Source organism: Coleofasciculus sp. D1-CHI-01, from assembly GCF_040218875.1.
Lineage (GTDB): Bacteria > Cyanobacteriota > Cyanobacteriia > Cyanobacteriales > Coleofasciculaceae > Coleofasciculus.
In genome coordinates this window covers 1-46,929 of sequence record NZ_JAVJQP010000138.1, presented here as the reverse complement: position 1 = coordinate 46,929, position 46,929 = coordinate 1, and the positions used below count along the sequence as shown (strand labels likewise).

Sequence of the window (46,929 nt, the reverse complement as noted above, 5' to 3'; positions counted from 1 at the left end):
GGTGTCTCTGGCGCAATGGCTCCACTCCGAACCCATCCCGAACTCGGCTGTGAAACGTTGCTGCGGCGAAGATACTTTGGGGGTTGCCCTCTGGGAAAATAGCTCGATGCCAGACTTCTTCTTTTTATAAAGCCCTCTTTTCTTTACTGAAAGAGGGTTTTATTTTTTCTATTTAGCTTTTTTCGCCGGAAGCCCCACTTAGTCTTTTAGTCTTGGGCAACAATCTTGATTCATCGTATTATTCAACACTATCTTTTTTTTCTTCTTTTCTGTTCTTTAGTAAGTACGTCATCATTTCACCCTTACCTTTAACCTGAATCGTACCTCGCTCTTCAAACTGATACTTATCCCGCAAATGTTGATAGGTTGAGGCACTCACTTGAATTCCCCCAGGAACTCCGTGGGATTCCATGCGGCTAGCGGTATTAACCGCATCCCCCCATAAATCATAGATAAACTTTTTTGTGCCAATCACTCCAGCAACCACTGGTCCAGTGTTAATGCCAATTCGGATTTTAAACGGTTCACCATATTTAGCGCTAAATTGAGCCACTTGCTGTTGCATCTCTAATGCCATATCCGCGATCGCGTCGGCATGATTATCGCAGGGTGTGGGTAATCCGCCGACAACCATATAAGCATCGCCAATGGTTTTAATTTTCTCCAACCCATAAGTTTCGGTAAGCTGATCAAAGGCGGAAAAAATTTCATTGAGTAGTTTTACCAATTCTGTTGCCGATATCCGTTGCGAAAGCTGGGTAAAACCCACGATATCCGCAAATAATACTGTCGCCTCCGTGAAGCTATCCGCAATCGTCTGCTGGTTTTGTTTCAAGCGATCGGCAATCGGTTTAGGTAAGATATTTAGCAGCAGGAGTTCTGATTTTTCTCGTTCTGCCTCAATCTCAGCCGTGTAATGTAGCGATCGCACAATATACATAACCAATGTTCCGGTTAATAGCAAGCCACTCAACAGGGTTACTTCAGCCAGAGGCGGAATTCCAAAACCTGAATCCTGTGGTATTTCCCAGAAACTGAGTGACAATTGCTGATCAGCGACTTGAATAGGGTGGGTATAAATCAGATGGTTACGACAAGATGATCGATCAGGCTTCATCTCAACCGTTTTTGTCTGGGATTGATACAGCGCCAGATAACGTTCTGGATAGGGTAAAGACGGATCAGATAGGCAAAAATTTAGCGTATCAATCTGTAGCCCTTTCAGTGAAGTCGTGATAATTTCCTCTAAAGAATAAACCCCAATCATTGCACCCCGAAAAGCCTGACGGCGAGTTTCAGGTGTATTGTGAGGCATATCATTATGGTAAAGCGGTAGTAAAATTGTCAGACTATCTGACGGTTTACCAGGTATCTTTAGCTTACTCGTAGCGACTAATTGTCCTGTCATACGTGCTTTTTCCAGTAGAGATTTACCCACGGGATGAGACGCCAGATCAAAGCCAATGACATCCTGTTGCGGAGAAAAGGTAATCGGAAAATAATCCGAACGCGCCTTAGCGATAACCTGTTTTTTTACGGGATGGTATTCATAAATCGAAAAATTGGCAAACCCCTTTTCTGCCATCTGTGCTTCATAACTGGGGCGTTCCCTAGCCGACACAGGTTTAAGCCAACCCAGAGTCAAAATGCCTGAATGGATAGAAAGAAAATGCTGTGTAAACGCTTCATAATCATCTTGCTGCACCTGATCAGACGCTTCGTGAAACGCGCTCAAGGATACAACCATATAATAATATTCATCAATTTTACGCTGGAATGTGGTTGTCAGGTTATCGGTTTGTTGTTGCAATTGTAGTCGAGTTTGGTTGTTTGCCCATTTCCCAGCCGTTACAGTTGCGGCAATTGACAGTCCAATTCCCACAGCAAGGGTTAACCCAACGGGAATATAGCGATGAATCTTAGACAATAAGGGTGTATCGGTTTTAATCATCAGCCAAGCACTTCCATTAATTAACCTGGCACAAGAGACTGAACCCATAAGTACGGTGTCACGAAACTCAAGATTCAAAAGGCTTACATGGCAAGCGTTTCGGTAACTTTGAATAATTGCTATATTTCCACCGCGCCGTACTCATCAATTGTCAGAACAGTTCAAAATACCAGTTTTACTGTGATGACACCCTGCTTTACTATTGACGCAAAGGATTTAATTGTCAAGATAGGAAGATAAAGGCTAAAAGAGTAGCTCATACTTGACTCCTGTTTAACTATCGAATCAAATCATCTTAATCTTCTGTCTCCTGGGCTTTGTCCTCTGCTTTATCTTCACGAAATAACACTATGAATCCGGACGTTTTTTTGCGGTCAGAAAATAAGTCATCATTTCTCCCTTCCCTTTCACCGGAATGATTCCCCGTTCTTGAAACACATAGTTATCCTGTAAATGCTGATACGTCGCTGCTGTCACTTGAATTGTACCCGGAATTCCATGAGATTCCATGCGGCTAGCTATACCCACCTGATTACCAATTGCTGTAAGACATCATGAATCTATAAAAACAGCCGTTAATGCTTCAAGGCGCAACGCGATCGCTATATTCATCATTTGACGGATGAAATGAAGGTAAAACTTTTTACTAAAATTCGGGAAAGCCTTAATCCTGGCGGTGTGTTTTGGAATGCTGATCCGGTTGTCCCTGAATCACAACTTTTGTCAGAAACCTATAAGCGTATTCGCGAGGAATGGTGTGTAAAACAGGGAACCACGTTAGCCGAAGTCAGGACGAAAACAGGTAAAAGTATTCCTTACGGTTCTTCTCAACCGGATCAATTAGTTACATTAGCCGCCCATCTAGATATGTTGAAAGCGGCTGGGTTTGAATCTGTAGCCGTACCTTGGAAATATTATGGGTTAGCGGTATTTGGTGGAGAAAAGGTATAGGGCAGAGGGTATCCTAGGTTGTAGAGACTCCTCCGGTGGAACGTCTGTTGTAGGGGCGGGTTTTACCCTTAACGGGAAGCTTTTCACCCTGATGTCACTAAACCCGCCCCCAACGGAGTGCAAGAATTTTAAGGGCAAATGACATAAACAAATCTAAAGGGAAATAGGGGCGATGGCAAAGAATTCTCACCGACCAAAAAAGGATGACGCCGTTCTCGGCGGTAAAAATCCACCCCCAACTAAAGGCGTAGTCTTAGGTGGTATTGCTGGGGTGAGGATGCGTTTAACCTCTCTTGTCGTGGAACAACGTTTAGCCGCTATTAGCGAAGCCATCGCCTATGGGGATGCGGGGTTACATTTAGTGAAGGAAGCTTTTGGGCAAGATAAATCCCCACGGGTACGACAAGCAGCACTCTTAGTCCTGTGGAATAAGGAACAACTGTGGGTTCAACAAGCCATTAAACATTATGTCCCATCTAATCGAGTCGCCTGGTGGCGGTTAGATGAAAAAGAAGGGGACATCGCGGCGGATAGTGTGGGGGGAAATGATGGCACAATTAAGGGGGCGACGCCAGTGACGATGGTTCCCGGTCGAATGCCGGGATTAGGTGGTGCGGGACATCCGGATGAGGTGAATTCGGAGTCTTATCGCTTTGTGGAATATGTTCTACCTCAAGGGTTAGGGAGTGCGCTGCAATTTGATGGGGATGACTACGTGGAGATTCCCCATGGATCAGCCCTGAATTTTGGGGTTGGGGATTTCTCGATTGGTGTGGGTGTTAAAACTCGCCGTCGTGGACTTGAGGTAATTTTAGATAAGCGCGTGGAAACCTCTGGATCTGTGCAAGGATATTGTTTATATCTGCATCATGGTCGGTTGGGTTTACAATTAGCGGATGGAATCGAGCCGACTTGGACGAATTATGATAGTCAGTGCTTAATTGCCGATGATCGCTGGCATTATCTAGTGGTTACCGTTGACCGAGATGCGACGGATGGGGGACGATGGTATGTTGATGGGATTGAGTTAGAAAATCGGTTTAATCCGACGGGACAACAGGGTTCGCTGAATAATTTTAAACCTCTGCGATTGGGACAGGGTTCGGATCATCCGAGTTCACCGGGATTCTTTCAGGGTAGGATGAGTGATGTGCAACTGTTTAATCGATCGCTAGCCGCACCTGAGATTCTAGCGGTTTATCACAAGGTTGGGGTGAAGGGGACGCGATCGGGATTTATTCATAAGTAATTAGTAGTTTGTAATATCCAATCTGATGTTTTTTTAACGCAGAGGAACGCAGAGGTTTTCGCAGAGGGACGCAGAGAAATTGGTAGTATTTGGGGGGAGGTTTTATAGAATTGGAGAAGTAAGCGGAAATAATATTATAAATGATTATGGTGGAGCACTTTAATCAACCCAGAGACAATGACGCTGTTCTTGGTTCATCCTATTGTGCCCCTCTGGGTGCAGTTATTTTAGGCGGGATTGCAGGGGTTAAGCGGCGTCTGACAAGTGACGATGAGACGGTGAGAATTGCTGCACTCAAAAATGCGCTGAAGTATGGAGAATCGGGTTTAGGGGTAATTATCCCAGCCTTGCAGGATGAATCAGAACAAGTGCAGCGAATTGCCTATTTACTGTTGCGCGATCGCACAGAACGAGAGGCAAAACGGGCGTTAAATGCTTATCTCCCTTATCACCTGTTTGAAGATATCATAACGCATAAGGCGGGTCAATCCATTGCCATTAGTCCCGATGGCACAAGAATTGCCTATTTACGCGGGAAAACCATTCGAGTTCGCCATATCGAGACGCAAGAAATCCTCTACAAGATTCCCAAATATCCCAAAGCCAAAGAATTTTTGGCGTTAACTAATGATATGAAAATAGTGGTGCGAGTCAGTAATGGTGCAAGTCATGTCATCGAGATTTGGGATCAGGGAGAACTTCGCCACAGTCTCTATGGACATCAAGATATCATTCGGGCGATCGCGATTCGTCCCGATGGTCAAATTCTCGCTAGTGGCAGTCAGGATAGCACGATTAAACTTTGGCATTTAGAAACGGGTAAACTGATTTGTACGTTTAGTAATCAATTAACTCTAGGGGCGCATACGGATGAGATTTGGAGTCTTGCCTTTAGTGCGGATGGTAATACGTTAGTCAGTAGTAGTCGGGATGGCAAGATTAAGCTGTGGGATTTGCGGACAAGAGATCGACCTCGGACATTGAAAAGTTACGCTAACCAAGTGGCGATGAATCCTGATGGGTTGACGTTAGCGAGTACCAATTGGCAAGGACAAATCCAACTCTGGAATCTGGCGACTCACCAGGTTGAACATACGTTGGAGGGATATTATTATGCGGTGAATAGTCTGCTGTTTAGTCGATATGGGCGAATTTTAATCAGTGGTGGGAATGATCGGGCAATCAAGTTTTGGGATGTGGCGACGGGAAAGCAAATTCAAACATTGACGGGACATAAAGAGGCTGTAACCTGTCTGGCGTTTTGTCAGAATGGGCAATACTTAGTTAGTGGAAGTTTGGATAAGACGATTAAGATATGGGGCTGTATGAATACTGATGGCGGGTTTTGTTGATCCATTATCGCAGATAAACTGAGTGACTAAACCCGCCTTGACTAGAAGAATAAATACTGGATTTTTTATTGCCAGCGACCCACAACCACTCTCACTGTCCCGTCTTCTAGCACATCCTCTTCTTCGACATTAAACCCTTGCTCTTGCACGGAATGCATTAACATTTTATGGGCATACTTTTGATTAACGGAATTGACGAATTCTGTTTGGTTAATTTTCGCCCCCCAAAAATCTGCCACGAGTTGATAGGCTTCCCCATTTTGGCGAAAACCTAAATCGTAACCATTAGACTGGCGAATCACGTATTCGGCTTCGGTGATATTCCCGTGATAGCCGCGTACCGAGGTATTGCATTCGACTTGATACCCCAACTCCTGCAATGTTTGATGCAGAATTTCGCCGTTTTTGATCTGAATGTTGATGGTGGTGAAGTGAGACATAGTTTTAGAGGTTAGTAAATAGAATTAAGACAATGTTACTAAGTTAAGCATTGGTAGTGGCGTGGACACCTAATTTAGTGGATGACGCTTACGCCCGGAAACCTTAGGGGCGCACGAAGCGTGCGCCCGATGCAATGGTAAAATCTATTCCACCATTTTAGCTGTGTCACGCCAATAGTCGGTGATACATGCGTTTATGGCGCTAAAGCGCAACTACGAACCTAGATTAAGGAGTGTGTAAATTTCTCTCTAGGGAAGGATGTGGGAGTTAGACTCTAGCCAGACGCGATCGCACGTCTATTCTGTTTAGTGTAAAGCATAACCGCAGTTAGGAGGGTTCTCAATGGTACTTCGGAAAATGATGGGTTTGGGGCTGGTGATGGTACTTTTGTCTGCTTGTAGTATTTTCTATGAAGACGAAGCGGCTACTATACCGCCAGAGGAGACAGTAGATAAGACAGCAATAGAGAACAGTTCTACCTTAGGTGATGTCTCGGAGAATAGGGAGGAGTTGACGGGTGAGATGATTACGGTGGATGGTAAGGTGGGCGAGGTTATCGATTCGAGTACATTTAAGCTGGTACAGGAAAAACCCCTGTTAGACAAACAAGTCCTGGTGATGAATGCTAATCCCGATACGCCGATTATAGAGGACAACTGGGTGAGAGTTACAGGGGAAGTGGGTCGGTTTGTCAGTAAGGAGGAATTGGAGAAGGATTACGATTTGACTTGGGATTTAGATGTGGAACAAAGCATAGAAGCGGAATACGAAAATAAACCTATAATTTTGGCTGAGTCTGTGGAACTCCTAGCTGTGGATTGAATGGGAGTTTGCCCAGATTGCGGCTTGGGTGCGATCGCGTAGGTTCAATCGGCTTAAGATATTGGTAATATGATTCTTCACGGTCTTCTGGGAAATATACAGAGTTTGGGCAATTTCTCGATTATTCGCACCCGTGGCGATTAAGCGGAGGATTTCCTGTTCTCTGGGGGTTAGTTCATCCCAAGCGGTGGAGGAATTGGAGACAGAAGCAGGGATTTGCGTCATAATCTTTTGACCAATTCCTGGTCCCAATTGAGTATACCCCTTATGCACCGCCCGAATCGCTTGGGCTAATTCGTCGGGGGGTGTATCTTTGAGTAAATAGCCCGATGCACCATAATGCAGGGCTTGGGTAATATACTCATCATCATCGAATGTGGTTAAAACCAATAGTTTGATGTGGGGAAACCGTTGATGGATTTGCCGAGTAGCGGCGACACCATCCATAACAGGCATACGCACATCTATGAGGATAATATCAGGTTGTAGGGTTTCCAGTTGTGCGATCGCGGTTTCTCCATTATCGCTTTCTCCGATAACCTCGAAATCATCTTCAAATTGTAATAAGGCTTTTAATCCGCGTCGGACTAAACTTTGGTCATCAACTAATAGGATTTTAATCATAAAAACTCCACTCCACACTCAACCTTAAATCAGGGCGGGTTTTGTACAAAATTTACCATCTATAGCCAAGCAGAAAGTCCCATTACCCGCCCCTACACCTCCACTACTTATGACGAATGACATAAGACAAATCACCACTCAACCCTAACTTGACACCCTTGTCCGGGTGCTGTGTTAATTGTAAAACGACCCCCTAACGCTTGAGTACGTTCCCGCATCCCTTGCAGTCCAAAACCCGTGGTATTCTGCGTCACATCAAATCCTCTGCCATTATCCTGAATGATCAGATGGAACTGGGAATCTGTCCAAATCTGGATACTCACCTCCGTGGCTTTGGCGTGTTTATAGATATTGGTGAGGGATTCTTGGATAATCCGATAACTCGCCATTTTCATATCAGGCGTCACCGGATGGGACAAATTAATCTGACAATCGGGTAAGATACCTGTAGACTTGTGAAACTCTTGGATTAAAGACGCGATCGCATCCTCTACAGATTGCCCTTGTAACGGGTTAGACCGCAGGGTTGCTACGGATTGACGCACCTCTTGCAGCGCAGTCGCGGCGACTTGTTTGACTTCGAGTAAAAAACCTTTGGCTTCGGCGGGATTCGACTCCAAAAGCCGCAACGCCGCTTCTAAGTGCAGATTAAACGTAATCAGAGAATGTCCCAAGGAATCATGGATTTCTCTAGCAATCCGATTCCGTTCTTGCAGCGTCGCCATATCCTCAATTCGGGTAGCATAGCGTCGCAGTTGAGCATTTGCCTGTGCCAATTCGTCCCGACTGCGCCGTTCGGCTAATACGGCATCAACTAATAACTGTAAAAAGACCAAGACTAAGCCAAAGACTACTATAGAACTTAACAGGATAAATAGCCAGCGTTCTGGCATTGCCAAACGTGGAGGGCGAAGGCGAAGGCTGCGAGACTGAAATCGGTCAACTTCTCGCATTAGAAATAAGACAAAGGCAAATCCGGTAATAATTAAGCGACTTTGCCGTTCAAAGATAAAACAGTTTCGGATAACTAAAATAATTAACATCAAGGGTAACATACGAAGTTTACCCACCAAGGAGACGAGGAGAATTACGCCAATTTCCACGCCGGTATACATCACCTTGACCGATTTCTGAGTCGGTAATCTCAACCCCATCACACCAAAGACGGCTAAACCCAACAAATTCAGGAGAGGGAAGCGAGGGAGATGGGGAAAGGGAAACCGCAGGAATTCAATGATAGCGATGATTCCCAGGAGAATCCATTCTAGATATAAAAGGAAAGGAATTGGGTGTTTAGTCATTAGTCATTTGTCATTAGTCATTTGTCGTTCGTAAAGTCGGGGCGGGTTTAGTTTCATCTCGGTGTAACCAAAAAGATAGTAGTGAAACCCGCCCCTACACAATCTCCCTCTGCTTCCCCTGCTCCTGATAACTGATAACTGAGAACTTATAACTGATAACTGAGAACTTATAACTTCCTCATCTCCCCATCACCTCCACACCAATATAGGACTAAAGTCCCACCTCAAATCAGGACGTTTGCCTCAGGCGGTATAACCCTTACAGTTTCTAGGATAGAGACATCGAACACCAAATCGTTGACAACTCTAACATTATGAACATCAAACTCTTTCCTCTATTCGCCACCATCGCCGCAATTACCCTCGCGGCTGCACCCATGGCAGCATTTGCCCAACCCCGATTCGCAGAGGAACTCAACCTAACAACCGACCAACAAACGCAGTTAGAACGCATCCGGGATAACAAACACTCGCAAATCGAACAAATTCTCACCCCCGAACAACGGGAACAGTTCCAAGAATTGCAGGGACAACGCCAGCGACACCGGGAAGGGATGCGGGCGCTAAATCTGACCGAAGCACAACGGAATCAGATGCGGGAAATTCACCAATCCGCACGGGAACAGATGCGAGATGTTCTAACCGAGGAACAACAGGAACAGATGCGTCAGATGCGTGGAAATCGTCGGGGTCAAAGAGGAATGGGACGTCCAAATCAAGCCCAATAGATAAAAAGTAACCCGAAAACCCAGTAGGGGCGCACAGACGTGCGCCCTTTCTCTGACGTGCGCCCTGATTGGTATACTCTCAACCAGATCCCCGACTTCTTCAAGAAGTCGGGGATCTAATTAATTAGCGTCCCAGCAATTAAAATCGCCGAACCCTACAAAAATTCAACCAAAGCGGATTAATATCAGCATATTAAGATATTCGACAACTCCAGCTCAATATGCATCGACTGAAGTTTCTCAAAGCACTTCGCCTTCCCCTAGGCGTCGGAATTATCAGCTTTTCCTTTGCCACAGGTAAGCTTCTCCCCCAAACATTGCCCCTATCCCAGGATTTAATTAACCTCAACTCTCAGGATGGAGAAACCCTACTCGTTGAAAGTAATGCTCGTCGGGACTATTTCCCCTTAAGTATCCATTTTGAAACCCAGGAAAATTTAGCCTATTGTGGCGTCGCCAGTATAGTGATGGTACTCAACGCCCTTTCTATCCCCGCACCGCCAACCGCTAACTTTGGGGATCATCACATTTTCACTCAAGAAAATGTTTTAAATGAACAAACCGAAAAAATTCTCCCTGCTGCTGTCATTGCCCGTCAAGGGATGACCTTAGACCAATTAGGTCAACTCTTAGAAACCTATCCCCTCAACGCTGAAGTTTACCACGCCAGTGAGGTGACTCTGGACAAATTCCGTCAGATGGTGGTCGAGAATTTAGAAGACCCCAACAACTTCGTCTTAGTCAACTACTTACGAAAAACCATAGGTCAGGAACGGGGCGGACATATTTCCCCGATCGCGGCTTATAATCCACAGAGCGATCGCTTTCTAATTTTAGATGTATCCCGCTACAAGTATCCGCCCATTTGGGTCAAAGCGGAAGAACTCTGGCAAGCCATGGGGACGGTGGATTCTACCTCAGAAAAAACCAGGGGTTTTGTTCTGATTAATCGTCGTTAATTAGGGGAAAGCTGAATCAGCGTATCCATAAGGGCGGGTTTTGTTGTTCCGTTATCGCGTTATCGGTGGGGAGGGCGGGTTTTGTTGTTCCGTTATCGCGTTATCGGTGGGGAGGGCGGGTTTTGTTGTTCCGTTAGTTCTGAAAATCTGAATTTAGTCCCTAAACCCGCCCCTACAACCATTGACAGACGGACAAACGGACAGACGTAGCATGAGGAGTTTCTACATTGATACAGGAAATCTGGTAAGATTGCCCCTTGGCATCTTTTAATCCCGCACGAATGTCTATCCATTCTCCCGTCACTGTCACCGTTCCCGCGACAACCGCCAACTTAGGACCCGGATTTGATTGCATTGGCGCTGCCTTAACCCTGTACAACACGTTCACGTTTACTCGTCTGAGTTCGGATACTCCCTGGGAAACGGAACGGGCGGTGAGAATTCGGGTGTCGGGTGTCGAGGCAAACCAGGTAAAAACTGATGAAACGAATCTGGCTTACCAAGCTTTTCTGAAACTATACAACCAGATTGGTCATACACCTCCCCCCGTCCAACTCAAAATTGATTTAGATGTCCCCCTCGCCAGAGGGTTAGGAAGTTCCGCCACGGCGATTGTGGGTGGATTGGTTGGCGCTAACCAACTCGCTGGGGAACCCCTGAGTCAAACCGAAGTCATGCAATTAGCGATCGCGCTGGAAGGACATCCGGATAATGTTGTCCCCGCTATCTTGGGCGGCTGTCGTCTGGCGGCGCGGGGGGATGCGGTTCTCAAGGAATGGGAGATTTGTGATATTCCCTGGCATGATCAAATTATCCCTGTCGTTGCCATTCCCAATTTTGAACTCTCCACCCAACAAGCGCGACAGGTACTCCCCAGCCAAGTGAGTCGGGCAGATGCTATTTTCAATGTCGCCCATTTCGGGTTACTGATCCGCGCCTTAGCAACGGGACGAGGTGATTGGCTACAAACTGCCCTCCAGGATACGTTACATCAACCCTATCGACAGGCTTTGATTCCGGGGTATGAAGCGGTACAAACCGCCGCCTTAAAAGCGGGTGCCTATGGGGTGACGATTAGTGGCGCTGGTCCGACTTTGTTGGCGCTTGTCGATCCGATGCAAGCTGAAGCCGTAGTCACCGCTATGGCTGAGGCTTGGCAAGAGGTGGGAATTTCTGCCATAGCGCGATCGCACTCGATTGACACCCAGGGGACCCAAAGCGCGATCGCACCCGCCATTTAACCCGCCTTTATTTTGATCGTTGAGGGGGTGTAGAGACGTAGCATGGTACGTCTCTAAAGGCGGATTGAGTCGCATCTAGAGTGAGACGATAGTCGTAAAATCAGCCCCTACAATCCCCAATCCCCAAATTTAAACGGGTATTCATAGCAATGCCATAGAAAATCCTCTATGTTTTGACCAAGCACTTCTTATCCGATAATCTGAATAAGGTCTTAAACTTTTGTTACATTGATCGATGAAACCCCTATTTGTTTCATCACCCGTTTCTGGCATGAACTCAATGTTAGTCACTTGATTCAATAGCAATCTCAGCAATTTTCATGACTCCAAATCGACCCTATTCTCACCATTCTGAATGATTCAGAGAATTTTGACAAAACGATACTGCGATCACGTTGAAACTTGGAGGAGTCATACAAAGTGGCAAATGCGAACGATATAGTTGTCCTAAAACAAGGTGTTGAAAATTGGAATCGATGGCGACTGCAAAATATTAACTTAAATCAAAATCAGAGTAAAACCAATGTACTCAAACTAAACTTTAATAAGGTTGATCTGAGTGGATTGAATCTCAGTGAGTATAATTTGCAAAATTTCAACCTCAGTCGAGCCAACCTCAGTCGAGCTAACCTCAGTCGGGCTAACCTCAGTCGGGCGAATCTCTATGAAGCGATTTGTCATACAACAAACCTGAGTCAAGCCATTTTAATTGATACGAACCTCATCGCTGTTTTCTTAAGAAATGCTGATCTCAGAGGCGCAAATCTGAAAGGTGCGGATTTAACCGATGCGAATCTCAGTGGTGCTGATTTGACAGGCGCTAATCTCAGTCAGACAAACCTGAAAGGAGCAAACCTGAGAAATACCAATCTGAATCAGGCAAATCTCAATGGTGCGAATCTGAGTGGGGCAATTTTGAAGGGCGCGATTATTTGTCAAGTCTAGGGGGGACTGAATGTTGATTTTCCCGGTTCCCATTCCCTGAGAAAGGACAAAAGACAAAGGACAAAGGACTCATGACCAATAAACCAGCATTTGCCAAAGCCGAGAGTGGATCGGTAAAATGCTGGTTATATTTTACAGACCCTGAACGCGAGACGTATTTCTCTGAAAAAAATAAATAACCCAGTTTTGGCATAATTTTTATCTGAAAACAATAAAATCATGCCGAGCTGACTATGTAAAAAAATATTATTATTTTAAATTACGGACAAAGATAAATTATACCTGAATAAGTATTTTGAGATTTAACACCAATCAGAGTTTCTTCGGTTAAACTCTACCCTTGATGATGAAACTATCGATACAACGCAAAATCATCCTAGGATTTGGACTAACCTCCAGCCTTATCGTTATCGTCAGCTCAATTGGTTATTATAGTGCATTTCGCCTGAGAGACACGAATCAAAAAGAACTCCATGCCAAAAAAGTATTAACAAAACTGGAGGAAGTCTTAGCTGAAATTACGGATGCCGAAACGGGACAGCGGGGTTATCTTTTGACAGGGAAACAGCGCTATCTTGAGCCTTATCAAAAAGCAATTGATAAAGTCGAAGATGATATAAAACAGCTACAAGCGTTGACAGCAGAAAACTCTTATCATCAAAAAAAAATAGAAGTTGCTATCCCCTTAATCAATCAAAAATTTGCCGAACTTCAGCAAACCATTACTTTAAGAGACGAGCAAGGATTGGACGCGGCTTTAGCGATTGTAAACACAAACGAAGGCAAACTGATCATGGCTCAGATTCGCGATATCTTTCATCAGATGAAGGCGGAGGAAGAGCGGCTATTTCAGGCGCGATCGCAGTATACTCAAAGCACAGTCCATACGACAATCTGGATTTTCTCCATTGGACTCATTTTTGACTTAGGTATTCTTGTTTTTGTCTATTCTCACATTTATCGCGAAATTAATCAACGGCTGCAGGCTCAAGATCAATTACGAGAGAGTGAAAGTCGGCTCACTCAATTCTTAGAAGCGATACCCGTCGGCGTTTTTGTCGTTGATCAAAACGGTATACCCTACTATGCCAATCAGACGGCAAAGAAACTTTTTGGGCAAGGTCTAATTCCCACCAATCCTGCCAATCGGCTACCCGAAATTTATCCAATTTATTCTCCTAAATCTGAGAAAGTCTCTCCCTCCAATCTTGAGCCAATTATCCAAGCGCTTAACGGTAAAAATTCCATCTATGAAGGGATAGAGATTCACCAGCCCGACAAAATAGTGCCGATTGAGGTTTTAGGAACCCCCATCTTTGATGACAAGGGAAATGTTAGCTACGCCATTGTCGTGCTGAACGATATCACCGAACGCAAACGGGGGGAAGCCGAACGACTCAAGTTTACAGGTCATCTCAATCAACTCAATCATGCTTTTTCTCGCTTTGTGCCGGGTCAATTTCTCCAGTTACTCAATAAAGAGACTATTATTGATGTTAAGTTAGGCGACCAAGTAGAGAAAGAAATGTCCGTGTTATTTTCGGATATTCGTGACTTCACTGCTCTTTCAGAAGGGATGACCCCTGAAGAGAATTTTAAATTCATCAATTCCTATCTCTCCCGAATGGAACCCACTATTATTAAGAATAAAGGATTTATTGATAAATATATTGGGGATGCGATTATGGCACTCTTTAGTGGCGGTGCGGATGATGCGGTTAAAGCCGGAATTGCCATGTTGCATCAGTTAACTGAATATAATCAACATCGAGCTAACTGTAATTATCGAGCCATTCAACTAGGTATGGGCATTAATACAGGAACATTAATGTTAGGGACTGTGGGCGGATATAACCGCATGGATACCACCGTGATTAGTGATGCGGTTAATTTAGCGGCTCGTTTGGAAGGCTTAACCAAAAATTATGGCGTATCATTATTAATTTCTCACCACACGTTCAAACAATTACAAAACTCCTACGACTATGCTATCCGCATGATTGATCATGTCAAAGTCAAAGGCAAATCTGAACTGGTTACCGTCTATGAAATCTTTGATGCTGACTTACCGGAAGTCCGAGAGGGTAAATTGGCAAACCAAGACCGATTTGCCTTAGCGTTGTCTCTGTATAATCAACAGGCTTATGCCGAAGCACTACGCTTGTTTGAAGCCTGTTTGCGCCAAAACCCAGCGGATCAGGTGGCGAAAATTTATCAGCAACGCTGTCATCTGAATTCTAATACCAATTCTGTTTGACAATTCTAGCCCGGAGTTCAAACTCCGGGCTAATCGCTTAAGTCCATTTAAATGGACTAAAACTCTTATATCGTCCTCTAAAGATGGCTTAAACAAACATGGCAACCTTCTTGGGGCTTACCCTATTTTCCTGTTCAACCTGTAAGACATTACCATACAGATTGGCAATAATTTGTTGACCTGTTTTCGTGACATCTAAATACCGCAAAGCGGGTTGGATGTATTGCAACACAATTGTCCAGAAAAAGTTGGGGTAGTTTTGCCGCAGTTCACCCGGATTGTGATAGCCTAAAATCTTATTCGCGCCACTTTCTTCAAACTCGCCAAACAAGGCGGGAATCTTTTGTAAGTAACGTGGATCACTAAGCTGACCAATCAAATCAGCCGCACGAGTCAAACCCGGATAATTCATCGTATCGTGATGGGCGTTATCAGCAGGTACGGGAAAACGGGTTAACTCAATATTGCGTTTTACGATGGCACAATCAATGAAGGGATGAGCGCCGAAATACTCGTCCACAAACCGCTTTCCTCGGTCAACATGGTAGGATGTCAAACTCGCATCGGTTGCCCCCTGGGGCAAGGATATCATCATATCATCAAGACCAATCACGTACAATCCTTGATCAGGTTGGTCATTTCGGCAAATCCCCTTAATATAGCCGATGTCATGGCATAACCAAGACACGATTGACGTGAGCCAATCTTGACGGGAAACGTTTCCTTCTAGGATATGTTTCCCTCGAAGGATTTCTTGTCCGACTAAGCTCACCAAAATGGTATGTTCAACATTGTGGTATAGAGCATCACTCTGGGCAATCCGGTCGAGAGCCACTTGAGCCACTCCCGTGATCACCTCAGCATAATCGGCTTGAGAATTTCCGTAAGTCTGACGGTAGCAGACTTGTAGACGTTCGACACAATCGCGAACTAGCACCCCTGTTAAATTAAACATTGTTCTTCCCCTGTCATACTATCTAAATTTATAACCGAGTCGGGTATTTCAGCCCGGTTGGGCGGCTTTACCCTGGTAGATTCACAGATCAATCGGTGGGGAACACCTATTTATTAGTTTCGTTGATCATCTGGGTTATGTAAACCATAAAACCTCACAAAAAAAATAATAGTTTGGGTGAGCTAACACTCCAAATCAATTTTATTTGTTGATCAAAGAAAAACCTCATAAAACCTCATAACTATTTCTTTGTATGTTCATCGCCCGTTAAAAAATCCTAAAATATCAGGTAAAATTTTTTAATCGCTATTCCCAGAATCGAGAAAAATTAACTTCGCCGAGAGAGCGCTTGTTAAAATTATAATAAAGTTGATGATTAGAATGGATATAATTTAGCATGGCATAACCCTAGCAGGAAAGCAACGGCGGGGGATCGTCTTATGTAAGGGGTTGAGAAATATTTACATAACTTAATATACTGGAGTTTATTTCCACCAACCTACTTAGCCAGACTCAATGAAACGTGAAATCGTTTTGTTGTCGGTTCCATGTTTCCTGTTCCCTAGTTTTAATTTTGAATTTTATTGATCAAGGGGAGATGGATTATAAAGACGCCTTAAATTTTATCGATCGCTTAACCTATCTGAAGACGGGAAAGCACCTAAATGACCTAGAACGGCAGGTTTTTGTCGGATCTTGGCAAGGACGCTCCTATAAGGAGATTTATCCGCAAAATCCGGAGTATGTGGAAAAATATGTGGGCTATAAGTTATGGCAAAAGCTTTCCCAGGTATTAGGGGAAAAAGTCAGCAAAAAAAAGATTCAGGGTGCGATCGCGCGAGCCAAGACGCAGCAGCCGCAAGTGTTTCTCAGTTACCGAAACCAAGAGCCTGACGAGAGTTTAGCGATTCAGTTAGAGGAGGCGATCGCCCAAGCCGGATATCCAGCCTTTAGAACAGGGGTGGGAAAGGGTTCCAGCCATTCCTCTGCTGTCGCCGAGAATGAATTAGCCCAGATTGATCATCAACTGGCGCAATGTGAGTATTTTATCCTGCTACTGTCTCCCCAAGCCGCATTGAGTGAAATGGTGATTGAAGCGTTACGACGGGTTCAGGAGTTACGAGATGAGAGTCACAACGCCAAACCCGTTATCTTACCGATTCGGGTGAATTGCCCACCCTGTACCCCCCTCAACCACGATTTACGCAGTTATCTCCAGGGAATTGGCTATCAAGAATGGAACACTTCCGCCGATACACCCACTGTGATACAGGCGGTGTTACAACGGTTGTCGGGGAGTGAGGATTGGGAAACGCCAGTCTGGGAAGGGAATGATGTAGCGGAGGAGATCAGCAGCTATCAGACTCCGATCAACCCCTTACCGCCTTTACCTGTAGCTGAACCCGAATTACCCAAAGGTCAAGTGCGGTTAGCTTCCGCCTTCTATGTCGAACGAGTTCCCGATGAAACTCAATGTTATCAAGAAATCCTCAAACCGGGAACCTTGATTCGTATTAAAGCACCGCGACAGATGGGAAAAACCTCGTTAATGGCGAGAATTTTGTATCAAGCCAGAGAGCAAGGCTGTCGCACAGTTCCCTTAAGCTTTCAACATGCGGATAAAAGCGTGTTTACCAATCTCAATCAACTCTTACAGTGGTTATGTGCCAAAATTACCCGGAAGCTGCGTTTACCTCATCAAGTTGAGGCATATTGGACGGATACGTTTGGGAGTAAAGATAACTGTACGGCTTATTTCGAGGATGTTTTGTTATCGGAAACCGATGCACCGTTAGTCTTAGGATTAGATGAAGTGGATCGGGTGTTTCAGCATCCCAAAATAACCGATGACTTTTTTGCCCTCTTACGCGCTTGGTATGAAGAAGCTGGGTATGGGGATAGCGATAGTGATTTGTGGGCAAAATTGCGTTTAGTGGTGGTGCATTCAACGGAAGTTTATATTCCATTGGATATCAATCAATCGCCATTTAATGTGGGTTTACCGATTGAATTATCGGAGTTTAGTCGAGAACAAGTTACCGATTTAGCCCAGCGTCATGGACTCAATTGGCAAACTCATCAGGTTGAGCAATTAATGACAATGGTGGGTGGACATCCCTATTTAGTCCGAGTAGCTCTGTATTATATAGCCAGAGGCGAGTTAACCTTAGAGAAATTGGTAGAGATAGCGCCAACCGAAGCCGGAATTTACGGGGATCACCTGCGCCGACATCTATGGAATTTGCAACAGCACCCCGAATTAGCGACAGCTTTTGCTCAGGTGCTAGTGGCGGAGGAACCCGTTGAGTTAGAATCCGTGTTGGCGTTTAAATTACACAGTATGGGATTAGTACAGTTACGGGGAAATGCGACTGTACCCCGCTTTGAATTATATCGCCAATATTTTCGCGATCGCCTACAAAACGTATTTTAAGTCCAATGGCATCCTCCAGTCAGTTTTTTAGGATCACCGAGATCGCGCCCGCTATCAATAGCTTAAAATTGGGATACACGGTATCATTCTGTACGTATTTCTATGAATCTTCCTGTGCAACTCCAGCAAGACGCCAAAAAGTGGGCAAGTCGGCAAGGAATCTCGTTGGAACAGTTCATCCTACAGGCTGTCGCGGAGAAAGTCACTGCCCTCAATCAGCAAAATACTGAAATAACGACCCCAGTCTCACCAGCCGTTCACTCATCAACCTCTCAACATCCAAAAGTCTATCGCAAAGAAGGTATCTTAGTCGTTGAAACCGAACCAATTGACAATCTTGACATCAACGCCTTGATTGACGAAGTGCGAGAAGAACGTATTCGGGAGCAGATGATTTGGTAAAAGTCTTGTTTGACACTTCGGTTTTAGTGGCTGCATTCGTTGTCAGCCATCCACGACATGGGATCTGCTTCCCTCACCTAAAAGCAGCAAAATCTAAGCAAGTTGAAGGTTTTATTTCAACTCACACTCTGGCAGAAACCTATTCTGTCCTTACACGTCTTCCTATTCAGCCGCGTCTTACTCCCGCGCAAGCCCAAAGCATTACTACAGATATTTCACAACATTTGAATATCATTCCCCTATTCTCCGAGGATTATCTTGCTGCGATTTCTCGCATGGCTACTATCAATCTCCCTGGCGGTGGCATTTTCGATGCTCTAATTGCCCAAGCTGCGCTGAAAGCCAAGGTAGATATTCTCCTAACATTAAATCCTAACCACTTTACCCGTCTAGGAGACGCGATCGCAACTCTTGTACAAGTTCGGATGTAGGCATGGCGGGTTAGATGACTTGTACCGATTCTACCTGGGGAGCCTCACGATCGCGCCTACATAGAACAGTTCTACTATTATATAGAGAGACGTTGAGGTGGGAAAATCGTGATGCCAGCGCCAGAAACGAATCAACAGACAGCAATACCTACACCCAACCTCTACGAAACCGATTTTTATGCTTGGACGCAGGAACAAGCGTCGTTACTCCGTCAACAGCAGTGGAGTCAGCTTGATTTGGGCAATCTGATTGAGGAGATTGAATCCTTGGGGAAACAGCAACGCCAGGAATTGCGAAATCGGTTGAAGGTGCTGATTGGACATTTGTTGAAATGGGAGTACCAACCGCAACGCCGGAGTCGGAGTTGGCTGGCGACGATTCGCGTACAGCGCCGTGATACGCTAGAGTTGCTCAAAGACAACCCAAGTCTAAAGCCTTACCTTGAGGATGCACTGGTTTTAGCTTACGAGAACGGTAGAGATCTGGCAATGGGAGAAACTGACTTGCCAGAACAAACCTTTCCCCAGACGTGTCCCTACAGTTTGGCGGAAATTTTAGATGATAAATTTTATCCGGGTGAACCGAGTGAGTTGGTAAATGAATGGGAGGGAGAAAACGAATCATAATAATAATTACTGTAGGTTTTGAAAACACCAGTCAATCCAACAGACCCCTCATTATATAAATATAGCGTTTTCATTTGGGTCGTGAACACAGGAACCTGATAAAAAGGCAATGGGCAATGGGCAATAGGCAATAAGGGAAAGAGATACGGAGTTTTTAAGTAATCTAAGAAAAGTCCTCCTAGGTTTACAACTCATTTACAAATGCTATATATATCAATATAAGAGAGGAATTCTATGATTATAGATAGTGTTGAAATTAAAGGTTTTTGGGGGACGAAAAAAGCATCGGCTATTATTAACCAAATTGAAAGAAAAAGCATTAAATGTTGCTAAATAAACTGTGAAGCTACTTTAGCAAAATTTGGCACGTTGACTTGTTCTATTTTAAACCGACTTCACTAATTTACAGCCGTTTACAAGAGTTGCGATCACACCAGATTGATATAGCTGAAGTGGTGGAATGTGTTGTATAGGTTTTCTGGGCGCAAGCCTTGCGCCCCTACAAGGTTACTAAACGAATATTAGAATGGATTGAAACTCTTATCCAGTCGTCTTTAGACGACTTGAGCTTTTAGCCTTGGGTTTAAACCCAAGGCGGTTTAATTCAAATCCCTAATCTGGTGTCTTCTACCTCTTGCAGCCCCCATGAGTAAAGCCAAACCCATCACCTCCCCCTACAAAGTTGGGGGTCATCTCCCACTCAACGCCCCTAGCTACGTGGTGCGACAGGCGGATACGGAACTCTATCAGGGGTTAAAGGCGGGTGAGTTTTGTTATGTTCTTAATTCCCGCCAGATGGGTAAAACCAGTTTGCGGGTGCGGGTGATGCATAAGCTACAAGGGGAGGGTTTTGCTTGTGCGGCGATTGATTTGACCAAAATCGGTTCCCAGGATATCACGGCGGATCAGTGGTATGCGGGGATGATGAGACGCTTGGTGACGAGTTTTCCGGCGCTGCGGGGGTTTAACTTAAGGGCGTGGTTGCGCGATCGCGAATATCTACCCCCTATCCAACGCTTGAGTGAGTTTATCGAACAAGTGCTGCTGGAGTCTATCCCCCAAAGGGTGGTGATTTTTATTGATGAAATTGATAGTATCCTCAGTTTAAACTTTCGCACTGATGATTTTTTTGCAGTGCTGCGGGCTTGTAATGAATATGATCGGCTGACGTTTGCTTTGTTTGGAGTGGCGACGCCAGCGGATTTAATTCAAGATAAGAAACGGACGCCGTTTAATTTAGGTCGTGCGATTGAATTGCATGGGTTTAAATTAGCGGAAGCTCAACCCTTAGCCGCTGGATTAGCTAATAAATCTAGCCAAGCCCAAAGGATTTTAGCCGCTATTTTAGACTGGACAGGGGGACAACCCTTTCTCACTCAAAAACTCTGTCATTTAATTATCAATAGTGACTCCTCCCCGACTCCTGGAAACGAAGAGGAATGGGTAGCACAGATTGTCCAACAGCGTATCCTGGAAAACTGGGAAGCTACTGATGAACCGCCTCATCTAAAAACCATTCGCGATCGCCTGTTCCGAATTGGACAGCGAAATCGGGGACTCTTGGGGCTTTATCAGCAGATTTTACAACAGGGGGAGGTTCACGCCTGCGATAGTTCTGAACAACGGGAATTATGTTTATCTGGGGTGGCAATTAAGCAGGGGGGAAAACTGCGTGTCTGTAATCGTATCTATGCCGCCATTTTTAATTACAGTTGGGTGAACAAAGCTTTAGCCGATTTGCAGGCTAGCTTTGAGCAAATTGTTACTCAGCAAGAACAAAAACTGCTGTCCATGCTGAGTTTTATGGAAGGCAAGGATTTTGCCGATATTCTCCATGAAATTTTAGGCTCAGTTACCCTAAAAATGGGAGAAGCCTTGAGCGTGGATCGAACAACGATTATCTTTATTGATGATCAGCAAAATCAGATCTGGTCGATTATTGCCCGGAATGAAGGGAAAACCTTTCCCGATATTCAAATCCTTACCAATAAAGAAACAGAAGCCCGATTGACCAACTTTAAGAAATTTAGTGAGATTCCCTTTAACTTTCGCCAAGAGAACCCCAACACCATTCCCGATAAACTCAATCAAGCCAATGGCTATGCGATTTACAATGAATTAGTTTATCCCATCGCCAATCAACAGCAGAATTTGATTGCGGTGATTCAACTAATCAATAAACTGAAACGGTTTAACAATCCCCAAGCGCCTCTATCGGAACGCATTGACCAACAAGGGTTTACCCTTACCGATCAACGCCAGTTAGATGAATATGCGCCAACTATTTTACGCATTTTAGAGCGATGCCAATACTGTTATAAATTAACCCAACGCTTACAAGCGGCTGAAGCCCTCACCGAAGCCACTCATTCTCTGTCTCACAGTAGTTTAAATTCCGAAGAAATCCTGGGACGAGTCATGGATGCGGCGAAGAAACTGATGAATGCCGATCGCAGTACCCTCTGGTTATTAGATGCAGATAAGCAGCAGTTGTGGACAAAGATTCCTTTTGAAGATGGATCAGTGCGAGAACTGCGAGTCCATGTTGGGCAAGGATTTGCTGGGAAAGTTGCCCAAACGCAAGAACCGTTAAATATTCCCTTTGATTTGTACGATCATCCTGATTCAACCACCGCCCAAGAAACCGATCAAAAAACAGGTTATCGCACTTGTAGTTTACTCTGTATGCCTGTTTTTAGTCCCGATGGTGAACTACTTGGTGTTACTCAGTTAGTGAATAAGCGCAAACCTGGGGAATTTCCCGATTATAACCCCGCAGATTGGCCCCAAGCGCCAGAATGTTTCCAGGCAAGTTTTGATGCTAATAGTCAAAAATATATGCAGATTTTTAACTCTCAGGCGGGGGTAGCGTTGCAAAATGCTCAGAAGTTTGAGCGAATTAAGCAAAAGGCGGATAGTCACCAGCAAAATGTCGTCAGTCAAACCCTAGCGATGCTGAATACGGTGATGGATAATCAGGGGTTTGATGATATTCTGGATGGTACGTTGCGATCGATTACGTTGAAGACGGGTAAATCTTTATGTGCCGATCGCACGACGATTTTTCTACTCGATGAAGAAAAGAAGGAATTTTGGTCAATTGTTGCTGAAGATGAGGGGAGTGGTTCCCTAGAAATTCGCATGAGTGCGGATAAAGGAATTGTCGGCGAAGTCGCCCGGTTCAAGCAAACGATTAACATTCCTTTTGACTTCTATGATGATCCGCGATCGCAGATGGCAAAGGAACAGGATAAAAGAACCGGATATCGGACGTATACCATGTTAGCAATTCCTCTTTTAAATGACCAAGGGGAGTTAGTCGCCGTTGTTCAGTTACTCAACAAATTAAAGCGGGTGGCTAATCCCACAGCAGCGTTATCGGAACGCATCGATAAACAGGGATTTAGCCGCACCGATGAAGAACGATTTGCCGAAAATGCGCCCTTAATTCAAATGATTCTGGAAAGCTTCCGTTCCTATCATAAAACAGCACGCGGACAACGAGTCGCCGCCGCATTGATGGCAGCAGCCCGTTGTGTTCAAGGTTCTCTAGAGATGGACGATATTTTACAACGAGTGATGGGGGCGGCTAAACAATTATTAAATGCTGATCGTAGTACCTTATGGTTAGTTAACCGTTTAGCGGGAGAATTGTGGACAAAAATTCGCTTTGACGACGGTGAACTCCGAGAATTGCGTATACCAATTGGACAAGGGTATGCGGGTCAAGTGGCGATGACGGGGGAACCGTTGAATATTGCCTTTGATTTGTATGATCATCTTAACTCAGAAACGGCAAAGAAAACGGATCAAAAGACAGGGTATCGTACTTGTAGTTTACTCTGTATGCCTGTCTTTAGTCCCGATGGAGATTTGCTGGGGGTGACGCAATTGGTAAATAAGCGGAAACCGGGCGAGTTTTGGGAATTTGAGACTCTGATGTCATCGGAAACTGTCCCGGAGTATTTCCAAACCAGTTTTGATGACAGTGATCAGAAATACATGCAAATTTTCAATAATCAAGTTGGCGTTATCCTGCAAAATGCCGAACTTTTAGCCGCACTCAAGCGACAGGAAGAAAGTTTGCGCGGTAATGTAAATGGACGGTAGGAAGATTAGGGAGATGGGGAACAATGTAGAGACGTGCCATGGCACGTCTGGAAGATGGGGAAAATGAGAGAACTTTCCTTGTCTGTGTAATCAGTGTCAATAAGCTCTCACCTCCCTACCCCTATCTCTCCAATAAATCCGTGAAATCAGTGTTTTGACAAATGACAAATGACAAATGACAACCTACCACCAAATCAAGCGTCGAGGTGGAAAGCCGGACTCTTCCCACGAGTCTCCGGCTTCTTTCAAAACAGCATCCAAGTCAGCGACGGTAAACTCGTAACCATCAGTAGCCGCCAGTTCCACAAACTCTTCCTTGGTTTTGAGGGCGTCGTATTTAGCTCGCAATTTTTTATCTTTTCCGCCTGCTTCGAGTAAATTGATCACATTGTCTTGAGACATCGTTGCTAACCTCTCTTAGAAACCTGGGTAATACCAATTCGTTAGACATTACACTTGATCTATCCCACCCACCACCTCACCTGACTAAGGGAAGGTTAGGAGGCGTGACTATTCTGCCAAAGAAATAGGATGAGATACCTCAACTGATGAATAGTATCTCAGCCTCTCTTGTGGTTTTTTGTATTTAAACTATCTTTTTGAAACTATTTTTATCTGAGAAATATTGCAATTTATTGCTATAAACTTAAAGTTGTTTACAATCAATTACATTAAGCCAGAGTAATGCAAACAAGCGTCTCAAAAAATAACCGAACCACTACTCAGGCTGAATCAGTTCAAAGTCAGATTCGTCCAGAGACAACATCAGAGGAACGTCATTCGGATTCATTAAATTTTGTTCTAAGCGGACTATCCAACGTCCTGACTCTTCACGACCTTGAATAATCCCCTGAATACCCGCAGCATATTCAGGGCGGATAACCCGAATTAAGGTTCCTACCTTGAGCATTAGCCAAATAGTATCTGCTTTACCTTCCCTAAACATTAGGGACGTTCTGTTATTTTAACCCACTTTTAACCTTTTCTTATACAAAAGAATACATTGGCTGACAGGTCTGTAGATCCCGGTTTTTGTCAAGGTTGCCGGACATAATAGTCAGTTATTGTTCCATCAAAATCAGTCGCAACGGGTCTAAACGGACGTACCAGGGAAAGGGGCGGTCTTTGAGATTCGCCCATTTTTCCTTGTAAACCTCAACTTGTAGGTGGTAGTCTTGGGCGTAAGCCGGAGGCTGATGCAGTCTAATATATAGTGTTGTCCGGTGTTGCGTCTCACTGGTCATCACCAGCCAGCAGGGAAAAGTATTCTCTCCATCGGGATGCTGGGGAAAGGTGAAGTGGTGGGCGCGAATTCCCACATACGTTAATTTGTTAGGAATTGGTTCAACCACCTGAAGCGTACAGCCCCAGTCTAGCGCCTCAATTGTTTGGGGTTCAATCATCCGGGCGGTGGAAAAGTTTTTACATTCAGTAACCTGGGCGACTTCAAAGCTAGGAGGACGTTCAAAAATAGTCTCTTTGGTATCATTAGCAATCACTTTTCCCTGGGAAAGAATCAGCAAATCCTGGCAAATTCGATACGCTTCTTCTAACTTATGAGTCACAAATAGGGTGACACCTTCATAGGTAGCAAGCGTTTCACTGAGTAGCTTTTCAATTCGACTGCGTAAATAGGTATCCAAGGCGGAAAGGGGTTCATCTAAGAGTAGGGCTTCTGGATGAATCACTAACGCCCTCGCTAAAGCCACTCGCTGTTGCTGTCCGCCGGAAATTTGCTCAGGGTAGCGGTTTTCTAAGCCTTGTAACTGCATCATCTCCATATATTGGGAAATGCGCTGTCTGCGTTCCAATTTAGGTAAATTTTGTAGCCCAAAGCCAATATTTTGGACAATGGTTAAATGGGGAAACAGGGCATAATTTTGAAACACAAAACCAATCCGGCGTTGGCGACTGGGAATATTAATCCCACGTTTTGAATCAAACAAAACTCGTCCATTGAGAACAATGCGTCCCTGGTTGGGTGAGTCCAATCCCGCAATGCAGCGCAGTGTCATACTTTTACCGGAACCGGATGTGCCTAAGAGTCCTAAAGGTTGTCCATTGGCTTCTAATTGGGCGTCTAAGGTAAATCCAGGTAATTGCTTTTTTAGGTTAACAAAAAGTCCTTTATTGCCATATCCGATCCCTCTGTAGTCCGTCCTTTTATATCTCCCTCTTGTCCCCCTTTTTAGATCCCCCTCCTGTCCCCCTTCAAAAGGGGGAAGCCAAGAGAACCAATGCGCGATCGCGTGCCATTTGGCGGAGTGCTGTGTTCCTGACCAGTAGTTGATTGCGGCGATTACCAAGAGTGCGATCGCCACCATCAGCAGCACCCAGTTTAATGCCTCTCCCATCTTACCTGCTTCTGCGGCAAAGAAGATCGCGATCGGCATGGTTTGAGTTTTGCCGGGAATACTACCTGCTAACATTAATGTGGCACCAAATTCTCCTAAAGCCCTGGCAAACGCTAAAATCGTTCCCGAAACCACACCAGGTAATGCCAACGGTAATAGAATCTGCCAAAAAATTCGCCATTCTGATGCCCCTAATGTCCGAGCGCAATGAATCAAATCCTTGTCAATTTGTTCAAAGGCACTCAATACCGTTTTATACATTAAAGGAAACGCCACAACTGTAGCCGCGATTACCGTTGCTGACCAGGAAAATATTATAGTAATTCCCAGGTGCTTTAACAATTGTCCCACAGGACTATTTCTACCCAAAAGCAGCAGTAGGAGAAAACCGATAACTGTTGGTGGTAGTACCAGGGGGAGAGTAAAAAAACCATCAATTAATCCTTTGGCTTTACCGCGATAGCCATACATCCATCGGGCGGCGATGATTCCCACTAAGAAAGCGAAGATTGTAGCGACAAATGCGGTTTTTAAAGAAATCCACAGCGGAGATAAATCTGAATATGGCATTCTATTCGTCCAGTAATCGAATTATGGCGAGAAGGTTGGGGGATAGTTCGATTGATAATATCTCAGCTTTTCCTAGGGTTTTCTGTAGTTTAACTATCTTTTTTATATATTAGGTTCGTAGTAGGGAACCTTAGCCTATAAACCTAACCTATAAACTCGCCTCGATTAAACGGTAGAATTATTTTTTTAACGCTCCAGGTAGCAGAGGTAAGCGCAGAGGTACGCAGAGGGAGTTGGCGGTTGGGGAAGGACATTTACAATAGTAGGGTGCGTTAGTGAAACGTAACGCACCATTGCTCAGTTTGATAGGTATTTTAATCCTTTCAATTGTTGATCGCTAGCCAAGCTAAAACCATACTCTTCAAACACAGCTTTAGCGGGTTCAGTAGAGAGAAACTGCACAAATGCTTTCGCTGAATCCGGATATTTACTCTCTTTTAATACCGCAACTGGATAAATAATTGGTGCGTGAGACGTTTCTGATGCCGTGGCGACAACTTTGACATTATCTGATACGTTAGCATCCGTGGCATAGACTAATCCTGCCTCAACGTTTCCGGTTTCTACATAAGAGAGGACTTGGCGCACATCTTTGGCGAAAACCAGTTTATCTTGGATGGGTTTATATAAATTTAGTGAAGTTAGGACTTCTTTCCCATATTGTCCAGCGGGTACACTTTCGGGATCGCCAATTGCCACTTTGCTCACTTTATCAGTCGTTAATCCTTTGAAATTAGAAATATCGGTTTTGTCCTTTGGCGTGACTAGAACAATTGAGTTTTTCAATAAGTCTTTGCGTGTATCCGTTAGCAGTAAGTCTTTTTCTTGCAAAGCGTTCATCTGTTTTGGCGCGGCGGACAGAAAAACATCTACAGGCGCTCCCTGTTCGATTTGCTGTTGCAAAGAACCGGAAGACCCAAAGTTATAGGTAATGATAACGTTAGCTTGTTCTTGAGTATACAACGGCGCGATCGCTTTCATAGCATCCTGTAGACTAGCTGCTGCTGATACCGTAATTTCTACCGATTCGGGTGACGTGGCGGAAGGGTTCGGAGGTGTCCCTTGAGAACAACCCACAACGATTAGGAATGTCGCAACCATCCATGCCATTGAGAAAACACGTCGTTTTTTCATTTCCCTGTTGCCTCAGCTAATGACTGACAGAAGGTGTTGATAGGAGCAGGTCTGGGCGGGTTTTGTAGAAACATTATCATCAATAAATCAAAGCAAGTCCCTAAACCCGCCCCTACAAACCATTTCTACCTGGATATCAGCAGGCTTTGCATAATAGGGAGCCGTTAACACTAACCCATCTACGCCCGTTGCCGCATAATTGGCAATATTAGCGTCATTAATCCCGCCAGCCGCCAGAGTAATCAGCGTTGGATTCATGGACTTAATCTGGGGAATTGCCTCCGCTAATGTCTCGGCGTTTACTTTGTCAAATTGAATCCCATCGATTCCTGAAGCGGCTAGGTTAAAGGCGGTAGCCATATCTTTAACTTCAACAATGACTTTCTTTTCCTTAACCTGGCGCTTAATTACGGGTAGTTGCTGAATGAGGGAGTCAATTCCGCCCAGGAAGTTGAGATGCTGTTGGAAGATTAAAACGGTTTCTGAGACTCCTAGTCGATGAGGATATGCCCCACCCGCTAAGATGGCTTTCACGGCGATGGGTTTGGTTCCTGGGATGACTTTGCGAGTGGTATAAAGCATTACATTTTGATTCGCCGCTTGTGCTATTTGCACTAGATTGTAGGTTTTGGTGGCGACTCCACAGGCATATTCCAGTAAATTCTGGGCAGGTTTCCAGGCAAGATGTAAGGCGGCGGCGTTTCCGGTTGCACTGAGAAAGGTAACACCTGCATCCAAGATTTCACCTGTTGCCAAGATTGTTGTCACCTCTGCCCCAGTTTGGCGTAAGATACTGGCGGCTTCTTCGGTGCAGGCTAGAACGGTTTTGGCGCGAGTGGTAAAGCGGATTGTCCCCATGCGATCGCCAATCCCTAACACCTGGGTGGTTAAATCAAAATAGGGAACGTCTTCTTGGATTAACTGTTCGATAAACTGCTGTGAGATAAAAACCATTACCTATGTCGCATTTTTGCCTTCGGTCTTCTGACTAGGCTATATCAGTTCTGCGAGGGTAAAAGTGAGTAAAATAATACAATTTACTGTTTTCATCAAAATATTCAGCAAAATCAGAAAATTCAGTGATTTTTGGTATTATTAGCTGGTGAACCAATGACTAAAGCAGGGATTGAACTATGGAAATTAGCGCTCGCAATACCTTTAAAGGAATAGTAAAAAAGGTTGTACCTGGCTCTGTGAACAGTGAAGTGACCCTAGAAGTTGCTCCTGGGGTGGAAATGACGGCAATTATCACCAAGTCTTCTGCGGAACGACTTGGTCTCGCCGAGGGTAAGGAAGCGTATGCTGTTGTTAAAGCGACAGATGTCATGGTGGCAACAGATTAAAGGGTGCGTGCTTAAACATTGGGTTGTTCAAAATCCTCAGTTTTCACCAGTCAACAGCAGCCCGGAATCGTAGGGGCGCACAGACGTGCGCCCTGACTTAATTAGGATAGGACTTTTCTCATCTAACAAAAATTGTCAGCCAAGCGGGAATCCTGATAAAAATGTTTTCAAAACTACTGATACCGCCGTCTTGCTCGCCTTGCCAAGGCTTGCTGCAATTTTTCTTCCAGTTCCTGGATTCTAGTTTCATGACGATTGAGTTCTTGCTGTTGCAGCAGCAGAGATAGTTTCAAATCTTCCCAGCTTTGGGTGTACGTTGTCCATTGTTTTTCCAGATAGGTAAAGGCTTGGAGAATGTTAACAATCGGTCCGGCTGTCGTCGAATAAACTTGACAAACTTGTCTATCTGAAGTGACCTCAATTAAGACCAGCATACCTTTATTAATGTGCTTGACTTGGGTGGCTATAACTACTTCATCTTGAACCGTGCGCCAAATTTGTCGGCTTCTTTCTTGGCAATAGGCTTGCAGTTTAAGTACTGTTGCTCGACTGCCAATCCAGTAATGATGCTTTTGGACTTCTGCTAAATACAGCATAATGCGATACCTTTAATGTGGTCAAGAAAACTATTGCGTAGATGCATTAGCTATGGCATTTTATGAAATGCACTCCATCCCTCCTGGATGGATGAAAAGCTTGCACTTATAGCGAGACGAAAAGCACTACTGTTTCCCTTATCACCCCCTCACCCCAATACTTATTCAGCAAGCCCTAATTAACTGTAGGGTGGGTTAGGCGGTAACTCCATAAAGAGGAATAACTATTTAATCAGATATCCGCCGTAACCCACCAATAATAAGGAAAAAGAAAAACGGTGCGTTACGCTTTGCTAACGCACCCTACAATTTGCGGTGATAAATGCCAGCGTTTATGGCAAAGACAGCGCAACTACAAACGGTTTAACCACAACCTAAGCCACTCCCGGTACATTCGCCAACTTTACCCGCCGCTACTTGCCGTTTGCCTTTCAGCTTTGACAAATCACTTCCTTCATAAACGGCTTGCAATCCCGTCTCAATAAAACCGCTCATTTCCACCGGAAGCACACCACACTTGGTCAAAATTTCTTTCGGGTTATCGCCAATACTGCTGGCTAAAATTGCCCGACAATCTTTCAGCATATTTGCAACTTTTTGCCACCGTTCAAAACCACTTCCACGGTCAGGGGCGAGGCGTTCTTCCACTAAGGTAAAGCCTTGATCTGTTTTCTGCCAAATCTGAAACTGATCCACTTGACCTAAATGCTGATTCACTAGAATTCCTTCAACGGTGGCTACAGCGACATAAGGGCGTTCTTTTTCTTCAATGGGAATCACTTTCTTAGAACAAGCAATCAAACACCCGTGGAATTCCTCGGACTGATCTGCGCCTAAAAGTCCCACAGCATCCGCCCGACAGCGTGTGCAATGGCGCATTTGCGGTAAATATTCCTCGCATTCTTTGCGGATTTTCGCCATCGTAATCCCATCGGGTTCAGTCAATCCCTCAAATGGCGTTTCGGCGGTGGGATACATCGCCATCGCATTAAATAAATCTGCCCCAAGTTCTGCCATAGTTTTGGCAACTTCAACCACATGATGGTCATTAATTCCGGGCATGACGATGCAGTTTATTTTTACTGTAATCCCGGCAGCTTTCAGTCCTTTTACGGCTTCTAATTGGCGTTCTAAGAGTAACTTAGCGCCTTTTAATCCCTGATAAACTGACTTTTCATGGCGGACCCAACGGTACACTTTGCGGGTAATTTCTGGGTCGATCGCGTTGATGGTAACGGTAACGTGACTGACGCCAATTTCGGCAATTTCGTCGATATATTCGGGTTGGAGATTTAAGCCATTGGTCGCCAAGCAGAGGATTAAGTCGGGAAACTTTTCCCGCAGCAGCCGCATTGTACCTAAGGTTTCCTCTGGATTGGCAAAGGGATCACCGGGACCCGCAATTCCAGCAACACTGATTCTCGGTTCTTTTTCTAATACCTTTTCCATGTAAACAGCGGCTTGGGCGGGAGAAAGAATGGTACTGGTTACACCGGGTCTACTTTCGTTGACGCAATCATATTTGCGATTGCAATAATTACATTGGATATTGCATTTGGGTGCTACAGGTAAATGGACTCGTCCGAACTGTCCTTTTACCTTGACATTAAAACAAGGGTGATTTTCTAAGTTAACTGTAGCTGTCATAGTTTTCTCTCCTGAAGTGATGAGTTTAATTTGCGGAAACTTATCAAGACTAAGTTAGTGACGAATGATTACTTGTGAACAAATGACAAATGACTAATGACAAATGACAAAATCAAAGATAGCCATACCCCACCGGTGAATCAGCTTGCTTCTTCTCGATAATGGCATTCACAATCCGATCTAACAGGTTCTGAGTGCCGCGATACCCCAGATGTAGCATCCGCTGTCCGCCAAAGCGATCGTGAATGGGGAAGCCTACGCGGATTAGGGGAATTTGCTGTTTTTTAGTCAGGGAATATCCTTTGCTGGTTCCAATCAACATATCGGGGTCTAGATTTTCGATTTGTTCAGAAATTTCATAGAAATCAAATCCTTCTTTAACGATTGGCGGTTCGGTGACAATATCCGACGTAACCGCGTTAATTGCGTCCTGAAACTGTCCACTATTTCCTCCTGATGCACATAAGACGATCTTCATGCCAATTTCGGCTAAAAATGCCGTTAATCCGACACATAAATCTTCTTCTCCATAAACAACTACCCGCTTACCAAACAGATATTTATGGGAATCAACATAGGCATCCACTAACCGTCCCCGTTCCAATTCATGTTTTCTCGGTGTCGCACAACCAGACACCTCTTCTAGGGCTTCAAAGAAGCGATCGCACTCTCGCAACCCAATCGGCATACCCAAGGCGTACAGGGGAACACCGTTGCGTTTAGCCAGAAGTTGACCCCCAGAATTACCTGTGCGTTGCAACACTTGACCGAACTCAATCGTGGCGTCAGAATGTCCCATACGTTGAATCGCTGCAATTGGCGTTCCCCCTTCCGGAATCTTGTCATAGTCCATTTGGGCGGGGGCGTCTAAGGTTTCGGAGATATCCGGTAGGATAATTCCTGGACAATTAAAATCGTCGAGAACTTCTTTTAAATAACGGATATCGGCGGGAGACACTAATCCCGGTAAAAGATTAACTTTGGACGTGGTGAGTGTGTAGGGGCGGGTTTCACTACTATCCTTTTCTGTTTGCCCAGATGTGACTAAACCCGCCCCGACTCCTGGGGATTGGGAAGACGTTTTGGGTTCGACTGTTTCCGATTCAATTACTAACTGATCAATCACTGCCCGCACTGTTGCATGGAAGCCTTCCATATGCGTCCCACTATAACTGGGGGTGGAGACATTTAACAAGGTTGGCAATTCCTTATCGCCAAATTCTTCCTTAAACTCCCTCAACAAGCCACTAACATTATCACCAATGGTTTCAGTTAAGCAAGTGGTAGCAATTCCCACAACTTTCGCGCCATATTTATCCATGACATTGAGGATACCTTTTTTCAGGTTAGCGCCTCCGCCATAAACGGCGTGTTTTTCACTCAAGGAAGATGAGGCGATGTCAATGGGTTCGCGAAAGTGACTAATGATATAACGCCTCATGTAGGTGGCGCAGCCTTGTGATCCATGGAGAAAGGGCACGGTTCCTTCAATTCCACGAAAGGCAATACAAGCGCCCAGAGGTTTACACAGTTTACAGGCGTTGGTTGTGGAAACGTAAGCTTCAGTTTTTTGCTTAATTTTGAGTTTCTTAGACATGGTTTTATCGGTGGCAGCGAATTCGGTAATGGTTTATCATTTCAATCCTGGAATAATGGTGCGTTACGCTACCCTTTGGGAACACGGCGCGAATGCTAACACACCCGACAACTTAAGTTTGAGGAATAACGGTGCGTTACACTTCGCTAACACACCCGACAACTTGAGGCACTAAAGTGCCTACTACGAACTACTACGAACAACCCGTTTTAACGGGTTTAAGCTTTTAGCCGGAACTTGAGTTCAAGGCTTTATTTTTACGCGGCACGAATCTCCAGACGGGAGACATAACGGTGCTATGCACTTCTTTGGCAAAATTAACCATTCCCAGAAACCCTTCTAACGCTTCCTTGCGTTCATGATTGTGGTCGCAAAATCCAAGTCCTAATTTATAGGCAATGGGTCGTTCTTTCACGCCGCCGACAAAGATATCAACATCTTTTTCTTTTAAAAAGGCTGAGAGTTCTAAGGGGTTAGAATCATCCACAATAATTGTGCCTTCATCGGTAACTTCGTGGAGTTCTCGATAATCTTCACTGGTTCCCGTTTGCGAACCCACCATCACCACATCCATGCCGATAAGTCGGAAGGCTTTCACTAAGGAAAAGGCTTTGAACGCACCGCCCACATAAATTGCCGCTTTTTTACCTTGCAAGTCTTTGCGGTACTCTTGCAGTTTAGTATATAACAGGGTTAATTCTTCCCGCACTAAGTCTTGAGCGCGTTTAAGAATTTCTGGGTCATCCTCGAAGAATCGGGCAACTTTATACAAGGCTTCCGCCATGTCTTCGACGCCAAAGTAGGACACTCGTAGAAACGGAGTTCCATACTTTTCCTTCATCATCTTGGCTAAGTCCATTGTCGCCCCAGAACACTGAACCACGTTCAATGCAGCGCCGTGCGATCGCGCGATATCTCCTACTCTACCATCGCCTGTGATATTGGCAACAACCTGGACACCCATGCGTTCAAAATATTCGCGGATAATCCAAATTTCCCCAGCTAAATTAAAATCACCCAGGATATTAATACTGCGGGGAGAAATTCCGGTAGTATCCCCTGTCCCGACTAAGCGGAACATCGCCGTACAAGCGGCATTATAGCCCGCCCGTTTGTTGCCCTTAAATCCTTCTGATTTAACCGGGATTACGGGGATGTTTTTTTCTTGGCTAACTCGCCGACATATCGCTTCTAAATCATCGCCAATAATGCCCACTATACAGGTGGAATAAACGAACGCCGCATTGGGGTGATGTCGGTCAATCAGTTCCGTTAGCGCCTGATACAGTTTCTTTTCACCACCAAAGATAACATCCCGTTCTTGTAAGTCCGTGGAAAAACTCAACCGATGCAATTCTGGACCCGATGAAAGCGCCCCGCGAATATCCCAGGTATACGCCGCACAGCCGATTGGTCCATGGACTAAATGAACCGCATCAGCGATGGGGTATAAAACAACGCGAGAACCGCAAAAGACGCAAGCCCGTTGGCTAACTGCACCCGCAAGACTATCTTTGTTACATTCCAGGTCAAATGGTTGTTTCCCCTTGCGGTGAATTTGCTTTTCACGTTCTTGAAAAATAACAGGTTCCATATTGTCAGGCTCACAAACTTCAAAAGGCAAAGACTTAAAAAATAGACTGGGTGTAGGATGTTGGATTTAACGGTTCGCTGTAGCAATCGCCGCCAATTTTACCGTTAGTTTTATGTAGGGGCGACCCGCTGGCATTAAGTAAAAACTGTATTTACTCAATTGACTCGGGTCGCCCTTTACTATCTGAGATTTAACTAACTAACAAACAGATAATCCTTAGCAGGTTTGCCGTCTTCTAAGGCGTCGAGGATTTCGTCAATGGCTTCTTCGTCAACATTGCCGTACCAATAATTGTCTGGATAAACCATCATCACGGGTCCATTGTTGCACAGATTCATGCATCCCGTTGAGGAAACCAGAGCGTCTAAACCGCGATCGGTGATTTCTGATTCGAGATACTGAATTAACGTTGTAGAATTTTTTTTCTGACAAACTCCTTTCGCGTTGCCATTGACTCGGAAGCTGGAACAAACGAAGATATGATGTTCAGGTTTCTGCATGATAAACCCCCTTAAAAAGGATGAAAAATTAAGGATGATTTTTGAGTTGTTCAGGACTAACTCAAACCTTGGATTGGGGCGGGTTTAGTTACATTAGGCTGACAACAAATTATCCGAATTAACCCGCCCCTAAAGCGTTCTAGCGAACCAATTCAAACAGCTCATCGGGAGCATCCCGGTCGAGGCGTTCGAGTAAGGTGTTGCAAATATTAGATAGCAGGTAGATACCACCCCAGTAACAAGCTGTGGGGAAGTAGCTGTGACCGACGCGGTCTAAAATGGGGAAACCGAAGCGCACGATCGGAATATCTTCATCACGACCGATATACTTGCCGTATTCATTGCCTAACAGCAAATCGACTGGCTCATTCTTAATCAGTTGATGCAGGTAGAATAAGTCTGCATTAGCCGCAACAACGGCATCGGGAACGGTATCCTTGAGGATATCTTTGACCCGTTCTTCAAAGCGCTTCCCAACCGGGCTACCCGTAATCACGTAAACCGGTAACATGCCGCAGTCTACGAGGAACTCAGTCGCAGAGATTACCTGGTCAGGGTCACCGTATACCGCAACCCGCTTGCGATACAGATACTGCTGCATATCCGTCATCACATCAACCAACCGTCCCCGGTCATCATTGAGGGATTCTGGTGGTGTGACATCACTGAATTCGATTAGGGCTTGGACAAAACGGTCAGTGGCGCGAAGACCAATGGGTAAGTCCAGAACACGAGACGGAACTTGGCACTTGTTTTGTAGGGCTGTCGCGGCAGCTTCCGAGGTAAAATTACCCAAGGCTAAAGTGGCAGTGCTATTCCCGGTGTCGATTAAATCGGGAATCGGTGTCCCGCCTTTCGGGTACATCTGAAAATCACCGGTTTTCGGTGTATCCACTACATCCGCAGTATCCGGGAAAACAATCGCGTTAATCCCCATTTGGGTCACCAACTGCTTAACCGCCCGCACATCGGAGGGTTCGACGTAGCCTGGAATAATGTTGAGCTTATGATTCGGCGTATCGGTTTTTGCCGATAAATAAGTCACCATCGCCTTAGTCATATTCGACCAGCCGGTGACATGAGACCCGACATAGCTGGGAGTATTGGCGTGAATGACGTATTTGCCTTCGGGAACTGCCCCAGATTCACGGGACTGGCGGATAAATGTGGGTAAATCATCGCCAATGGTTTCCGATAAGCAAGTGGTACTCACCGCCACCATATCCGGGTTGTAGACGCTAAAAATAGTGGTCAGAGCTTGCTTGAGGTTTGCACCACCGCCGAACACAGAGGAACCCTCAGTAAAGGCGCTGGTTGCAGCCATTATAGGTTCTCTGTAATGGCGGGTCAGGTGAGACTTGTGGAATGAACAGCAGCCTTGGGAGCCGTGGGAGTTCGGCAAGCAGCCGTGAATCCCTAATGCGGCGTACATTGCACCAATCGGCTGACAGGTTTTAGCCGGATTGATTCGTAGCGCCTTGCGTTCAACGATTTCTTTAGGGGTTGCTTCTAACATGATTCTGGTTCTCCTTTGTGGGTTTAAGTATGTAGGGGCGGGTTTCACCATTAACGTTGCTTGTTCAACCCAGATGTGACTAAACCCGCCCTGCTCGCAAGAATTAACGGATAACTTTTTTGCTCTCAGACGCGCCATGGCGCGTCTCTACATTGGCTAGTTCTGCCAGGGGGCTTTAACCAACTTCCAAGTGGGGTTATTAATCCGCATATCGATATCTTTGGCGAAATTAACCGCACCTTGGAATCCGGCAAACGGACCGCCGTAGTCGTAGTTGTGAAGTTGCTTACAAGGAACGCCAAACTTCTCAATCACATACTTGTCCTTAATCCCGGAACCGACGATATCGGGCTTGAGGCGCTTAATCAGAGTTTCTAGCTCATGATGGGAGATGTCATCAATCATCAAGGTGTCTTCACCCATCTCCGAAATCATGCCCTCGTACCGATTCAGGAACCCTTCTTCTTTAAGCTGCTCCACCCATGCTGGGTCAGCCGTCAATTTGTAGCGTTCGGGGTCTTTTTCGACATGCAACTCTTCGACGTTGCGGGAGTCGGCGTCTACTTTCAACGGTAGAACTTGACGACCTTCGTAGTCATCCCGGTGGGCGAACTCATAACCAGCAGCAATGGTTTTGATGCCTAAGTCTGCAAACAAGTCTTGGTAATGGTGAGCGCGAGAACCACCCACAAACAGAATCGCACTCTTGCCTTCTAACCGTTCCCGAATCGGGGCAATTTCCGCTTCTGCGGCAGCCACCTCTTCGGCAATCACCTCTTCAATCCGCTGGGTGAGTGCCTCATCATTAAAGAATCGGGCAACCTTACGCAAGGACTTGGCAAAAGCTTGAACGCCGATGAAGCTGACCTTTGTCCAGGGCACCCCAAACTTGGTTTCCATCATCTCCGCCATGTAGTTAATTGAGCGGTGACACATGACCAAGTTCAATTGAGCCAAATGCGCTTTGGTGGCGGCATCGTAGTTGCCATCACCACTGAATGTAGCAATCACATTAATGCCACACTTCTCAAACACCCGCTCAATTTCATAGGAATCGCCGCCGATGTTGTACTCACCCAAAAGGTTGACGGTGAAGCCTTCAATTTCTTCGTCTTCTGCTTCGCCTTCACCAACCCAATTTTTAAAGAAGCCATTGTTGGCGATATGGTGACCCGCAGACTGGGAAACGCCTTTATATCCTTCGCAGTTAAATGCAACAACCGAAATGCCCAACTTTTCTGTCATCTCTTTGGCAACGGTTTGAATATCGTCACCAATTAACCCCACAGGACAGGTGGCTGTGATGGTAATTGCATTGGGCTTGAAGATGTCATAGCCTTCCTGAACTGCCTGACGCAGCTTTTTCACACCGCCGAAGACAATATCAGAGTCCTGCATATCAGTAGTGACGCAGTAGCTCATGTAATTCTTGCCATCTTCACGAGTCCGATACTGATTACGCCGTGTCATCCAGGTGTAGTAAGAACAGCCCACTGGTCCGTGAACAATGTGAAGTACATCACCAAAGGGACCAACAACCACCCCTTTACAGCCAGCAAAGGCACAGTGTCTGGTGTTGAGAATGCCAGGAACTGTTCGCACATTCGCCTGAATTTCCTGTCCTTCGACGGACGGGTCCCGCATCACGATATGCTTTGCCCGTTTTCTGGCAACCTTGGTTGGGTAGGGGGCTACCATCTCTTTGGTAACCTCTTTCGGGTCTACTTCATACGTCGCCTTTTCTAATTTCAAGGTATCTGAATCATGAGGACTCATAATCTTTTTCTCCTGTCTTAATTACTTTCCTAGAAGGGCGGATTTAGTCAAGTTATCGATGTGTACCAAACCGTTATCTGTAAAACCCACCCCTACATTTCACTGGGAAACCTTAACCCGCCATTTCATCAATCGCGACTGCTCCAGTTTCTCCGCTGCTAACACGGACACTATCCTCAACGGGCAGAACAAAGATTTTTCCATCTCCTGGGTTGCTGGTCTGATTGGCTTGAATCAGGGCATCAACCACTTGCTCAACGTTGTCATCGGGAACCACCAAACTGAGCATACGTTTAGGGATTAAACGGTGTCCTTGAGCCAGGAGGGGCAGTAAATCACTGCTATCTTGGGGATTTTCATTAATTGCTTTCGCTAACTGAAAGTCCACGGCTTGCCTGCCTCGACCGACTACTTTCACCGCTGTCACGGACGGAAAACCAGCTTTGCTTAATGCTGCTTTCGTCTGGTTGATTTTGTTCATCCTGATGACAGCCAGAACTTCTTTCATAACCTTCAACACTGAGATTTACTCTCGTGCCTCCTAACATAAACTGGGGAGTTCTCTTGTAGAAACCGTTATTAACGATTTCTACAAGAACAACGGATACAAAATGGGTCTCATGTTTAGCGCGTAGCCAGCGCAGGTTCTTTCTTACTCGAATCGGCTTTGCCGGAGCTGATGGTGTAGACTTCTTCTACAGGACTGACAAATATCTTGCCATCACCGGCTGCTCCTTCTGTTCCCGTGCGAGCGCTACCGAGAATTGCCCGAATCACAAACTCTTTTTCAGTATCGGGGACGACTACCATTAACAACTCTTTCGGCAGTTCATCATAAAGCACATTACCAATTTTCAATCCCCGTTGTTTGCCTCGACCAAAGACATCAACTTTGGTAACGGCTGGATAACCAGCGTCCAAGAGCGCTTTCATAACGTCGTCGCTCTTTTCCGGTCGAATAATCGCTCTCACCATGATAGTCATGGGATGTTGCCTCCAAACAATTGTGCTTGTATTTCAGCGGTGGAAGGTATGGAACGTTTTCTAACCTTCCACCTGCAACACACTGCATCTTTCACTGCATCTTTAGCCGTACAAACCGAATTTAACAAGTAGTTGTTCCAACTCGTCATTCTTCATTGGTGTGGGAACGACATGATTGGTATTCTCATCAATCGCTTTAGCTAAGCTGCGATAATGAACGGCTTGCTCACAATCGGAGTCATATTCAATCACCGTCTTGCGGTTCAATTCTGCCCGTTGAACCATATTGTCGCGAGGCAAGAAATAGATCATCTGAGTGCCGAGGGCTTCAGCCAATGCTTCGATAAGTTCAGCTTCCAGATCAACCTTACGGCTGTTGCAAATCAAACCGCCTAGACGAACACCGCCAGATTCAGCGTATTTTTGAATGCCTCGGCAGATGTTATTAGCGGCATACATTGCCATCATTTCGCCAGAGGTAACGATGTAAATTTCTTGGGCTTTACCTTCCCGAATTGGCATGGCGAAACCGCCGCAAACCACGTCACCTAGTACGTCGTAGAACGCATAATCAAGACCTTCACTCTCGTCATAGGCACCGAGTTGTTCGAGCATACTAATTGAGGTGATAATGCCTCGACCTGCACAGCCGACACCAGGTTCCGGACCACCGGATTCTACGCAGAGGGTTTTGCCATAGCCTTCTTTACGAATTTCTTCGAGATCGACGTCGTCGCCTTCTTCACGTAAAGTATCTAACACACTCTTTTGGTGCAAACCACCGAGCAATAAGCGTGTAGAATCTGCTTTGGGGTCACAACCCACGATCATGACTTTGCGACCGAGTTCGACAAGTCCAGCCACTGTATTTTGTGTGGTTGTGGATTTACCGATTCCACCTTTACCGTAAATAGCAATCTTCCTCATTTCAGACCTCCATTAGTATCAATTATTTGAGGTTGCATCATTAACGTTTTATTGAAGCTGATTCAGATAATTTGTATCTATTCAACCATCCGAAAGCTTCAAGTTAATCAAGAAAGCAGTGAGCGTTTATCCTGGTAACGTTTTTTGTTTTCCTGATGATTTAATAATAGAAATTAAATTCGGTCATGAAAGTGTATTTCGCTACAAAAGCAGAAGTTTATTGATTTAGTTTTTATTCAGTATTTTGCCGTTTGTAACAAACATCTGGTCTTCCTATATAAACCATAAATTAATTGCTTGGTTACCTTTGTTCAAGTCTTTATTTATTGTTAAATAGTGACAATTAACACTGTTTTTAATTCAGATTCATTAATGTAAATTTTACTTGTTTGTAGAATGAATTTAACCTGTTATCGGTCCAAAAAAAATACCCTTGGCGATTTACCAAGGGTTATCTATACAACGGAGTTACGTTAAAACTTGTTCAATCAGAAACTAAAGTCAAAATTTGCACATTAAAGTTAAACCACGGCTTCAACAATAAGATTAGGAGAGACTCGTTCTTGCAGCCGCTTTTCGATCGCCATCTTCAGGGTAATCATCACGCTGGGACAGCCATCACACGATCCTTTGAGAATCACCTTGACGCGATCGCCCTCTACGTCATGCAACTCCACATCGCCGCCATCATAGGCTAATGTGGGACGCACTTCCTGTTCAAGAACCTGCTGAATCAAGGTAATTTTTTGTAAGTTGGTTAGCTTGGTAGCCGATGGCGTTCCCCCCTGGCTTTCCTTGATCGGGGAAGTCGATGGAGTTGTTGTAGCGATGGCGGGTTGAGGAATCGGTGCGGACAACGACGCGGCGGTGTTTAATTTATCCTGTTCTTGAGTAACATCGATCACCAGATCATCGATATCTGCCAAACAAGAGCCACACCCCCCACCAGCTTTAATGTAGTTGGTGACTTCTTCGGCGGTAGTGAGATGATTTTCCCGAATCAGTCGCTTAATCTTAGCGGAACTAACCCCAAAGCAACTACACACCAGGGGACTTTCATCCTCTTCCTCCGGTCTAACCGGAACTCCTTTATAATCAGAAATCGCCGCTTCCAGGGCTTCTTGACCCATAACCGAACAGTGGATCTTCTCTTGAGGTAAGCCGCCCAAATAGCTAGCAATCTCACGATTCGTCAGTCGCAACGCATCATCAACCGTCATCCCCTTAATCAGATCCGTCAGCGCCGAGGAAGACGCGATCGCACTCGCACAGCCAAAGGTTTGAAAACGGGCGTCTAAGATAATATCGGTTTTGGTATCAATCCTCAGATACAAGCGCAACGCATCGCCACAAACGATACTGCCAATTTCGCCAACCGCGATCGTTTCCGTCGGATCACAATCTTGAGTTGCGATCGCGCCCATATTGTGAGGATTATGAAACAAATCCATTACCTTGTCAGTGTAGTCCCACATCGCTTATTCTCCCGTTATTTGTCATTCGTCATTCGTCATTCGTCATTCGTCATTTGTCATTTGTCATTCGTCATTCGTCATTCGTCATTCGTCATTACGTAAAGTCGGGGCGGGTTTAATTACATCTAGGTGTAACCGAAAAGATAGTAGTGAAACCCGCCCCTACACAATCTCCCCCTGCACCCCTGCTCATTGCGCCGTCATAACCCCTCTACCCTGTTGTTCCCTGGCTGTTTGCAGCCAACCCTGTTCTTCGTCGGCTTCATTCTTGAAGGGGGAAATCGTTCGCAAACGTTCTACAATTGGTGGCATCACTTCCAACACCCGATCAATTTCGGCTGAGGTGGTATACCGGGACAAACTAAACCGAATTGAGCCATGGAGAAGGGTGTAAGGTAATCCCATCGCCCGCAGCACATGAGACGGTTCTAATGAGCCAGAGGTGCAAGCCGAACCCGACGAGGCGCAAATCCCAAAGCGATCCAGGGAAAGCAAAATGGCTTCACCTTCGATATACTTAAACCCAATATTCGTCGTATTCGGTAACCGCATCGATGGATGACCATTAAGCTGACAATCGGAAATCCGACTCAGTAATCCTTGTTCCAAGCGATCGCGTAATTCCTTCACCTGGGTAACTTCTTCGCTGACGTGCTGGATTGCCAATTCCGCCGCTTTCCCCAGCCCAATAATGGCGGGAACATTCGGCGTACCCCCTCGACGCCCTCGTTCTTGATGTCCACCAATTAACAGGGGACGAAAGCGCACCCCTTTGCGAACATAAAGTACCCCAATCCCCTTAGGCGCATGAAGTTTATGACCCGATAGAACCAAGAAATCAACCGTACTTTCGCTCATATTTAAGGGAACCTTCCCCACCGCCTGCACCGCATCAACGTGGAACAAAATGCCCCGTTCTTTGACAATTTGCCCAATCCGTTCAATCGGGAAAATCGTCCCCGTTTCATTATTGGCGCACATCACCGAAACCAGCGCCGTGTCGTCGGTGAGAGCGGCTTTCAGTTCCTTGAGATCAATCAATCCTTTGCCATTAACGGGTAAATAAGTCACCCGATAGCCTTCTTTTTCCAGTCGTTTGCAAAGCGTGTAAACTGCTGGATGTTCCACCGCCGTAGTAACAATATGCTTCTTGTCCGGTTGGGTGATCAACGCCGCGCGAATCGCCGCATTATCCCCTTCCGTACCACAACTGGTAAAAATAATTTCTGTCGGTTGAGCGCCCAATAATGCCGCAACTTTTTCTCGTGCTTGCTCTAAGCTGCGGGATAATTGTCCACCAAACGTGTGCATACTGGAGGGATTTCCATAATATTCACTCAGATAAGGCAGCATCTCCTCCAGTACAGCCTCGTCTACACGGGTGGTGGCATTATTATCCAGATAAATTACACTCATAAATCTACCTATAGAACATCAGTCTAGGAATCGAACTCGATGCTAAAATTCCTGTAAAATCGTAACCAAAGATACCAAATACTCTATGTTTGAATCCGGGCGGGTTTAGTCAAGGGATTGGTTTTTGTCAAACGTTAGTGGTAAAACCCGCCCCTACGACATTTGATATTGCTCGTAGAAGTCCAACACTACGTTTTCAATCACGTCATACGCTTCAACGCACTCAATTCCCTGTGCCTGTAATTGTTCCTTGGGACAAGCCCCAATCTTAGACACCATGACAGCTTGGCAATCCGAAAGCGTTTGCATAATAGTGTCGAGTACATCGGCTTCACCATACCCGCCTTGGCAATAGGGAGTGACGGAACGCCGATCAATACAATGGGCTTCATCGCGATCAACGTCGTAAATCTCGAATTCTTTAGCATGACCAAAATGCTGATTAACCAAGCCACCCCCTTTACTGGCGACAGCGACGCGGATTTTAGTCCGATTGGCGACAGAGGATGTATTTTCAGTTCGAGTCGCGTTCAGGAATTCTTTAGGCTCTTTGCCCGTTTGTCGTTCCTGAGGTCGTTTCAAGTCGTATTCTGATTTCATCTTCAGACTGTTGGTGTTCATGACATCCTTCCTCCTCCGGTGTCCTCGAATCGCCTAATCGTCTCGGCGTAGCCAATCCAGTAACTGTTTGAGTCATGGGCTTGCGGCATTGTCTGAATTAAAAGATAAATGCACCCTTAACACCCAACGCCAATACTTAAACAGTTAAGTATGAAGGAGTTGATTGAGCATCCTTCATACTTGAATTCCGGCGATAGTTGTTTTTATAGCAGCTCGGTCTAAAAAGGAGGTTCTGTTCGCCTGGGGTTAAGACTTATTAGATTAATTAGTTATGTACTCATCACCCTAAAGTCTGATTACAGAGGCATTTCAAAATTCTTTGGGGGTAGGGGTTCTAGTGTTTTTGGGATGGGGTGCAAGTATTTAAGGGGTGGGGCGTTAGGGTTTTTGTACTCAAGCTCAAAGCCTATTGTAGTGCGGGATTGAGCCAATTTTATTTGGTTATTTTACTGAGTACAGATTTGTACTCAAAATGCTTATCGGTTAAATCTAACGTTTTACCTTGAATGGCATTTCTGTATCTAAATTAGCATTTTTTTGCGGAGTCTGCATTTCTATCGATTTTTTTTAGATTTTCCCCATTGGTGTAGATTGGGTTGAGGAACAGGGGTTGTAGAGACGCGCCATGGCGCGTCTGGGAGATGGAGAAAATGTAGGGGCGGGTTTTACCATTAACATTTGGTTTTCACCCTGATGTCACTAAACCCGCCCCAACGGATTAAGCTGTCATGCATTTAAATTGGGAATGGGTAACGACCATGGGAATCCCGCATTTCTCACACAAAGAGCGATCGCAAACTATAAAAGCCTTGGCAGACAGCGATTTGACCTCAGTTAGCTCCTCCAGTCGCACATAACAGTGTGTTGTTCATTCAATACTCTAAATCCAAGTCCTCCTTAACAAGCCAGAAAAGATCAATTAACTTGAACTGCCCTCATTACCTCTATTTTCGAGAGTTTTGGAGTTGTGCAGCAGACCCTAAATAAGGGCGCACGTCTATGCGCCCCTACTGTCTTAATGTTTGGGTTGGTGACGTGCTTATCCTATCGCTGATCACTCGCTTCTCTTTCTCGCGCCGCCTTTTGAAAAAATTGACTGTACTGTTGATGACCTTTGTGAAAGACAAAGTTTAAGGTTAAAGGCTCATCAACATCGCGAACATCACCGGGACCTTCCAGCACAATGATGTCCTCCCCAGATGTTTCATTATGACCAATTTTCACCGACTTGCGATTTTTGACTTCACCTTGGCTACTATCAATATAGACGATAATATTGCCTGTATTTAACTCCTGACCAATCGTTTGAATCAGTTGTAAAAAGTTGCGATCGCTCCCGCCTCGGCGAACTGTTACTCGTCCCTGTATGTCTTCCACAGAGCTATTTACCGTATCTCCAACGCCAATCATCAACGGCATGTCTTTCGGGTCGAAATTTGCTTTAACCAACTCCAGTAATTCCTCTAGGCTTTTGGGCGCTTGTCGCACATTAAAGTCTTCCCCTAAGGGATAGGAACCCGTCCGTTGAAAATAATAACGATTTAAAATCCCTAACACACCTGCCTCTTTAATCGCCCCTTGCAGCATAAACTGAAAATCAGTTGTGCCAGAATCTTGCCCTTGAGCTGGGCGTAACATTTCCTGTCCGTTTAAATCTCTGCCTAAGTTGGGAGCATAATGAACAAAAAACGAATCGCCTAACCCTTTAATCTGTGCCTCTTGTAACAGTTCTTGCATCAGGTTTTGCATGTCTTTTTGCAAATCCATATAAATTTGCGGGTATTGGCGCAGTTGTTCATGAAAGGTATTCAGATTCGCACTAGGGGAAGCCTTATTTTCCAGAACAGAAGCCTGGATACATTCCTCCAAGTTTTTAATTTCTGCAGCTGTACTCCTTGGTTCAAAAAAGCGGCGTAACCGGAGTTTAATCGTCTGCGGAACTTCGGCTAAAAATTCTAATTCGGCTTCACTAACACCAGGGTGAGAGACATTCCCTTGGCGGTCTTGCCACTGCACACCGCCACCCGCTAGACCAGGGAGATATAGCCCCTTTGCCTTAACCTCAGCCGGATTACCAAAGGCGCGTTCAATAATACCATTAACTCCTCGTTCTCCAATATGCTCTCCATTGGTCAGTACATAAAAATGACCCTCAAATGCCTGCGTTGCTTTGACATAGTTTCGGTCAATCACTCGCGTTAATGGGTCTTTAACCAGTCCCATACAGACGCCATCTAAATCTTGGATAATTAGGATATTTTCTACATTGATTAAAACATCGGCAAGGACTTCAGTCTTTAACGATAAAGTATGCTCATGGGGAAGAAGTTGAGAAGAAACACTCATTGATAAATCACTGATGACAAACAGTTCATATTCTATCGTTCATAGTTCATGGTTCAGCGATAATCCTCTGACTCTGCCACTCTAGCAACACAGCGCGACACTGGAGACAGGTTAAATCTTGCAGGAGGGAGTGAATTCCAGCGGATGTGGTGGGGTAGGTGATGCCGATTCGGTTGGGGTTGACCACGACTGTGGGGTCAAGTTCAGCAACGAAACCATAGAGAGATTGGTTGGAGAAAGAGCTATTGATTGCCCAGCCTGTAGAATTGAGAGGAGTTAGGTTTGCGATCGCGTCTTCAGAGACTCCTAATTCCCGGCTTAAGATTCCCGGAACGGCGGCGATGGAGGTTTGTTCAGGATTGACTCGTCCACCGGGAAAATCCAGCGTCGTTTCTCTGACACCAGGGCGATAGGTTGGTGCAGGAAGCAGAAATTTCCCCGCCTGAATCGTGATGATGACAACTGAATCAGCTTTTTCGACTCGCCAATAGTCAAGAATTCGCCCTTGGTCATCTTGTAGGCGTTCACCGATTAGGGTAAGCCATGGGGAACAGATTTCCACGAAACGGTCTAGGGTTTGCCAGGGGCGCGGTTTATTCATAAAACATGGGACTTTGGACAAAAAAATAAATTTGCGTAATTGATTGGCAAAGGCATTTGGGGCAGAAAAATTAGATGTAGGGGCGGGTTTAGGGACAATTGTAGGGGCGGGTTTAGGGACAATTGTAGGGGCGGGTTTAGGGACAATTGTAG

40 protein-coding genes, 1 rRNA gene and 1 pseudogene are annotated in these 46,929 nt (G+C 45.2%); 16 read left to right on the top strand and 26 right to left on the bottom strand.

From position 1 onward, the window contains the following. Positions 1 to 115, top strand: a 5S ribosomal RNA gene (rrf, locus tag RIB93_RS24635); the annotation flags it as partial. A gap of 123 nt (positions 116 to 238) precedes the next feature. Here the strand turns inward: rrf and RIB93_RS24630 are convergent. Beyond that, on the bottom strand, positions 239 to 2,029 hold the full coding sequence (locus RIB93_RS24630; protein WP_446376609.1) for an adenylate/guanylate cyclase domain-containing protein: 1,791 nt from the start codon (positions 2,027 to 2,029) through the stop codon (positions 239 to 241). A gap of 270 nt (positions 2,030 to 2,299) precedes the next feature. After that, positions 2,300 to 2,479, bottom strand: coding sequence for an adenylate/guanylate cyclase domain-containing protein (locus RIB93_RS24625; protein ID WP_446376607.1), 180 nt, complete (start codon positions 2,477 to 2,479; stop codon positions 2,300 to 2,302). Between the two features lie 78 nt (positions 2,480 to 2,557). On the opposite strand from RIB93_RS24625, the pseudogene RIB93_RS24620 reads away from it, so the two are divergent. The 3 genes and pseudogenes from RIB93_RS24620 to RIB93_RS24610 all read left to right on the top strand — a co-directional run. Continuing rightward, positions 2,558 to 2,902: pseudogene (locus RIB93_RS24620) on the top strand (class I SAM-dependent methyltransferase); the annotation flags it as partial. A 172-nt stretch (positions 2,903 to 3,074) separates the two neighbouring features. Continuing rightward, a complete protein-coding gene (locus tag RIB93_RS24615; protein ID WP_446376605.1) occupies positions 3,075 to 4,151 on the top strand; it encodes a LamG domain-containing protein in 1,077 nt (358 codons plus the stop codon). Positions 4,152 to 4,291: 140 nt separating this feature from the next. Further along, positions 4,292 to 5,503, top strand: a complete 1,212-nt coding sequence (locus tag RIB93_RS24610) for a WD40 domain-containing protein (protein ID WP_446376603.1) — start codon at positions 4,292 to 4,294, stop codon at positions 5,501 to 5,503. 65 nt (positions 5,504 to 5,568) lie between these two features. Here the strand turns inward: RIB93_RS24610 and RIB93_RS24605 are convergent, their stop codons facing one another. Further along, entirely contained in the window at positions 5,569 to 5,943 is a 375-nt protein-coding gene (locus tag RIB93_RS24605; RefSeq protein WP_446376601.1) for a DUF1257 domain-containing protein, read from the bottom strand. A 343-nt stretch (positions 5,944 to 6,286) separates the two neighbouring features. Between RIB93_RS24605 and RIB93_RS24600 the strand changes: the two genes are divergently transcribed. Then, positions 6,287 to 6,766, top strand: coding sequence for a hypothetical protein (locus RIB93_RS24600; protein ID WP_446376599.1), 480 nt, complete (start codon positions 6,287 to 6,289; stop codon positions 6,764 to 6,766). Here the strand turns inward: RIB93_RS24600 and RIB93_RS24595 are convergent. Next, positions 6,752 to 7,390 carry a response regulator gene (locus RIB93_RS24595; protein ID WP_446376597.1) on the bottom strand — a complete coding sequence of 213 codons (639 nt, stop codon included), beginning with the start codon at positions 7,388 to 7,390 and terminating at the stop codon, positions 6,752 to 6,754. The genes RIB93_RS24600 and RIB93_RS24595 overlap by 15 nt on opposite strands. Before the next feature lie 131 nt (positions 7,391 to 7,521). Next, positions 7,522 to 8,691: a sensor histidine kinase gene (locus RIB93_RS24590; RefSeq protein ID WP_446376595.1), complete on the bottom strand. Its 1,170-nt coding sequence runs from the start codon at positions 8,689 to 8,691 to the stop codon at positions 7,522 to 7,524. Between the two features lie 314 nt (positions 8,692 to 9,005). On the opposite strand from RIB93_RS24590, the gene RIB93_RS24585 reads away from it, so the two are divergent. From RIB93_RS24585 to RIB93_RS24565, 5 genes are all read left to right on the top strand, one after another. Continuing rightward, complete coding sequence (locus RIB93_RS24585) at positions 9,006 to 9,419, top strand: Spy/CpxP family protein refolding chaperone (RefSeq protein ID WP_446376593.1); 414 nt, start codon at positions 9,006 to 9,008, stop codon at positions 9,417 to 9,419. 221 nt (positions 9,420 to 9,640) lie between these two features. Then, complete coding sequence (locus tag RIB93_RS24580) at positions 9,641 to 10,378, top strand: phytochelatin synthase family protein (protein ID WP_446376591.1); 738 nt, start codon at positions 9,641 to 9,643, stop codon at positions 10,376 to 10,378. A 281-nt stretch (positions 10,379 to 10,659) separates the two neighbouring features. Further along, on the top strand, positions 10,660 to 11,619 hold the full coding sequence (thrB, locus tag RIB93_RS24575; RefSeq protein ID WP_446376590.1) for a homoserine kinase: 960 nt from the start codon (positions 10,660 to 10,662) through the stop codon (positions 11,617 to 11,619). Between the two features lie 420 nt (positions 11,620 to 12,039). Next, the gene (locus tag RIB93_RS24570) at positions 12,040 to 12,564 is read left to right on the top strand and encodes a pentapeptide repeat-containing protein (RefSeq protein ID WP_446376588.1); all 525 of its coding nucleotides are present in this window, start codon (positions 12,040 to 12,042) and stop codon (positions 12,562 to 12,564) included. 343 nt (positions 12,565 to 12,907) lie between these two features. Continuing rightward, positions 12,908 to 14,821: a CHASE3 domain-containing protein gene (locus RIB93_RS24565; protein ID WP_446376586.1), complete on the top strand. Its 1,914-nt coding sequence runs from the start codon at positions 12,908 to 12,910 to the stop codon at positions 14,819 to 14,821. Positions 14,822 to 14,909: 88 nt separating this feature from the next. Here RIB93_RS24565 and RIB93_RS24560 read toward each other — a convergent pair whose 3' ends face one another. Next, entirely contained in the window at positions 14,910 to 15,776 is an 867-nt protein-coding gene (locus tag RIB93_RS24560; protein WP_446376584.1) for an Npun_R2479 family HD domain-containing metalloprotein, read from the bottom strand. Positions 15,777 to 16,374: 598 nt separating this feature from the next. Between RIB93_RS24560 and RIB93_RS24555 the strand changes: the two genes are divergently transcribed. The 5 genes from RIB93_RS24555 (at position 16,375) to RIB93_RS24535 (ending at position 23,780) form a co-directional block, all read left to right on the top strand. After that, positions 16,375 to 18,210 carry an AAA-like domain-containing protein gene (locus RIB93_RS24555; protein ID WP_446376582.1) on the top strand — a complete coding sequence of 612 codons (1,836 nt, stop codon included), beginning with the start codon at positions 16,375 to 16,377 and terminating at the stop codon, positions 18,208 to 18,210. Between the two features lie 102 nt (positions 18,211 to 18,312). After that, a complete protein-coding gene (locus RIB93_RS24550; RefSeq protein WP_446376580.1) occupies positions 18,313 to 18,612 on the top strand; it encodes a hypothetical protein in 300 nt (99 codons plus the stop codon). Then, positions 18,606 to 19,043, top strand: a complete 438-nt coding sequence (locus tag RIB93_RS24545) for a type II toxin-antitoxin system VapC family toxin (protein ID WP_446376578.1) — start codon at positions 18,606 to 18,608, stop codon at positions 19,041 to 19,043. Before RIB93_RS24550 ends, RIB93_RS24545 begins: the two co-directional genes overlap by 7 nt. Before the next feature lie 111 nt (positions 19,044 to 19,154). Beyond that, positions 19,155 to 19,670: a DUF29 domain-containing protein gene (locus RIB93_RS24540; RefSeq protein ID WP_446376576.1), complete on the top strand. Its 516-nt coding sequence runs from the start codon at positions 19,155 to 19,157 to the stop codon at positions 19,668 to 19,670. Positions 19,671 to 20,315: 645 nt separating this feature from the next. Continuing rightward, the gene (locus tag RIB93_RS24535; protein ID WP_446376574.1) at positions 20,316 to 23,780 is read left to right on the top strand and encodes a GAF domain-containing protein; all 3,465 of its coding nucleotides are present in this window, start codon (positions 20,316 to 20,318) and stop codon (positions 23,778 to 23,780) included. A gap of 183 nt (positions 23,781 to 23,963) precedes the next feature. On the opposite strand, the gene RIB93_RS24530 is transcribed toward RIB93_RS24535, so the two are convergent. The 5 genes from RIB93_RS24530 to modD form a co-directional block, all read right to left on the bottom strand. Next, positions 23,964 to 24,182 (bottom strand): Nif11-like leader peptide family natural product precursor, encoded by a 219-nt coding sequence (locus RIB93_RS24530; protein ID WP_006098795.1) that lies wholly within the window; start codon positions 24,180 to 24,182, stop codon positions 23,964 to 23,966. Between the two features lie 316 nt (positions 24,183 to 24,498). Next, positions 24,499 to 24,726, bottom strand: coding sequence for a hypothetical protein (locus RIB93_RS24525; RefSeq protein ID WP_446376572.1), 228 nt, complete (start codon positions 24,724 to 24,726; stop codon positions 24,499 to 24,501). A 115-nt stretch (positions 24,727 to 24,841) separates the two neighbouring features. After that, on the bottom strand, positions 24,842 to 26,704 hold the full coding sequence (gene modB / locus RIB93_RS24520) for a molybdate ABC transporter permease subunit (RefSeq protein WP_446376570.1): 1,863 nt from the start codon (positions 26,702 to 26,704) through the stop codon (positions 24,842 to 24,844). 297 nt (positions 26,705 to 27,001) lie between these two features. Beyond that, positions 27,002 to 27,838 (bottom strand): molybdate ABC transporter substrate-binding protein, encoded by an 837-nt coding sequence (gene modA, locus RIB93_RS24515; protein WP_446376568.1) that lies wholly within the window; start codon positions 27,836 to 27,838, stop codon positions 27,002 to 27,004. An 87-nt stretch (positions 27,839 to 27,925) separates the two neighbouring features. After that, complete coding sequence (gene modD / locus RIB93_RS24510; RefSeq protein ID WP_446376566.1) at positions 27,926 to 28,792, bottom strand: ModD protein; 867 nt, start codon at positions 28,790 to 28,792, stop codon at positions 27,926 to 27,928. 179 nt (positions 28,793 to 28,971) lie between these two features. Between modD and RIB93_RS24505 the strand changes: the two genes are divergently transcribed. Further along, entirely contained in the window at positions 28,972 to 29,181 is a 210-nt protein-coding gene (locus RIB93_RS24505) for a TOBE domain-containing protein (RefSeq protein WP_446376564.1), read from the top strand. Between the two features lie 173 nt (positions 29,182 to 29,354). Here the strand turns inward: RIB93_RS24505 and RIB93_RS24500 are convergent, their stop codons facing one another. The 15 genes from RIB93_RS24500 to RIB93_RS24430 form a co-directional block, all read right to left on the bottom strand. After that, the gene (locus tag RIB93_RS24500; RefSeq protein WP_446376562.1) at positions 29,355 to 29,777 is read right to left on the bottom strand and encodes a hypothetical protein; all 423 of its coding nucleotides are present in this window, start codon (positions 29,775 to 29,777) and stop codon (positions 29,355 to 29,357) included. Between the two features lie 363 nt (positions 29,778 to 30,140). Further along, positions 30,141 to 31,424, bottom strand: a complete 1,284-nt coding sequence (gene nifB / locus RIB93_RS24495; protein ID WP_446376560.1) for a nitrogenase cofactor biosynthesis protein NifB — start codon at positions 31,422 to 31,424, stop codon at positions 30,141 to 30,143. A gap of 112 nt (positions 31,425 to 31,536) precedes the next feature. Beyond that, positions 31,537 to 33,021 carry a nitrogenase component 1 gene (locus RIB93_RS24490; protein WP_446376558.1) on the bottom strand — a complete coding sequence of 495 codons (1,485 nt, stop codon included), beginning with the start codon at positions 33,019 to 33,021 and terminating at the stop codon, positions 31,537 to 31,539. Between the two features lie 226 nt (positions 33,022 to 33,247). Beyond that, a complete protein-coding gene (nifE, locus tag RIB93_RS24485; RefSeq protein ID WP_446376556.1) occupies positions 33,248 to 34,615 on the bottom strand; it encodes a nitrogenase iron-molybdenum cofactor biosynthesis protein NifE in 1,368 nt (455 codons plus the stop codon). Positions 34,616 to 34,809: 194 nt separating this feature from the next. Next, on the bottom strand, positions 34,810 to 35,115 hold the full coding sequence (locus RIB93_RS24480; protein ID WP_446376554.1) for a (2Fe-2S) ferredoxin domain-containing protein: 306 nt from the start codon (positions 35,113 to 35,115) through the stop codon (positions 34,810 to 34,812). Positions 35,116 to 35,254: 139 nt separating this feature from the next. After that, positions 35,255 to 36,631, bottom strand: coding sequence for a nitrogenase molybdenum-iron protein subunit beta (gene nifK / locus RIB93_RS24475; protein ID WP_446376552.1), 1,377 nt, complete (start codon positions 36,629 to 36,631; stop codon positions 35,255 to 35,257). A gap of 156 nt (positions 36,632 to 36,787) precedes the next feature. Then, complete coding sequence (gene nifD, locus RIB93_RS24470; RefSeq protein WP_446376550.1) at positions 36,788 to 38,407, bottom strand: nitrogenase molybdenum-iron protein alpha chain; 1,620 nt, start codon at positions 38,405 to 38,407, stop codon at positions 36,788 to 36,790. Positions 38,408 to 38,519: 112 nt separating this feature from the next. Beyond that, positions 38,520 to 38,915, bottom strand: a complete 396-nt coding sequence (locus RIB93_RS24465) for a P-II family nitrogen regulator (RefSeq protein ID WP_446376548.1) — start codon at positions 38,913 to 38,915, stop codon at positions 38,520 to 38,522. 116 nt (positions 38,916 to 39,031) lie between these two features. Continuing rightward, entirely contained in the window at positions 39,032 to 39,391 is a 360-nt protein-coding gene (locus RIB93_RS24460) for a P-II family nitrogen regulator (protein WP_446376546.1), read from the bottom strand. A gap of 102 nt (positions 39,392 to 39,493) precedes the next feature. After that, positions 39,494 to 40,318, bottom strand: a complete 825-nt coding sequence (nifH, locus tag RIB93_RS24455; protein WP_446376544.1) for a nitrogenase iron protein — start codon at positions 40,316 to 40,318, stop codon at positions 39,494 to 39,496. A gap of 521 nt (positions 40,319 to 40,839) precedes the next feature. After that, positions 40,840 to 41,793 carry a Fe-S cluster assembly protein NifU gene (gene nifU, locus RIB93_RS24450; RefSeq protein ID WP_446376542.1) on the bottom strand — a complete coding sequence of 318 codons (954 nt, stop codon included), beginning with the start codon at positions 41,791 to 41,793 and terminating at the stop codon, positions 40,840 to 40,842. 189 nt (positions 41,794 to 41,982) lie between these two features. Continuing rightward, a complete protein-coding gene (nifS, locus tag RIB93_RS24445) occupies positions 41,983 to 43,209 on the bottom strand; it encodes a cysteine desulfurase NifS (RefSeq protein ID WP_446376540.1) in 1,227 nt (408 codons plus the stop codon). A gap of 153 nt (positions 43,210 to 43,362) precedes the next feature. Next, on the bottom strand, positions 43,363 to 43,830 hold the full coding sequence (locus RIB93_RS24440; RefSeq protein ID WP_446376538.1) for a NifB/NifX family molybdenum-iron cluster-binding protein: 468 nt from the start codon (positions 43,828 to 43,830) through the stop codon (positions 43,363 to 43,365). 1,044 nt (positions 43,831 to 44,874) lie between these two features. Continuing rightward, positions 44,875 to 46,176: a glucosylglycerol 3-phosphatase gene (stpA, locus tag RIB93_RS24435; protein WP_446376536.1), complete on the bottom strand. Its 1,302-nt coding sequence runs from the start codon at positions 46,174 to 46,176 to the stop codon at positions 44,875 to 44,877. Between the two features lie 46 nt (positions 46,177 to 46,222). Continuing rightward, complete coding sequence (locus tag RIB93_RS24430) at positions 46,223 to 46,777, bottom strand: NUDIX hydrolase (protein ID WP_446376534.1); 555 nt, start codon at positions 46,775 to 46,777, stop codon at positions 46,223 to 46,225. Positions 46,778 to 46,929 lie beyond the last annotated feature (152 nt).

Excerpts from the sequence above, each read along its gene's own strand:
- stpA (WP_446376536.1), bottom strand. The coding sequence starts at position 46,176 with ATGAGTGTTTCTTCTCAACTTCTTCCCCATGAGCATACTTTATCGTTA.
- RIB93_RS24430 (WP_446376534.1), bottom strand. The coding sequence starts at position 46,777 with ATGAATAAACCGCGCCCCTGGCAAACCCTAGACCGTTTCGTGGAAATC.
- RIB93_RS24550 (WP_446376580.1), top strand. The coding sequence starts at position 18,313 with ATGAATCTTCCTGTGCAACTCCAGCAAGACGCCAAAAAGTGGGCAAGT.
- RIB93_RS24590 (WP_446376595.1), bottom strand. The coding sequence starts at position 8,691 with ATGACTAAACACCCAATTCCTTTCCTTTTATATCTAGAATGGATTCTC.
- nifS (WP_446376540.1), bottom strand. The coding sequence starts at position 43,209 with ATGAGTGTAATTTATCTGGATAATAATGCCACCACCCGTGTAGACGAG.
- RIB93_RS24540 (WP_446376576.1), top strand. The coding sequence starts at position 19,155 with ATGCCAGCGCCAGAAACGAATCAACAGACAGCAATACCTACACCCAAC.
- RIB93_RS24560 (WP_446376584.1), bottom strand. The coding sequence starts at position 15,776 with ATGTTTAATTTAACAGGGGTGCTAGTTCGCGATTGTGTCGAACGTCTA.
- modD (WP_446376566.1), bottom strand. The coding sequence starts at position 28,792 with ATGGTTTTTATCTCACAGCAGTTTATCGAACAGTTAATCCAAGAAGAC.
- RIB93_RS24565 (WP_446376586.1), top strand. The coding sequence starts at position 12,908 with ATGATGAAACTATCGATACAACGCAAAATCATCCTAGGATTTGGACTA.
- RIB93_RS24585 (WP_446376593.1), top strand. The coding sequence starts at position 9,006 with ATGAACATCAAACTCTTTCCTCTATTCGCCACCATCGCCGCAATTACC.
- nifB (WP_446376560.1), bottom strand. The coding sequence starts at position 31,424 with ATGACAGCTACAGTTAACTTAGAAAATCACCCTTGTTTTAATGTCAAG.
- modA (WP_446376568.1), bottom strand. The coding sequence starts at position 27,838 with ATGAAAAAACGACGTGTTTTCTCAATGGCATGGATGGTTGCGACATTC.
- RIB93_RS24500 (WP_446376562.1), bottom strand. The coding sequence starts at position 29,777 with ATGCTGTATTTAGCAGAAGTCCAAAAGCATCATTACTGGATTGGCAGT.
- RIB93_RS24555 (WP_446376582.1), top strand. The coding sequence starts at position 16,375 with ATGGATTATAAAGACGCCTTAAATTTTATCGATCGCTTAACCTATCTG.
- RIB93_RS24440 (WP_446376538.1), bottom strand. The coding sequence starts at position 43,830 with ATGAACACCAACAGTCTGAAGATGAAATCAGAATACGACTTGAAACGA.
- RIB93_RS24605 (WP_446376601.1), bottom strand. The coding sequence starts at position 5,943 with ATGTCTCACTTCACCACCATCAACATTCAGATCAAAAACGGCGAAATT.
- RIB93_RS24610 (WP_446376603.1), top strand. The coding sequence starts at position 4,292 with ATGATTATGGTGGAGCACTTTAATCAACCCAGAGACAATGACGCTGTT.
- RIB93_RS24580 (WP_446376591.1), top strand. The coding sequence starts at position 9,641 with ATGCATCGACTGAAGTTTCTCAAAGCACTTCGCCTTCCCCTAGGCGTC.
- nifD (WP_446376550.1), bottom strand. The coding sequence starts at position 38,407 with ATGAGTCCTCATGATTCAGATACCTTGAAATTAGAAAAGGCGACGTAT.
- nifK (WP_446376552.1), bottom strand. The coding sequence starts at position 36,631 with ATGTTAGAAGCAACCCCTAAAGAAATCGTTGAACGCAAGGCGCTACGA.
- thrB (WP_446376590.1), top strand. The coding sequence starts at position 10,660 with ATGTCTATCCATTCTCCCGTCACTGTCACCGTTCCCGCGACAACCGCC.
- RIB93_RS24530 (WP_006098795.1), bottom strand. The coding sequence starts at position 24,182 with ATGTCTCAAGACAATGTGATCAATTTACTCGAAGCAGGCGGAAAAGAT.
- RIB93_RS24460 (WP_446376546.1), bottom strand. The coding sequence starts at position 39,391 with ATGACTATCATGGTGAGAGCGATTATTCGACCGGAAAAGAGCGACGAC.
- nifU (WP_446376542.1), bottom strand. The coding sequence starts at position 41,793 with ATGTGGGACTACACTGACAAGGTAATGGATTTGTTTCATAATCCTCAC.
- modB (WP_446376570.1), bottom strand. The coding sequence starts at position 26,704 with ATGCCATATTCAGATTTATCTCCGCTGTGGATTTCTTTAAAAACCGCA.
- RIB93_RS24600 (WP_446376599.1), top strand. The coding sequence starts at position 6,287 with ATGGTACTTCGGAAAATGATGGGTTTGGGGCTGGTGATGGTACTTTTG.
- RIB93_RS24595 (WP_446376597.1), bottom strand. The coding sequence starts at position 7,390 with ATGATTAAAATCCTATTAGTTGATGACCAAAGTTTAGTCCGACGCGGA.
- nifH (WP_446376544.1), bottom strand. The coding sequence starts at position 40,318 with ATGAGGAAGATTGCTATTTACGGTAAAGGTGGAATCGGTAAATCCACA.
- RIB93_RS24525 (WP_446376572.1), bottom strand. The coding sequence starts at position 24,726 with ATGTTTAGGGAAGGTAAAGCAGATACTATTTGGCTAATGCTCAAGGTA.
- RIB93_RS24465 (WP_446376548.1), bottom strand. The coding sequence starts at position 38,915 with ATGAAAGAAGTTCTGGCTGTCATCAGGATGAACAAAATCAACCAGACG.
- RIB93_RS24505 (WP_446376564.1), top strand. The coding sequence starts at position 28,972 with ATGGAAATTAGCGCTCGCAATACCTTTAAAGGAATAGTAAAAAAGGTT.
- RIB93_RS24490 (WP_446376558.1), bottom strand. The coding sequence starts at position 33,021 with ATGTCTAAGAAACTCAAAATTAAGCAAAAAACTGAAGCTTACGTTTCC.
- nifE (WP_446376556.1), bottom strand. The coding sequence starts at position 34,615 with ATGGAACCTGTTATTTTTCAAGAACGTGAAAAGCAAATTCACCGCAAG.
- RIB93_RS24535 (WP_446376574.1), top strand. The coding sequence starts at position 20,316 with ATGAGTAAAGCCAAACCCATCACCTCCCCCTACAAAGTTGGGGGTCAT.
- RIB93_RS24480 (WP_446376554.1), bottom strand. The coding sequence starts at position 35,115 with ATGCAGAAACCTGAACATCATATCTTCGTTTGTTCCAGCTTCCGAGTC.
- RIB93_RS24615 (WP_446376605.1), top strand. The coding sequence starts at position 3,075 with ATGGCAAAGAATTCTCACCGACCAAAAAAGGATGACGCCGTTCTCGGC.